At 64.6% G+C, this 57671-nt stretch carries 48 protein-coding genes and 1 pseudogene (1 of these 49 running past the window's edge); 33 read left to right on the plus strand and 16 right to left on the minus strand.

Annotation, left to right across the window (positions count from 1 at the left end):
* Positions 1-14, plus strand: the end of a protein-coding gene (locus ACYOEI_RS02435) for a TolB family protein (protein ID WP_462847676.1). Its footprint begins 907 nt before the window's first position; only the last 14 of its 921 coding nucleotides appear in the window; its start codon lies off the left edge, out of view; the stop codon is at positions 12-14.
* A 1083-nt stretch (positions 15-1097) separates the two neighbouring features.
* Positions 1098-1412 carry a hypothetical protein gene (locus tag ACYOEI_RS02440; protein WP_462847677.1) on the plus strand — a complete coding sequence of 105 codons (315 nt, stop codon included), beginning with the start codon at positions 1098-1100 and terminating at the stop codon, positions 1410-1412.
* Between the two features lie 600 nt (positions 1413-2012).
* Here the strand turns inward: ACYOEI_RS02440 and ACYOEI_RS02445 are convergent.
* Complete coding sequence (locus tag ACYOEI_RS02445; protein ID WP_462847678.1) at positions 2013-4601, minus strand: WD40 repeat domain-containing serine/threonine protein kinase; 2589 nt, start codon at positions 4599-4601, stop codon at positions 2013-2015.
* A gap of 310 nt (positions 4602-4911) precedes the next feature.
* On the opposite strand from ACYOEI_RS02445, the gene ACYOEI_RS02450 reads away from it, so the two are divergent.
* The 12 genes from ACYOEI_RS02450 (at position 4912) to ACYOEI_RS02505 (ending at position 20243) form a co-directional block, all read left to right on the plus strand.
* Positions 4912-5436 (plus strand): hypothetical protein, encoded by a 525-nt coding sequence (locus ACYOEI_RS02450; protein ID WP_462847679.1) that lies wholly within the window; start codon positions 4912-4914, stop codon positions 5434-5436.
* A 73-nt stretch (positions 5437-5509) separates the two neighbouring features.
* Complete coding sequence (locus tag ACYOEI_RS02455; RefSeq protein ID WP_462847680.1) at positions 5510-5872, plus strand: YciI family protein; 363 nt, start codon at positions 5510-5512, stop codon at positions 5870-5872.
* Entirely contained in the window at positions 5872-7137 is a 1266-nt protein-coding gene (locus ACYOEI_RS02460; RefSeq protein WP_462847681.1) for an RNA polymerase sigma factor, read from the plus strand. The genes ACYOEI_RS02455 and ACYOEI_RS02460 overlap by 1 nt, the downstream gene beginning before the upstream one ends.
* 204 nt (positions 7138-7341) lie before the next feature.
* A complete protein-coding gene (locus tag ACYOEI_RS02465) occupies positions 7342-7869 on the plus strand; it encodes a MarR family winged helix-turn-helix transcriptional regulator (RefSeq protein WP_462847682.1) in 528 nt (175 codons plus the stop codon).
* Between the two features lie 135 nt (positions 7870-8004).
* The gene (locus ACYOEI_RS02470) at positions 8005-8610 is read left to right on the plus strand and encodes an FMN-dependent NADH-azoreductase (protein ID WP_462847683.1); all 606 of its coding nucleotides are present in this window, start codon (positions 8005-8007) and stop codon (positions 8608-8610) included.
* A gap of 244 nt (positions 8611-8854) precedes the next feature.
* A complete protein-coding gene (locus tag ACYOEI_RS02475; RefSeq protein WP_462847684.1) occupies positions 8855-9691 on the plus strand; it encodes a YkgJ family cysteine cluster protein in 837 nt (278 codons plus the stop codon).
* A 139-nt stretch (positions 9692-9830) separates the two neighbouring features.
* Entirely contained in the window at positions 9831-11420 is a 1590-nt protein-coding gene (locus ACYOEI_RS02480; RefSeq protein WP_462847685.1) for an alkaline phosphatase D family protein, read from the plus strand.
* A 178-nt stretch (positions 11421-11598) separates the two neighbouring features.
* On the plus strand, positions 11599-12975 hold the full coding sequence (locus ACYOEI_RS02485) for a leucine-rich repeat domain-containing protein (protein WP_462847686.1): 1377 nt from the start codon (positions 11599-11601) through the stop codon (positions 12973-12975).
* A 353-nt stretch (positions 12976-13328) separates the two neighbouring features.
* A complete protein-coding gene (locus ACYOEI_RS02490; protein WP_462847687.1) occupies positions 13329-14852 on the plus strand; it encodes an ATPase domain-containing protein in 1524 nt (507 codons plus the stop codon).
* Positions 14853-14868: 16 nt separating this feature from the next.
* The gene (locus ACYOEI_RS02495) at positions 14869-18180 is read left to right on the plus strand and encodes an ATP-binding protein (protein WP_462847688.1); all 3312 of its coding nucleotides are present in this window, start codon (positions 14869-14871) and stop codon (positions 18178-18180) included.
* Between the two features lie 30 nt (positions 18181-18210).
* Positions 18211-18591, plus strand: coding sequence for a response regulator (locus tag ACYOEI_RS02500; protein ID WP_462847689.1), 381 nt, complete (start codon positions 18211-18213; stop codon positions 18589-18591).
* 371 nt (positions 18592-18962) lie between these two features.
* Positions 18963-20243: an acyltransferase family protein gene (locus tag ACYOEI_RS02505; RefSeq protein ID WP_462847690.1), complete on the plus strand. Its 1281-nt coding sequence runs from the start codon at positions 18963-18965 to the stop codon at positions 20241-20243.
* Positions 20244-20262: 19 nt separating this feature from the next.
* Here the strand turns inward: ACYOEI_RS02505 and ACYOEI_RS02510 are convergent, their stop codons facing one another.
* Positions 20263-20700: a YciI family protein gene (locus ACYOEI_RS02510; protein WP_462847691.1), complete on the minus strand. Its 438-nt coding sequence runs from the start codon at positions 20698-20700 to the stop codon at positions 20263-20265.
* A 302-nt stretch (positions 20701-21002) separates the two neighbouring features.
* On the opposite strand from ACYOEI_RS02510, the gene ACYOEI_RS02515 reads away from it, so the two are divergent.
* Positions 21003-21647: an SRPBCC family protein gene (locus ACYOEI_RS02515; protein ID WP_462847692.1), complete on the plus strand. Its 645-nt coding sequence runs from the start codon at positions 21003-21005 to the stop codon at positions 21645-21647.
* Positions 21648-21971: 324 nt separating this feature from the next.
* On the opposite strand, the pseudogene ACYOEI_RS02520 reads toward ACYOEI_RS02515, so the two are convergent.
* The 6 genes and pseudogenes from ACYOEI_RS02520 to ACYOEI_RS02545 form a co-directional block, all read right to left on the minus strand.
* Positions 21972-23273: pseudogene (locus tag ACYOEI_RS02520) on the minus strand (carboxymuconolactone decarboxylase family protein); the annotation flags it as partial.
* A 228-nt stretch (positions 23274-23501) separates the two neighbouring features.
* Entirely contained in the window at positions 23502-23894 is a 393-nt protein-coding gene (locus tag ACYOEI_RS02525; protein ID WP_462847693.1) for a hypothetical protein, read from the minus strand.
* Between the two features lie 22 nt (positions 23895-23916).
* The gene (locus tag ACYOEI_RS02530; protein WP_462847694.1) at positions 23917-24903 is read right to left on the minus strand and encodes a DUF1559 family PulG-like putative transporter; all 987 of its coding nucleotides are present in this window, start codon (positions 24901-24903) and stop codon (positions 23917-23919) included.
* Positions 24904-26463: 1560 nt separating this feature from the next.
* Positions 26464-27951, minus strand: coding sequence for an aldehyde dehydrogenase family protein (locus tag ACYOEI_RS02535; RefSeq protein ID WP_462847695.1), 1488 nt, complete (start codon positions 27949-27951; stop codon positions 26464-26466).
* Between the two features lie 8 nt (positions 27952-27959).
* The gene (locus tag ACYOEI_RS02540; RefSeq protein WP_462847697.1) at positions 27960-28370 is read right to left on the minus strand and encodes a gluconate 2-dehydrogenase subunit 3 family protein; all 411 of its coding nucleotides are present in this window, start codon (positions 28368-28370) and stop codon (positions 27960-27962) included.
* Positions 28371-28387: 17 nt separating this feature from the next.
* A complete protein-coding gene (locus tag ACYOEI_RS02545) occupies positions 28388-29908 on the minus strand; it encodes a GMC family oxidoreductase (protein WP_462847698.1) in 1521 nt (506 codons plus the stop codon).
* 434 nt (positions 29909-30342) lie between these two features.
* Between ACYOEI_RS02545 and ACYOEI_RS02550 the strand changes: the two genes are divergently transcribed.
* From ACYOEI_RS02550 to ACYOEI_RS02560, 3 genes are all read left to right on the plus strand, one after another.
* Positions 30343-30798, plus strand: coding sequence for a BON domain-containing protein (locus ACYOEI_RS02550; protein ID WP_462847699.1), 456 nt, complete (start codon positions 30343-30345; stop codon positions 30796-30798).
* A 161-nt stretch (positions 30799-30959) separates the two neighbouring features.
* The gene (locus ACYOEI_RS02555) at positions 30960-31838 is read left to right on the plus strand and encodes an alpha/beta hydrolase fold domain-containing protein (RefSeq protein ID WP_462847700.1); all 879 of its coding nucleotides are present in this window, start codon (positions 30960-30962) and stop codon (positions 31836-31838) included.
* Positions 31839-32052: 214 nt separating this feature from the next.
* Positions 32053-32295: a hypothetical protein gene (locus ACYOEI_RS02560; protein WP_462847701.1), complete on the plus strand. Its 243-nt coding sequence runs from the start codon at positions 32053-32055 to the stop codon at positions 32293-32295.
* A gap of 61 nt (positions 32296-32356) precedes the next feature.
* On the opposite strand, the gene ACYOEI_RS02565 is transcribed toward ACYOEI_RS02560, so the two are convergent.
* The 3 genes from ACYOEI_RS02565 to ACYOEI_RS02575 form a co-directional block, all read right to left on the minus strand.
* Complete coding sequence (locus tag ACYOEI_RS02565; protein ID WP_462847702.1) at positions 32357-32659, minus strand: hypothetical protein; 303 nt, start codon at positions 32657-32659, stop codon at positions 32357-32359.
* Between the two features lie 177 nt (positions 32660-32836).
* Positions 32837-33976, minus strand: coding sequence for an endo-1,4-beta-xylanase (locus tag ACYOEI_RS02570; RefSeq protein ID WP_462847703.1), 1140 nt, complete (start codon positions 33974-33976; stop codon positions 32837-32839).
* Positions 33977-34146: 170 nt separating this feature from the next.
* Positions 34147-34578, minus strand: a complete 432-nt coding sequence (locus ACYOEI_RS02575) for a carboxymuconolactone decarboxylase family protein (protein ID WP_462847704.1) — start codon at positions 34576-34578, stop codon at positions 34147-34149.
* Positions 34579-34757: 179 nt separating this feature from the next.
* On the opposite strand from ACYOEI_RS02575, the gene ACYOEI_RS02580 reads away from it, so the two are divergent.
* Entirely contained in the window at positions 34758-36116 is a 1359-nt protein-coding gene (locus ACYOEI_RS02580; RefSeq protein ID WP_462847705.1) for a DUF1501 domain-containing protein, read from the plus strand.
* 185 nt (positions 36117-36301) lie between these two features.
* Here the strand turns inward: ACYOEI_RS02580 and ACYOEI_RS02585 are convergent, their stop codons facing one another.
* A complete protein-coding gene (locus ACYOEI_RS02585) occupies positions 36302-37540 on the minus strand; it encodes a M48 family metallopeptidase (protein ID WP_462847706.1) in 1239 nt (412 codons plus the stop codon).
* A gap of 442 nt (positions 37541-37982) precedes the next feature.
* Between ACYOEI_RS02585 and ACYOEI_RS02590 the strand changes: the two genes are divergently transcribed.
* The 4 genes from ACYOEI_RS02590 (at position 37983) to ACYOEI_RS02605 (ending at position 41837) form a co-directional block, all read left to right on the plus strand.
* Positions 37983-38405, plus strand: a complete 423-nt coding sequence (locus ACYOEI_RS02590; RefSeq protein ID WP_462847707.1) for a BlaI/MecI/CopY family transcriptional regulator — start codon at positions 37983-37985, stop codon at positions 38403-38405.
* Positions 38406-38515: 110 nt separating this feature from the next.
* Complete coding sequence (locus ACYOEI_RS02595) at positions 38516-39838, plus strand: di-heme oxidoredictase family protein (RefSeq protein WP_462847708.1); 1323 nt, start codon at positions 38516-38518, stop codon at positions 39836-39838.
* A gap of 9 nt (positions 39839-39847) precedes the next feature.
* Positions 39848-40912 (plus strand): hypothetical protein, encoded by a 1065-nt coding sequence (locus ACYOEI_RS02600; protein WP_462847710.1) that lies wholly within the window; start codon positions 39848-39850, stop codon positions 40910-40912.
* Position 40913: 1 nt separating this feature from the next.
* Complete coding sequence (locus ACYOEI_RS02605; RefSeq protein ID WP_462847711.1) at positions 40914-41837, plus strand: hypothetical protein; 924 nt, start codon at positions 40914-40916, stop codon at positions 41835-41837.
* Between the two features lie 433 nt (positions 41838-42270).
* Here ACYOEI_RS02605 and mgtE read toward each other — a convergent pair whose 3' ends face one another.
* The 3 genes from mgtE to ACYOEI_RS02620 form a co-directional block, all read right to left on the minus strand.
* Positions 42271-43644 (minus strand): magnesium transporter, encoded by a 1374-nt coding sequence (gene mgtE, locus ACYOEI_RS02610; protein ID WP_462847712.1) that lies wholly within the window; start codon positions 43642-43644, stop codon positions 42271-42273.
* A 76-nt stretch (positions 43645-43720) separates the two neighbouring features.
* Positions 43721-45040 (minus strand): serine--tRNA ligase, encoded by a 1320-nt coding sequence (gene serS, locus ACYOEI_RS02615; RefSeq protein ID WP_462847713.1) that lies wholly within the window; start codon positions 45038-45040, stop codon positions 43721-43723.
* Between the two features lie 208 nt (positions 45041-45248).
* Positions 45249-46622, minus strand: coding sequence for a dipeptidase (locus ACYOEI_RS02620; RefSeq protein ID WP_462847714.1), 1374 nt, complete (start codon positions 46620-46622; stop codon positions 45249-45251).
* A 975-nt stretch (positions 46623-47597) separates the two neighbouring features.
* Between ACYOEI_RS02620 and ACYOEI_RS02625 the strand changes: the two genes are divergently transcribed.
* The 4 genes from ACYOEI_RS02625 to ACYOEI_RS02640 all read left to right on the plus strand — a co-directional run bounded on the left by ACYOEI_RS02625 (position 47598) and on the right by ACYOEI_RS02640 (position 51722).
* Entirely contained in the window at positions 47598-48281 is a 684-nt protein-coding gene (locus tag ACYOEI_RS02625; protein WP_462847715.1) for a hypothetical protein, read from the plus strand.
* A gap of 289 nt (positions 48282-48570) precedes the next feature.
* On the plus strand, positions 48571-50115 hold the full coding sequence (locus ACYOEI_RS02630) for an ABC transporter substrate-binding protein (RefSeq protein WP_462847716.1): 1545 nt from the start codon (positions 48571-48573) through the stop codon (positions 50113-50115).
* 23 nt (positions 50116-50138) lie between these two features.
* Positions 50139-50726 (plus strand): hypothetical protein, encoded by a 588-nt coding sequence (locus ACYOEI_RS02635; protein WP_462847717.1) that lies wholly within the window; start codon positions 50139-50141, stop codon positions 50724-50726.
* A gap of 336 nt (positions 50727-51062) precedes the next feature.
* Entirely contained in the window at positions 51063-51722 is a 660-nt protein-coding gene (locus ACYOEI_RS02640) for an HAD family hydrolase (protein ID WP_462847718.1), read from the plus strand.
* 12 nt (positions 51723-51734) lie between these two features.
* Here ACYOEI_RS02640 and ACYOEI_RS02645 read toward each other — a convergent pair whose 3' ends face one another.
* Positions 51735-52169, minus strand: coding sequence for a VanZ family protein (locus ACYOEI_RS02645; protein WP_462847719.1), 435 nt, complete (start codon positions 52167-52169; stop codon positions 51735-51737).
* Between the two features lie 223 nt (positions 52170-52392).
* On the opposite strand from ACYOEI_RS02645, the gene ACYOEI_RS02650 reads away from it, so the two are divergent.
* From ACYOEI_RS02650 to ACYOEI_RS02675, 6 genes are all read left to right on the plus strand, one after another.
* Positions 52393-53265 carry a hypothetical protein gene (locus tag ACYOEI_RS02650; protein ID WP_462847720.1) on the plus strand — a complete coding sequence of 291 codons (873 nt, stop codon included), beginning with the start codon at positions 52393-52395 and terminating at the stop codon, positions 53263-53265.
* 104 nt (positions 53266-53369) lie between these two features.
* Complete coding sequence (locus tag ACYOEI_RS02655; protein ID WP_462847721.1) at positions 53370-54551, plus strand: FG-GAP repeat domain-containing protein; 1182 nt, start codon at positions 53370-53372, stop codon at positions 54549-54551.
* Positions 54552-54566: 15 nt separating this feature from the next.
* Complete coding sequence (locus ACYOEI_RS02660) at positions 54567-55121, plus strand: Uma2 family endonuclease (RefSeq protein WP_462847722.1); 555 nt, start codon at positions 54567-54569, stop codon at positions 55119-55121.
* 94 nt (positions 55122-55215) lie between these two features.
* Positions 55216-56490: an RNA polymerase sigma factor gene (locus ACYOEI_RS02665; RefSeq protein WP_462847723.1), complete on the plus strand. Its 1275-nt coding sequence runs from the start codon at positions 55216-55218 to the stop codon at positions 56488-56490.
* Positions 56491-56592: 102 nt separating this feature from the next.
* Entirely contained in the window at positions 56593-56994 is a 402-nt protein-coding gene (locus ACYOEI_RS02670; RefSeq protein ID WP_462847724.1) for a hypothetical protein, read from the plus strand.
* A 124-nt stretch (positions 56995-57118) separates the two neighbouring features.
* Complete coding sequence (locus ACYOEI_RS02675; RefSeq protein WP_462847725.1) at positions 57119-57625, plus strand: sirohydrochlorin chelatase; 507 nt, start codon at positions 57119-57121, stop codon at positions 57623-57625.
* Positions 57626-57671 lie beyond the last annotated feature (46 nt).

A 57671-nucleotide genomic window follows, 5' to 3' on the forward strand; every position in this document is an offset into this window, starting at 1 on the left:
TGGACTGGCGATGAGGCGGTACGGTAAACGCGACTGATGACCCATGGTTCGAGGAGTTCGAGGCCGACAAACTCGATTAGGTTAACAGCGGGGTTGGTTGTGTGGCCAGATCGAGGAGGCAACGACGCCGTCGAGGAACACTCCGGTGAACCCCACTGTGCTTAACGGGTCTCGTTACGACCAAAGGATTTGGTCAGAGCCGCACCCATTGGGATTCGGGGCAGCCCGGCGGAGACGCTTCATGCGGTGTGAACCTCTGATCGACCTGGCCGCTCGCCATCTCGGCCCCTTCGTTTCCGACCGCAGCAGGTTCTCGCTGTTCATCAGCCGCGACCAAGACTCTTGCTTCGGAGCCCTGGTTCGCCTTGAATCCGAAGAGTTCGTGCTAGCGGTCGTTCGTGATCGTGGTAAGGAGTGGATTACTGTCGGCACAAAGGTCCGGGCAGGGCCACGCAAGCCACTGCGCTGGTGGCCCCTCGGACATCTCATCGCATTTCTCGAAGGCTTGCCTGATCCTTATCCTGTGAGCGATCTCGCGAGGGAAGCCGAATGGCTGACCCAACGAGCGAATCAGATTCTCGACACCTCGTTGATCAACTCGGTCAGTCTGAGTCGTTGGGCCGTGAGAGCCTCTCGACGGACCTTCGGTCCGCCGTGAAAGGTCGTTCCCCCGAATCTCACTCGGTATGGAACCGAATCGTCTGGCAGGAGTCAAAGAGGTAACGTCCAGGTTTGATCCGTCGAAGGAATCGTCGTCAGCCCGCCGGAGTGAGTGGGAGTGTGGCATCGAGGAGGTTGAGAGCATGCGATGGCGGGATGGACTCGTCACGGTAGGAATCATCCTCGTTTTCGTTCCAAATTGTATGTGCATCTCTCGATTGCGCCATACCTGCGTCATCTGTCGACTCGAACGCGTTGATGCGGAGTGCCTCGGACTCCTCCGTTCTTCCTACGCCGAGACCGAATGCAGCCTCTGGTACGCAGCCCACGTCGAGCCGAAACACACCCATATCTGGGAGCGAAGTGCTTGCCGATCGAGGAGCAACCTGTTCGGTCTACCCATGAGCGTGGCGTGCCAGTCTGGGAGTTTTCCCATCTTGCTTCTCTCCCCAACCACGCAGTTGAAAGCCTATCAGCGCTTCCAAGATCCTCGGGAGGCTAAAAAAGTGTTCGCCAACCTCACGGAGGCGAAGACCCACGATGACTGGCTCGATGACGCCGGCGAGCATCAGGCCCTCCTGACGGTGTATGCGATCGAGGCCTGGGAGGAAGCAGGCTTCCCCGGTGCGTGGGATACGTGGTGGGATCAGTTTCTTGCGAAGACGATTGAGGACCGTCGGGATTGGGTCGAGTGGTCTCAGGAGGGCAGCAGATTATCCTTTCACGAATGGAAGAAGAGTCGGCGGAATTAAAACCTGTCACCTGGACCTGATCGGATCCTGGAGCGAGCTTTGTGATCAAAATTGAGCGCCACTAAAATTAGGATTTTGAAAGCTGGGCGTAATACTTGCGGTCGGTTGCTCCTGCTTGATCCTCCAAAAGCCGTTCGGCGGTGCCCACCCTACACAAACCAATATCGATATCATAACTGACGTAATCAAGAATTTTTATATCGCCTATTACTCGCTAGATCTGGGTGCCGGCTTGGTCCTCCATCGCTTTCGAGCTCATTCCGGCGGTAGATATTTGATGCGACTGGTGCATAGTGGTTCAGGCCTCGTCGCGGAACGAGAGTACTTCGGCAGCGATATCCCGGCCCGTGTTCTGGAGGAACTCAAGACGAAGTTGCAGACGGAACTGGTGCGGGTCGATTCGAGTCTGAAACCGCCCCTGTTGGACAGCTAACCTCACCAGCCAGGCTTAGATCGCCAAAGGATCAATTTCAACTCTTACCGATCTCAATCACGAAGTGGAAGCCACACGTCTCTCTGGGACCAGAGCAACGATGTGCATCGCGAGGCGTACACAGGGACGTGACTGACGATACGAGCTCACCGCGATAAAATCGAACCCTATCGGACGGGCGCTCCGCCAAGCTCGACCAATCGGCGGCGGAGGTCCCAGCTCGTGGTGCTGTCCATGCGGCGGATGGCGTCGCCTTCGTCGAATTCGAGGTCGGTGGTGACGCCGAGCCAGCAACGGATCCGTTCGGGAGCCCCTTCCATAGAGGTGGGAACCTTCCAGCAGCGGGCGAAGCCGTCGATGGAGGCGGTGGCGAGGCGGCGGCCGTCGAGGCTGAAGGCGAGGGCGGTGACGGTCCCTCGGTGCGACAGGGGAGGGCCGATCGGCAGGGCGGTGCGGGTGTCCCAGAGACGGGCGGTTCCGTCTCGGGCGGCCGTGGCGAGAGTGGTGCCGTCGGGGCTGAAGGCGAGGGACACGATGGGATCGTCGTGGACGAGGGGTTCGCCGATCGGGAGGCCGGCGGCGGCGTCCCAGAGGCGGGCGGTGCCGTCTTCGCCCGAGACTGCAATCGTCGAGCCGTCGAGCACGAAATCGAGGTTGAGGATCGCGAAGCGGTGGTCGAGGCTGAGGGCGGGGACGCGGCGGTCGAGGTCCCAGAGGCGGGCCTTGCCGTCGTGGCAGCCGGTGAGCAACATCCGCCCGTCGGCCGCGAACGCCAGGGACGAGACGCAGCGGTCGTGACGGAGCGATTCGCCCCAGGCTTTGCCTGTCGCCGTCTCCCAGAACCGGACGTGCCCCTCGTCGTCGGCGGTGGCCACGAGAGTCCCGTCGGGCGCGAAGGCGAAGGCGCGGATCGGCCCGGAGAAGTCCTCAGGGGCGACGACCGGCACGCCGTCCTCGTGGTTCCAGAGGAACGAGCCACCGGCCTGGCAAACGGTCGCGAGCAAGGAGCCGTCGGGGCTGAAACGGACAAAGAGAAGTGGGGCACCGCAGGCGAAGGGGCTCCCCGATAGCTCGCCTGTGTCGAGGTCCCAGAGCCGTAGGGTCCCGTCGTCACAGGCCGTCGCGAACCGTTTTCCGTCCGGGTGGAACGCCACGGAGCGGACAGGGCCGTCGTGGGGCAGATGACCCGAGAGGGGGGTGCCCGTGGCGAGATCCCAGACTCGGGCGTTCCCGTCTCGGCTCGCGGTCAGGAGTCGGCGACCGTCGGGGGCGAACGCGAGGGCGTCGACGGCCGCGCCGTGCTTCAGGGTGCGTTCCAAGAGCTTGGCCCCGACGTGCCATCCGGAGAGGCTGGCACGGATGACGCGGTCGAGCTCCGGGGGAGCCTGCTCGAGGGCCCTGGCCATCCAGAGCATCCCCTCGGCGAGCTTGTCGCGGCCGAGGAATCCGAAGGCCCGCTCGAGGCAGAGGCGGGCCATCGTCCCCTTCATCTGGTTCAGGGCCTGCTCCTGCTCGCCCCGATAGCGGACGTCCGCAAGCCAGGCCTCGAGCTCCTGGGCGATGTCGAGGGGAGATTCGTAGCGATCCTCCGCCCGGAGCGCCATGGCCTTCAGGCAGATCGATTGCAGTGCGGGATCGACGCCACGCTTAACTCGACCTGGCGCGGGGAAGATGCCGCGGATGACTCGACTCAGCACGCCCTTCAGGTTGTCCTCGGGGAAGGGGGCACGTCCGGCGAGGAGGTAGTACAGGGTCGCGCCGAGGCCGTAGACATCGCTGGCGGGGCCGACCCGCTCGTGGTCGGCCGAGGCCTGCTCGGGGCTCATGTACCGGGGGGTCCCGACGAGCGAGCCGGGCTGGGTCATTGAGGCCTCGTCCTCGGGGCCGTGGAATGACCGCCACTCGCCCTCGTCGAGACCCGCGTCGCCGAGCGGCTTCGCGACGCCCCAATCGACCACGAGGGTCTCGCCGAACCGCCCCATCATGATGTTCTCGGGCTTGAGGTCGCGGTGCACGACCCCTCGGCTGTGGGCGTAGGCGACGGCGTTGCAGACGTCGATGAGGCAACCGAGCAACTTGCGGAATTCCAGGTCCCGGCCGGGTCCGTGGGCCTCGGCCTTGTCGGAGGAGTGGAATCGGTCGATCGCCGAGCGGAGGGTCTCTCCCTCGATGAATCGCATGGCGTAGTAGGGCCGGCCGTCGGCGTATCGCCCGAGGCCGTAGACCGGCACGATCCCCGGATGTTCGAGCCGGCCCGTCAGCTCGGCTTCGAGCAGGAACCGGGCCTGGCTCGGGGGATCGAACGCACGCTGGGCGCGGAGTTCTTTCAGGGCGACGGTCCGGTTCAGCTCGGGGTCGAGGGCGACGAAGACCTCGCCCAGGCCGCCTCGCGCGTGCGGCCGGACGACGCGATAGCGGACACCGGGGTCTTCGACAGCGGAGCGGGTCGCGGTCTCGTCCGCCGGCTCCTTGCCGACGTGGGCGACCGTCGCTGCGAGTTCATGCTCCCCGACCGAGCCTGTCGCCGACGATGCTCGGGTCGCGAGGAGACGCTCCACGGTCGTCTCGATCGAGAGCCTCGTGCGGCTCGCAAAGGGGCCCGAGTCCGCCAGGATCTCGGAGAACGACCGTGACGAATCCTCGTCGAGGCTCCAGGCCCGGAAGGCGTCGACGAGTCGATCGCGGTCGATGTGCCCTTGTTCGAGGGCGACAAGGCCGAAGAGGAGGTCGCGGGAGGCGTCGCGTGGCTCGGCCATGGGCACCGTCCTCGATCGGTCGGAGAGGAGGTCTCGACTCCCGTCGCCATGATCATACGCACATCCCCCCCGGCGAGAAAAGCGCAAGCGTCAAGGCAAGGTCGTGGCTGGAAGAATCATCATAAAGACACAAGGTTTTCCTGAAGAGAGTCTCTCGTTGTGGCCTTGTGTCTTGGAGGTAGAGGGCACGTTCGATTTTTTTGGAGGAGGTGTCGATTCGCTGGCTCGCCGTTCGTCTTACAAGAGCCGACGGCATAAGAGTGCCGATTCGGCCCGTGTTCTCAAGATTTTACGGACAAGGAGTCCTGCGATGATCTTTCGAACGATTTCCCTGGCGACCCTGGCTGCGCTCGTCGTCCTCGCGTCGGGTGCTCATGCGGGCGAGGCCACGTTGTCGGATAATCAGGCCCGGTTCGAGGCCCTCAAGGGGCTGGCGGGCGACTGGGTCGAGGCGGACAAGGACGGGAAGCCGACGGACAAGCTCGTCTCTCGTTTCCGGGTGACTGCGGCCGGAACGGCGGTGGAAGAGACGATCGCCCCCGGGTCGGATCACGAGATGGTCACCATGTATCACCTGGACGGCTCCGACCTCGTCCTGACGCACTTCTGCGTGCTGGGCAACCAGCCGAGGATGAAGGCCGAGCCGGCCACGGACTCGAAGACGATCGCATTCAAGCTCACCAGTTGCGGCAACCTCAAGTCGGAGAACGACAATCACATGAACCAGGCGACGTTCCATCTGGTCGGCAAGGACCGCTTCCAGGCGGAATGGGTGGCTTGCAAAGACGGCAACGCGTGCCATACCGTCAAGCTCGACCTCGTGAGGAAGCCCTGATGACCGGGCGTCTCGTCGGCGAACTCCGGGCCGTGAACTGAACTCAACCGTCGCAAGATCAAGGAGGCGATCGATGGCGAAATTCATGCTCATCCTCCACTCGAACCCGGCCACGTTCGAGGGCCTCTCGCCCGAGGAGATGCAGCGGGTCTTCGAAAAGTACCAGGCGTGGCGGGAGAAGATCCAGGCCGCCGACCGATTGGTCGTGAGCGATAAGCTGATGGATGAAGGGGGCAAGGTCCTCACGATGCAGAAGGGACAGGTGAATGTCGTGGCGGGCCCGTATAGCGAGGCCAAGGAGGTCGTCGCGGGCTACTACATGCTCCGCGCGGCCGACTACGACGAGGCAATTGCACTGATTCAAGACTGCCCGCACCTGCATTTCGGCCGCATCGAGCTCCGGCAGACCGACCCGATGGGATGCGGGGCGGAGTAATGGTCCGGGAACCTCGGGTCGACGAGTTGGTCGAGCATCTGTTCCGCCACCAGGCGGGGCGGATGCTCGCCGTCCTGACGCACATCCTCGGCTTCGAGCACCTGGACTTGGCCGAAGAGGTGGTCCAGGAGGCCTTGCTCCAGGCCTTGCGGCAGTGGCCGTTCTGCGGGGTCCCCGAGGATCCCCGGCGCTGGCTGCTCCGCGTGGCCCGCAACAAGGCGCTCGACGTCCTGCGCCGAAAAGCTTCGCTGAAGAAGAAAGAAAGAGCCCTCGAGGAGCGGTTCCAGGAGCTCCAGGCCAGCTCCGGGGAACTCGAAGCCCCCGACGACGACTTCGGTGACGAGCAGCTCGCGATGATCTTCGCGTGTTGCAGCCCGGACCTGACGCCGGAAGCCCGCGTCGCGTTGACGCTGAAGGCCGTGAGCGGCTTCAGCGTGGCCGAGATCGCCCGCGCCTTCCTCGCGGAGGAGTCGACGATCGCCCAGCGTCTCGTCCGGGCCAAGCGGCGGATTCGGGACCTCGGAATCACCCTGGTCCTGCCTCCCCCATCGGAGCTCCCTGGGCGGCTCGACTCGGTGCTCCAGGTCCTCTACCTCCTCTTCAACGAGGGTTACGGAGCCCATGCGGGCGAAGACCTCGTCCGCGAGGACCTCTGCGGCGAGGCGATGCGCCTGGCCCAGCTCCTGGCCAATCGCCCCTCGACGGCGCTCCCGAAGGTCCACGCCCTGCTCGCGCTCTTCTTCTTCCAGGCCGCCCGCTTCTCGACCCGCGTCGACGGCGACGGCAATCTCCTTCTACTCGAGGAACAGGACCGAGGTGCGTGGGACCGAATTCTCCTCGCCCAGGGCCTCGGGCAACTCGAGCACTCCTCGCAGGGGGATGAGGTCAGCGACTACCACCTCCAGGCCGGCATCGCCGCCGTCCACGCCACGAGCCCGTCATTCGCGGAGACGGACTGGCCCTACCTCCTCGGCCTGTATGACGAGCTCTTGAAGACGTCGCCCTCGCCGATCGTGAATTTGAACCGCGCCATCGCCCTGTCTATGGTCGAAGGCCCCGAGGCCGCGCTCCGCTCCCTCGACCCGCTCGTCGACGACCCTTCGATGAAGAACTACTACCTCTTCCCCGCCGTCCGCGCCGACCTCTTCCGTCGCCTCGGTCGCGACGACTTCGCCGCCTCCTGCTACCGCGAGGCGCTCGACTGTCCCTGCACCGAGCCCGAACGTCGGTTCCTCTCGAAGCGGCTCGAAGGGCTTCGCGGGTGAGGGCAACACTCGGCCGGAAAGAGCTTTGGAGCGACCGCTTGCTTGCCCGAAGCGCGAGCGAGTGAATTCTCATTCGATAAATCAAAGAAGTTTCACTCGCTTGCGCTTCGGGCTTGTATCAAAGAGACGCGGGCGCCGGCTCGGATCGTTGTGTTTCCATCATGAACCCTTGACGAGGCCCGCCAACAGTTTAAAATCGAACCAATGGAACCCGGGCGCAAGACCAAACTGCGGATCCTCAGCGGGCACGGCGTGCCGCCGGAGCAACGGGGACACGCCGCGCTGATGACCCTGATGCGGATCTTCGGTCGGATGACGGGCCGAGCCTCCGAGATGGCCAAGCGTCATGGATTGACGCTCTCGCATCTCGAGGTGCTGCTGTGCCTCAACCAGAGCGAGGGCGTCAGCCAGCAGGACCTGGCCGAGCGGTTGTTGGTGACGAAGGGCAACATCTGCGTGATCATGCAGAAGATGGAGTCGGCCGCCCTGATCGAACGGCGGTCGGACCCGGATGACCAGCGTTTCCATCGGCTCTATCTGACGTCGGCGGGCAGGGCGAAGCTTTCCGAGATCCTCCCCGAACGCATCGCCATGACGGGCCGCATGCTCAAAGCCCTCACACCGGCCGAGCAGAAGACCCTGCACGAATTGCTCTGCCGCATCGACGACACGTTCAACGAGGATGACGACTCGCAAGGAAGGGCGGATCTATCCGCGGATGACGCAGTTTGACCCAGATAAAATCGTAAAAATTTCAGATTTTCTCTGCGTTTATCTGCGCCATCAGCGGATCGCCTTCCGTCCTAATTTTTGGCCCGATTAGTTCAATTTTTGACCGTCACAAATCGAACCTTTCTAGGAGGCCCTATGCAACTTCTCCACGTCGATTCGAGCATCCTCGGCGCCAACTCCGCCAGCCGGCAGCTCACGGCCGATGTCGTCGAGGCGGAACGTCGACTCGTTCCCGGGTTGACGGTCGTCTATCGAGACGTGGCCAGCGAACCGTTCGGTCACATCTCGGGCGCCCACCTCGGGGCGGCGCAGGGGAGTGGCCTGGAGTTGCCGGACGACTTGAAGCGTGACGTCGCGTCCGGGCTGGCGGCGCTGGAAGAGTTCCTCGCGTCGGACATCGTCGTCGTCGGTGCGCCGATGTACAACTTCGCGATCCCGAGCCAGCTCAAGTCGTGGATCGACCGCATCACCGTCGCCGGTCGCACCTTTCGTTACGGACCGCAGGGCGCCGAAGGGCTGGCGGGGGGCAAGAAATTGATCATTGTCTCCACGCGAGGCGGTCGATACGTCGACAATTCTCCGATGGCGTTGTTCGACCACCAGGAGACTTATCTCAAGAGCCTGTTCGGCTTCCTCGGCATCACCGACGTCTCAGTCGTGCGGGCCGAGGGCCTGGCCATGGGCGACAACAGGGCCGCGTCGCTCGAAGCCGCCCATTCGGCGATTGCCGCGTTGGCCTGAAAACCCGCGCACTCCGCGAGATCTTGTCGAGGACCCACCACAAAGGCACAAAGAGGCCCGGCAAAAGGTCCGAAAGGTCTTTCCCCTTCTCAGCATTCTCTTCGTTGTACCTTTGTGGTGAAGAGCTCTTCATACCCTCGACAACAGTTCCCGGATTTTTCTCAACAACCGACGCCCCCTACTTGTGAGAATGGGAATCCTGGCGTAAGACCCCGACGCACGAGGGCTTCGGCCGGAGGATCCCATGGCTCCCGAAACCGGACCGACGCCCGAATCGCGGGCGGAGACCGTCACGGCGAACGTGACCCTGAACCTGGCGGGCACTCCGATGTCGGCCGAGATCACGGTCCCGACGAGTGCATTTCCGTTGCAACTGCTCATGCCGACCTTCCGGTCGCTCGCCGAGGCGATCATCGACCAGTCGGTCGAGCGGGTCAAAGCCGAAGGGTTGACGGTCTCCTGCCGGAGCAGGTGCGGGGCCTGCTGCCGACAGCTTGTGCCGATCAGCGAGGTCGAGGCGCGGATGATCCGCGATATGGTCGAGGAATTCCCCGAACCCCGACGCTCTCAGATCCAGGAACGTTTCGCGGAGGCCCGTCGTCGCCTCGACTCGAGCGGCCTCCTCGTGAAGCTTTTGAACCCCGAGGCGTTCTCGGACGAGGAACTCCGGCCGTTCGCGCTCGAGTATTTCGCCCAGGGGATCGCGTGTCCGTTCCTGGAGGACGAGTCGTGCTCGATCTACGAGGAACGGCCGATCGCCTGCCGCGAATACCTCGTGACTTCGCCCGTCGCGAACTGCTCGAACCCGAATCCGGAGTCCGTCCACTGCGTCCCGCTCGCCGCCAAGGCGTCTCGGGCCCTCTCGAGGATCGGCGAGGATCCGACGAAACGGTTCATCCGCTGGGTCCCGCTCATCGTCGCGCTCGACTGGGCCGAACACCACCCCGACGACCTCCCCCCACGTCCCGGCCCCGACTGGCTCCGCGAGTTCTTCGAGCGCCTGACCGGCCGGGAGATCCCGAAGTCGCCCTCGTCTGAAGCCGTCGATGACGAATCGGGTGCGACCCAAAGATCCCTATAGATTCGTTGACAGGACAGAAGGTTTGTGCGACTTGCGTGAAGGGCGCGACGTGTGCGCTTGAAGTGCGACTCCGTATCCCTTAAGCTCGCGCGGCGGTCGAACGAAAGTCGACGATCTTCAAACACGCGAGTAGATCTCCATGTTGAACCTCTCCAGGCTTCACGAGGCCGTCCGCAGCGAGGGCGGGATCAGTCGGCGGCTCTTCCTCGCCTATGGAGCAACCCTTTCGTCGCTGCCGATGCTCGCGGGAAGGACCGAGGGCGCGGCCCTGCGTCGGGTCTCGTTTGCGTCCGACCCGTTCACCCTGGGCGTTGCCTCGGGCGACCCGGACGGCTCGGGCTTCGTGCTCTGGACCCGCCTCGCCCCTAAGCCGCTCGAGCCGGGAGGGGGCGTCGTCGCGGAGCCGATCGAGGTCCAGTGGGAGATCGCCGGGGATGAGGCGATGAAGGGCGTGGTCAAGCGTGGGGCTGCCCTCGCGACCCCGCAGCTCGGGCACTCGGTCCACGTCGAGGTCGAGGGACTCGAGCCCGATCGCTGGTACTGGTACCGGTTCCGCGCCGGCGACGCCGAGAGCCGGATCGGCCGGGCCCGGACGTTCCCCTCGGCTTCGAGCCTCCCCGACCGGCTTCGTTTCGCGTTCGCCTCGTGCCAGCACTACGAGACCGGCCTGTACACCGCTTATGAGCACATGGCGAAGGACGAGCTCGACCTGGTGTTCCACCTGGGCGATTACATCTACGAGGATGGTGGCCTGGAGGGGCGCGTCCGCAAGCACGTCGGTAAGGAAATCACCAGCCTCGACGACTATCGGATCCGGTACGCGCAATACCGTTCCGACCCGCTGCTCCAGGGGGCGCACGCCCGTTGCCCCTGGGTCGTCACGTGGGACGACCACGAGGTCGACAACAACTACGCCGGCGAGATCTCCGAGCATAAAGGGGTCGGCCCCGCCGAGTTGCTCGCCCGTCGCGCGAACGCCTACCAGGCCTACTACGAGGTCATGCCCCTCCGCCGACGCTCGCTGCCCAGGGGGCCGCACATGCGGCTCTACCGCAAGCTCTCCTACGGCCGCCTGGCCGAGCTGCTCGTGCTCGACACTCGGCAGTTCCGGTCCGATCAGCCGAACGGCGATAAGGCCTCGGAGCTGAACGAGGCCGCCCTCGACCCCAAGAGCACCATGCTCGGCGCCGAGCAAGAAGGGTGGCTCAAGGCCGCGCTGCTCGAGTCGGAGGGGACGTGGAACGTCCTCGCCCAGCAGGTGATGATGGGGATGGTCGACCGTGGCGCGGGCGAAACCCATCGTTACTCGATGGACCAGTGGCCGGGCTACGCCCACGAAAGGATGGAGCTCGTCCGGTTCCTGGCCGAGCGGCGGATCCCAAACCCCGTCGTGCTCACGGGCGACATCCACACCAACTGGGTCAACGACCTCCGCGTCGACGACCGCAAGGCCGACACCCCCATCGTGGCCACCGAGTTCGTCGGCACGTCGATCTCGAGCGGGGGCGACGGGAACGCCGAGCCGAAATACCTGCCCGCACTCCTCGCCGAGAACCCGTTCGTCCGCTTCCACAACGCCCAGCGCGGCTACGTACGCTGCACCGTCACCCCCGAATCCTGGAAGAGTGACTACGTGGTCGTCGAGAACGTCACGACCCCCGGCGCCCCCGCCGTGACCAAAGGCTCGTTCGTCGTCGAAACCGGCAAGCCCGGTGCCCAGAAGTCCTAGCCACCAAACTCGATCGATCCGCAGATGGCACAGATTGACGCAGATAAAAAGAAAGAAAATCTTCAATTTCATCGGCGTCAATACGCGGATCGATCCCATCCTTCTCTTACAATTGTAATCCCGAACCGCTAGACTGGCTCCCGATCGTGATCGCCGGAGCTCGCGAGGGGGAGTGGCCATGTTCCGAAGGGCGGCTGTCCGGAAGGCACGCACCTTGAGCTTGCGGGGCTTGATGGTCCTGGTGCTGATCGTCGGCGGCGGGATGGGCTGGGTTGCGGAACGAGCGCACAGTCGGCGGCGGGACGTGGAAGCCATCACCGCCGCGAAGGGGACGCCCTACTTCGATTTTCGGTATCGAGCGGGAGTGTTCATCCCATCGGGGACGTCGTGGGTCCCTAAGTGGCTGGCCCGTTACGTCGGGACCGAGTTCTTTCACGACGTAACGCGGGTCGTGAGATTGGAGGGCACCCGAAGCGATCTTGATGCGGCCCGAAGGGCGTGGCAGGCGATCGGCCGATTCCACCGGTTGGAAAGCCTGGTGGCCGTCGACCCGCCCCCGGGGACGACCCTTTCGGGGCTGGATCGCCTCTCGCAACTCAGGGTGACGATGAACGGCCCGGCCACGAACTCCCCAATCCGCCTGCGCTCGTTGCCGGCCCTGCGCGAGATCTTCCTGAATGGACCTGGGGTGACCGACGAGGTCGTCCGCGAGTTGGCACACCTGACGTCCTTGCGAGAGATCCGGCTCGAGACTACGAACGTCACCGACGCCGGCCTCGCTCACCTCTCGGGCTTGCGTGAACTCGAGTGCCTGTGGGTCGACCACGCCTTCGTCACGGACGAGGGGCTTTCGCACCTGGCCTCGCTCCCGAAGCTCGAGATTCTCGACCTCAACGGAAACTCGGGTGTCACGGATCTTGGGATGAAAATCCTGTCCAAGAATGCACCCGGCCTGACGAACCTGATGGTCGGCGAGACCGGTGTGACCGACGTCGGCCTGGCCGAGTTGAAAGGGCTTCCCAGGCTCGACGGCGTCCAGGCGGAGGGGCAGGGGGCGAAACTCACCGACGTGGGAGTGGCATCGCTCTCGACGATTCCCGGGCTCGAAGTCTTGAACCTCCGGGGGAGTGCCCTGACAGATGACGGCATCGCCCGACTCAAGGCCCTGAAGAAGCTCCGGTGGTTGCAAGTCAGTGACACGGCGATCACCGACGAGGGTGTCGCAATGCTTGGCGAAATCCCGACTCTCCGTTGGCTGAATCTGAACGGTACCGAGGTGACGGATGCCGGACTATCCAGCGTGATGAACCTCACAAGTCTGGAGCATCTCTATCTGGATGGGACAGCCATCACCGATGTGGGCCTATTCCGACTCGCTAAACTGCGATTCCTCAAGCTCCTCACGCTGAACGGCATCCAGGCCAGCCCCGAAGCCGTAGCCGACCTCAAGGGGTTCCTCCCGCCGACGACTCGGATCCAGGCTGGAAACCCGATCGCCGCGAAGAAATTCATGAAGAAAACCCCGGCGGTCTCGCCCTCTCCCCCGAAGTCCTGATCGAGTCCAGGCCGAAGCGAAAGCGCTCTGGCGCCGGAATTGCAAGACAACGTCCTCGTAAGCTCGCAGTCCGACGGCCTTTGCTATCGGGCGGCAGGCGGCATACCGACTTGGTCGTCGGGGGCCGAGTCCCTGGTCGCGGAGTCGGTGCGAAGGCCTGTCGCTCGGCGTCGGGCTTCGCTCGCGCCGTGACCTGGGGAGGCTTTCGACTCCCCGCACGGTGACTCCGAGGAAGGTGGCGACACGCCGACATCGGGCGATGGTCGCCGGGTTCGTCCCGGTCGACATGGGAACCCTCGTGCGTACGAATACGAAATCGACCAGGCCGATTTTCGGCCGCTGTTGAGGGATTCATGAGCGTGGGTCCGAAGACGACGCAGCCTCAAGGTCAGGTGGCAACCGGGATTCGGGGACTCGACGACATCCTTGCGGGTGGCCTCAACCCAAACAGTGTCTATCTCATCGAGGGTTCACCGGGCGCCGGCAAGACGACGCTCGCGATCCAATTCCTGCTCGAGGGCGTGCGAACCGGCGAGCAGGGGATTTACGTCACGCTCTCGGAAACAAGTGCCGAGCTCACCTCGGCCGCGAAGTCGCATGGTTGGTCGCTCGAAGGGATCAACCTCCTCGATCTCGTCGCGACCGAAGCGGAGTTGGACGGCGACAATCAGTATGCGATGTTCGAGGCGTCCGAGGTCGAGCTCAACGTCACGACCAAGGCCATCATTTCGGAAGTGGAGCGAGTCAAGCCTCGCCGGGTGGTCATCGACTCGCTCTCGGAGATGCGGCTCCTGGCCATGAGGCCGCTGCGGTACCGTCGGCAGATCCTGGCCCTCAAGCAGTTTTTCACCGGCCGGGAATGCACGGTCCTCCTGCTCGACGACCTGACCTCCGAGTCGGATGACCCCCAACTTCAGAGCATCGTCCAAGGGGTGATCGACCTGGAGCAACTCCTCCCCGAATACGGGGCCGAACGGCGGAGGCTGAGGATCGCCAAGCTCCGAGGTCAGAAGTATCGGGGTGGGTACCACGACTTCGTGATCGAACGGGGTGGTCTCCAGGTCTTCCCGAGACTGGTCGCGGCCGAACATCTCCGACCCTTGACGAGGGGATTGCTCAAGAGCGGCAATGTGCAGCTCGATGCGCTCTTCGGTGACGGTCTTCCGTACGGGACGAGCACCGTGCTCATGGGCCCGGCCGGGAGCGGGAAGTCGACATTGACCCTCCAATACGCAATCACGGCGGCCCAGAGGGGCGAGCGTGCGGCGATCTTCGCGTTCGACGAGCGACTGGAAACGATCCGCGAGCGGGCTTCGGGGCTGGGTATGGACCTCTCGACGGAGCTCGATTCCGGCAGGGTCACCGTCCATCCGGTCAACACGGCGGAACTCTCTCCCGGGCAACTGGCTCATTACCTTCGCGCAGCGGCCGAGGGGACCGACGGCAGCCCGAGGGCCCGGATTATCGTGATCGACAGCCTTAACGGTTATCTGAATTCCATGCCGGAAGAGCGCGTGCTCCTCTCCCAGCTCCACGAGGTCCTGACGTATCTCGGGCACTTGGGCGTCGTGACTTTCTTGGTCGTCGCCCAGCACGGGGTGGTCGGGTCGCGGATGGATACGCCGATCGACACGACATATCTCGCCGACACGGTCGTGTTGTTCCGGTACTTCGAGGCGATGGGAGAGGTGAGGCAAGCCCTCTCGGTGATCAAGAAGCGAAGCGGGCCGCACGAGCGAACGATCCGCGAGCTCAAGCTCGACCACCAGGGCCTGAACGTCGGGCCCCCGCTGCGCGAGTTCCAGGGCGTCCTGGCGGGGACGCCGACCTATTTCGGGCCGGCACGGCCACTGATGGGCAGGACCGATGCCGAGTAACGAGCCGACACCGGAAATGGAGATGCGGGTCCTGCTGCTCGCACCGACCGCAAAAGATGCCGGGGCGGCGGCCAAGATCTTCGCCGCCTACGGGATTTCTTCGGTGAACTGCGAGGATCTTGACGCACTCTGTCTCAGGATTGCCGAGGGCGCAGGCGCCGCGGTCGTCCCCGAGGAGGCGATCCTGAACTCGCGAGGCGCGACGCTCGCGGGAATCCTGAGGGAGCAGCCCGCCTGGTCCGATTTCCCGCTCATCGTCCTCACGGCGCGTCGCGATTGGTCGACCGGGTCGGTGCCCGATCTCGAGGCCATCGGACATACCACCCTCGTCCGCAGACCGGTCGAGGTTGCGGCCCTCGCAAGCACCATCCGCGCCGCCCTCCGCGATCGCCGACGGCAGTACGCCATGCGAGACCACCTGGAGGAACGCGAGCGGCAAGCCAATGCCCTCCGGGCCAGCGAGGAGCGACTCTCGTTCGCGCTCGAGGCCGGGAACCTCGGGGCCTGGCAGCTCGACCTCACTTCGGGCGTGATGCAGTGTTCGCCCGTCTCCCGGCGGAATTTCGCCTTCTCGACCGACGGCGAACTCTCGCGAAGGGAATTGCTCAGGGTGGCCCACTCCGCCGACCGCCCCCGGATCGCCGAGGCCCTGGAACGGGGACCCGGGAACGATCCCGACCCCGAGCTCGACCTCGAATACCGGACGGTCTGGCCCGACGGCTCGACCCACTGGGTCATGCTCCGCGGCCGCGTCGTCCACGAGGACGGCGAAGGGCCGCCGAACCGCATGGTCGGGGTGAACCTCGACATCACCGAATCGAAACGCATCGAGGAGGACCTCCGCGACGCGCGGGGTCGGCTCGAGTCGGCCCTCGCGGCCGGGGAGATCGCCACCTGGACCTGGGACATCCAGGACGACCGGGTCGTCGCCGACGTTGGCCTGGCGAGACAGTTCTCGGTCTCCCCCGAGGACGCGGCCGGCGGCCCGCTCGCAAACTACCTCAAGGCGATCCATTCGGACGATCGCGACAAGGTCGCTCGCGCCATCGACCGGTCGATCTCCACGGGCAAGCCGTTCGACCTCGAGTATCGCCTCGTCACTCCGGACGGCTCGAACCGCTGGGTCGTCGCCCGAGGGAAAGTCGACTCTGACGCGACGGGCCTCCCGATCAGCCTTTCCGGAGCGATGGTCGACATCACCGAGCTGAAGAATGCCTACGAGGATCGCGCCCGGGTGACCGCCGAGTCCGACCGCCAGCGCCGAGTCTTCGAGGCCGCGCTCTCGAGCACCCCGGACCTGATCTACGTCTTCGACCTCGACGGGCGGTTCTCATACGCCAACGAGGCCCTCCTCCGGATGTGGGGCCGCACCTGGGACGACTCGATCGGCAAGAATTGCCTCGAGCTGGGATATCCCCCGTGGCACGCCACGATGCACGAGCGAGAGATCCGCCAGGTCGTCGAATCCCGCCGACCAATCAAAGGCGAAGTGCCCTTCACGGGGACGTACGGCACACGCATCTACGAATATATCTTCACTCCCGTTCTCGGGATCGGTGGCGAGGTCGAGGCGGTGGCCGGCTCGACGCGGGATGTCACCGATCGGAAGCAGGAGGAGACGCTCCTCGAGCAGCAAAAGCGAGTCCTGGAACTCATGGCGCAAGGGGCGGGGCTCCCCGAGGTCCTGGATGCCCTCTGCCGGATGGCCGAGGACCGGATGGAAGAGCACTGGCGGACCTCGGTGCTCCTGCTCGACCGCGACGGGCTCCACCTCAGGCACGGCGCAGCCCCGAGCCTGCCGGCCCAGTATCGCCGGGCGATCGACGGGATGACGATCGGCCCCTCGGCGGGCGCGTGCGGGACGGCCGCCTATCGCCGGGCCCCGGTCTCGACTACCGACATTGCCGGCGACCCGCTCTGGGCCGACTACGCGGCCCTCGCCCTCGCGCATGGGCTGCGATCCTGCTGGTCGCAGCCGATCCAGTCGAGCGACGGAGAGGTCCTGGGAACGGTTGCCATGTACCACGAAGAGTCGCGCGAGATCGGACCTCAGGACCTGAGGATGATCGACGTCGTCGGCCGCACCGCCGCGATCGCCATCGAGCGCAAACGGGCCGAGGAGGAGCGTGAGCAACTCCTCCAGGCGTCCCAGACGGCCCGGGCCGAGGCCGAGGCCGCGAACCGGATGAAGGACGAGTTCCTCGCGACCCTGAGCCACGAGCTCCGAACTCCCCTGAACGCGATCCTGGGATGGGCCAAGATCCTCCGCTCGGGCGCCGTCGACCAGGAAGACCTCGAGGAGGGCCTCGCGGCGATCGAGCGGAACTCGACCGCTCAGGCTCAGATCATCGAAGACCTGCTCGACATCTCCCGGATCGTCTCGGGGAACTTCCGCCTCGAGGTCCAGTCGGTCAACATTCCCGACATCATCGACGCGGCGATCGCCGCCGTCACCCCGGCCGCGACGGCGAAGGAAATCCGGATCCACAAACTCCTCGACTCGCTCGCCTCCCCCGTCTCCGGAGACCCGGCGCGATTGCAGCAAGTCATCTGGAATCTTCTCTCGAACGCCGTCAAATTCACCCCCAAGGGGGGCAAGGTCCAGATCCTCCTCGAGCGGGTCAACTCGCACATCGAGATCAGCGTCGTCGACACCGGCATGGGGATCAAGCCGGAATTCCTCCCCCACGTCTTCGATCGTTTTCGCCAGGCCGACTCGACGTCAACGAGACGACACGGCGGCCTCGGGCTCGGGCTCTCCATCGTCAAGCAGTTGATCGAGATGCACGGCGGGACAGTCCGGGCCAAGAGCCCCGGCGACGGTCATGGGTCCATGTTCACGGTCATGCTCCCGATCACGGTCGTCCACCCGAGCCACCCTGCATCCGGTCCCAATCGCCCGAAGCCCGCCGAGCCGGCCGCGGACGAGTGCGACGGCGGGACGCTCGAGGGTCTCAAGATCCTGGTCGTCGACGACGAGCCGGACGCACGCCAGCTCGTCCGGAAGGTCCTCCTCGGTGGCAATGCCCAGGTGAGGGTCGCCTCATCGGTGGACGAGGCGCTCACGCTCGTCGAGAGCTTCGCCCCCGACGTCATCGTTAGCGACGTAGGCATGCCGGATCGCGACGGTTATGATTTCATCAGGCAGGTAAGGAAGTCCCACGCCGCCAAGGACCTCCCCGCCGCCGCGCTCACCGCCTTCGCCCGGGTCGAGGACCGGAGGCGCGCACTGCTCGCCGGTTTTCAAACGCATGTAGCCAAGCCCGTGGACCCGGCCGAGCTGGTGGCGGTGGTGGCAAGCCTCGCCGGACGGACGGGCGCATCCTGAACCCTGGATAGCCTCGAGGAGGCCCACCCGATGAACGCTTCGGACGCAACCCGATCGGGCCGGCGGGTGCTGATCGTCGACGACAGCGTCGACACCGCGAAGATGATGAAGCTCTTGCTCAAGCGCGAGGGCTTCGACGCCCGGACCGCCTACGACGGCCCCCAGGCCATCGAGGTTTCGGCATCCTTCCAGCCCGAGATCGTGCTCCTCGACCTCACCCTTCCGGGCATGTCGGGCCAGGAAGTCGCCGCCGAACTCCGCAAGAACGAGGCCTCCGCCGACACCCTGATCGTCGCCATCTCCGGCTACGGCGACCGCGGCGTCCCCCCCGGCTTCGACCATCTGCTGGTCAAGCCGCTCGACCACGACGCACTGCTGAATCTCCTCGCCTCGACGAACTTCCCGGGATAGAGCGGTTAACGTTGAGTGGCCTCACTTTGATACAAGCCCGAAGCGCGAGCGAGTAAATCCTCCGCGATGTCCCGCGGTGGGATTCACTCGCTCGCGCTTCGGGCTTGTAAAATTCATTCCAAGACCCGTAGTCGGGCCCGTTTGAGTCCGGAACGGGCCCGACTCCCCGCCGAGTTATTCCGAGCTGTCGCAATAAAAAGGCGGGTGCTGCGAATCTCCAGACACGCGAGCGAGGTACAGGTCCTTGCGTCTCGATATGGTCGAGACGACGGGCACCGGAATCCCGAGGGAACGGCGCCATCCCCGACGAGCCTCGGCCCTGTCGAGAGTTCTAGGCCGGCCTCACGAGGGCTCGAGGAGAGAAACGGGCGATGAGTACGAGCGAGGCCCTCGACCAAACTCAGCCGCCGGTGCGTCATCACTCGTTGGACAGCCTGCGTGCGGTGATGATGCTCCTGGGGATCGCGATCCACGCGGTGCTCCCCTACCTGCCGCCAGAGCCCGGCAAAGAGTCGAAGCTCCCCTTCTACGACGAGAGTGCGGCGAATCTCGCCTATCTCCTCGTGGTCTTTTTCATCCATTCGTTCCGGATGCCGGTCTTCTTCGTGATGGCGGGCTTCTTCGCCGCCATGATGCAGGAACGACGGGGCACTCGGGCCCTCCTGTTTAACCGGTTCCAAAGGATCGTGGTCCCGTTCGCTGTCGGCTGGGTCATCCTCTTCCCGCTCCTCTCGGGGACGACCGCCTATTTCCAGGCGGGGGGCGGCTCCCAGGGGCGTCGCGAGGTCGTGACCGAATTCTTCCGAGGGCGGCTCTATCACGAGGCCAGCCCGATCCACCTCTGGTTCCTCTATTACCTGATCTTCCTCTACCCGCTTGCGCTGGGGGCCTCCGCCCTGTGGAGCCGGCTCGGGCCGGCGACCCGGGCCAGACTCGACGCCGGCTTCCGCCATACCCTGCAATCGCCGATCCGCCCCGTCTATTTCGCGATCCCGACCATGCTGACATACCTGTTGATGGTCACCGGATTGTTGGACACACCCGAGACGTTCAAGCCGTCCCTTGCGATCCTCTCGGCCTACGCCGTCTTCTTCTCCTTCGGCTGGATGCTCCACGCCCACGTCGACCTTCTGCCCAGACTCTCCCGGCACGCCTGGAAGTATGTCAATCTGGCGATGGTCCTATGGCCCCTGAGCACCTTCGCCATGGTCATGTATTTGATGGCAAAGCCCGGCTACGATCCCGTTGCCCATGCGCTCACGGTCATCTCGGGGGCTCTGACCACCTGGCTGTTCGTCTTCGGGATCACGGGGCTCTTCATCCGATACTTCAACCGATCGTTCGGCTGGATGCGTTACGTGACCGACGCGTCCTACTGGTGCTACCTGGCACACCTCCCGCTCTTGTTCTGGCTCGCCGCCATCCTGGCACCACTACCGTTCGCCTCGCCGGTCAAGGTTGTGCTGCTGATCGTGTTGGCGACGTCCTTGCTCCTCGTGGCTTATCACCACATGGTTCGCACGACATTCATCGGCGAGTGGCTCAACGGCCGGCGCCATCCCGGCCGCATCGCGAGCGTGGAGGAGAGGCTCCCCGAAGAGCCCAGGCTCGTAGGGGTTTCCTACCCCGTCGTCTCCGAGCAGCCGGGGTAGGCGACAACTCAGGCTTCGCTCAGGAGGCGGGCTGCTCCTTCTTCTCATCCAGATACCTGCCGATCTCCTCCGTCAGGGCGGCTTCCATCTGGACAACCTCAGGACCAAAATCCGAGGTTTCGAACAACTGGCGGATCTCGAGGGTGTCGCCCTCGGCGGCCGGGCAGCGCGAGGCCCATTCCATCGCCTCTTCCTTCGACTCGACCTGCCAGAGCCAGTATCCGCCGATCACCTCATTCGTCTCGGTAAAAGGCCCGTCGATCACCTTACCCTTCCCGCCCGAGAACGTAATCCGCGCCCCCTTCGACGTCGGGTGCAGCCCGTCGAGCGCGAGAAGGACGCCAGCCTTCGCCAGCTCCTCGTTGAATTTCATCATGGTGGCGATCGTCGCCTCGTCCGGCAGCACACCCGCTTCGTAGTCCTTGTTCCCTGGGATCACGAACACCATGAAACGCATCGTCGTCTCCCTTCCCTGTGGGACTTTCCGGGTCGAGGCCGTCCCCCTGCGGGCTCCCGCTCGCAAACCTCGGTTCTAATCACTGGTCGATCGGTCGGCCCGCGGATCGACACCGTTTCGCATTTTCTTTGGATACCCCACCGTCGGCTCTTGGGTGACAGACGCTCACTTTCTCGAAATCGACGTAGAGAAACGACTCGAACCGGCCGATCAGTTCTTTTGTTCAGGGAGGATCCGGGGGGTGATCGCCCAATGAGTGGGCAGGAGCCAGCCGTTTCGGGGGGCCCAGCGGGAACCCCAGCATGCGTCCCGTGCCTTCCCTCTTCCCAACCAAGTTCATGGAGGAACGTCCCGTGTGGAAGAAAGTTGTCCTGGGCGTAGTGGCCGTCGTGGTGGTGTTCGTCGTGGTGGTCGCCTTGCGACCCTCTCAATATAAGGTCGAGCGGTCGACCACGATCGCGGCCTCGCCCGCGGATGTGTTCACACAGGTCAACGACTTCCACGCGTGGGACGCCTGGTCGCCCTGGGCGAAGCTCGACCCGGCCTCGAAGTCGACCTTCTCCGGGTCATCCTCAGGCCAGGGGGCCGTCTTCGCCTGGGCGGGGAACGACAAGGTGGGCGTGGGGAAGATGACGCTGACCGAGAGCCATCCCAACGACCTGATCCGGATCCGGCTCGAGTTCATCGAGCCGTTTGCCGACACGGCCCAGACCGTGTTCACCTTCAAGCCAGAAGGCCCCCTGACCCGGGTGACCTGGACCATGTCGGGCCGGAGCAACTTCCTCGGCAAGGCCGTGTGCATGTTCATGAACATGGACAAGGTCGTCGGGGGCTCGTTCGAGGAAGGCCTCGTCCAGATGAAGTCGGTCGTCGAGGCCAAGGCCAGGACCACCTCCAACGACGCCCCGAAGGCCGTCACGGCCGGACGCCCCTCGAACGCTTCCTGAGCGACGCCCAGCGGCCGGAGAACGTGCTCCGGTTCGATTGATGAACGAAGGCGACCAAAACAACATGACGTCGACAATGCCTCCACACGATTGGGGCATTGTCGGCGTTTTTCATAGGTCTCGTCCCCCGACCCTCAATATGAGGTCGGGGACGATCCGCAGACGACTCAGATCGACATCGTTATAATCGAATGTTTTGGGATTTCATCTGTGCCCATCTGCGCCATCTGCGGATAGAAATGCCTTTTCGGGTCTGTCTTCCCTTGATGACTGGACTCAACCCGATCGCGGGTCTTTGAGAACAAGAGCTCGAGGGACAACCGCTCAGCGCGAAGCGCTCGGAGTCGACGCGGCGGGCTTGGCGGGCTTCCCATAAAAGTCAGCGAAGACGTTGTCGCGTTCCAGGGGGAGTTGGAAGCCGTCGGAGACGCGGGTCATGTACAGTCCTCGGCAGAGCCACCAGAAGGTAGACATGGCCTTGTCGGGGCCGAGGTCTTGCTCGAGGATCTTGTAGTCGGCCGCGGTGAGCTCCCAAGGGGTCTTGGTCAACTTCCGGGCATAGGCGTAGGCGTGCTGTTCGGCGGGCGGGAAGGCCGACCAGTCGTCGCTAGCCAGGCGCCTGGTCCGCTCGGCGACGGCGTCCTTGTCGAGCCCGGCAACCTCCAATAGCATTTCGCAGTGGCCCATGCAGTAGTTGCAGCGAATGCTCCGCGTCTGGATCCAGAAAAGGCTCTCCTCGAAGACGCGGTCAGGCTTCGCCTCGGCCCACATCGTTCGGGTCCCGACGCTCCAGGGGACCGCCAGTTCGGGGACGTAACCCGAGCATATGAGGTTCCAGACGATCCGGGTCGGGCGAGCGGCCAGGGCAGGGGGGAGGTTCTTCTTGACCTGTTCCCAGGCCGGGATCGGCAGTCGAGGCATCCGCGCTCGCTGTTTCTCGAGCCGGGCCTGGAGCTCGTCGAACGACAACTCGGACCACTCCGGATCGCGCTCGACCACGTTCGTGCCCGAGGTGAGCAGCTTCGGGAGCGCCGCCTGGACCGGGAGGATCGGCGTCGGCTGGAAGCTCTTCGGGTCGAACTTCACTTCGAGCGGCGGCAAGGGGCCGGTCGGCTCGATCGGAAGGTTCAGGCCAAGCACAACCCGATCCTGGAAGTTGCCGTAGGCGCAGAGGAGGACCATCGAGGCCACCCGCTTGTCGCCATACGTTGCGCGGAGCTTCGCGAACAGCTCATCAGGCACGGTCGGGGCCGCCACCGTCATCAGCCGGGCGAACTCGAGGGGCTCGCGGTCGGCCGAGGGCCAGGCGGCCGGGTCGCCGGTCAGGGCCTTCGCCGCAGCGTCATCGCCGCCGACGCGTTTCAGGTCGGCCAGGGCATACGCTTCGGAGTAGGCGCAACGGTTCGCGTGGGCGATCACCCAACGCATCTTGGCACGCAAGGCCGGGTCGAGAGGACTCTTGGTGCGATGCGCCAGGTCGAGCTCGAGCATCGTGGCCGCGGTGCGAGGCAACCGCGACGCGACGGCCAACGCCCAGCTCGGCAAGGGCTGGCCGCCGCCGGAAAGCGTAGGGGGCATCCGCTTCCAGCATTCGGCCTCGTCGAGCATGGGGACAGGCCTGGTCCCTTCGCCGGGAGCTGCCGCGACCACCGCCACGGGCAGGAGCACCGCTCCCAACGCGAGAAGGCTCCCCAGCATCTTGATGTCAAACATGATTTATTTCCTCGCAGAGATGGTTTCGAGCCGGCCCGGACACGCGGGTCGAGGCCGTGGCACGGGCGATGTCGGGTGTAAATGCCTGGAAAGGAAAGGAGCTCGCCGCCCACACCCAAGGTGGAGGCGGCGAGCCATTCTTCACAGCGGGGAGCGAAGCACGGTCCGCGTCGGCTCGAGGCTCACCGTGTATCGGACCTTCTGCCGGACCGCCTTGCCGCGGGGATCCTGGAGCCAGAGCTCGACGGGGATCGTCCGGTCGAAGCCCGCCGTCTGCGTGGCCTCGGCCACCTCGTACTTCGAGAGTTTGTACCCGGCCTTCCACGCCGGGTCGGACACGGTCGTGTCGGGTCGGTCGTTGGTCACTTCCTCGAGCGTCCGGCCCGCATGCCAGGCATCCAGGACCGTCACCAGCGCCTGCTTGGCCAGGTTGGGGTCCGCCTCCCTCAGGCCGTCGCCGCACCCGGCCAACACCGTTGCGAGCAGGATCAAGCCGTAGCGGCCGACGTTCTTGCGGGGACCTGTCGATTCCACGGGATCGTCTCCTCTCCAGGGATCAATACGCGTCCGCACTGACGACCTCGGACCCGTTCATCGAACCGATCGCTCGCCAGATCGACAGGTTGACCGATTCCTTGAGGAACCGGACGGAACCGTCGCAGAACGTCGCGTTGACGCCGCTCGGGTGGTAGCTGTTGGCCGAGTTCATGATCCGGCCCGGCGGGAAGATGCACGTCCGCTTGTTGGGGACGTTGACGTGGTTATACATCGCCGAGGTGCTCCCCGTGATCCAAGGGACCCCGCCGGTCGACAGGCCCTGGAACGAGAGGTTCGACACCTGGAACGACTGGCAGTCGGAGATGGCCCCGTCCGGGGTGGTGGGATGTGTCTGGGTCCAGAATGCGTCCGTCTTCTCGGTCGCGATCGCGTTCGACATGTCTCCCTTGCCCATCTCGCAGAAGGCCGTGGTGTTGCTGGTGCCGTCGGTGATGTCGGCGATCCTCGTCTTGCTGACCGGGAAGAATGGGCCGTTGAACGGGGGCAGGCTGGTGTTGAAGCCCCAGGGATCGCTCGCCCCGGCGACGAACTGGATCCCGTTCCCCGAGTTCGGCCGATAGTTCGTCCCGGCCTGCCCCGCCGGCAGACTGTTTTGCTTGTCGCTGGGGCAGAGGAAGGCGGTCACCACCGTGGCGATCACCGTGTTGTTGCCCAGGTCGGTGCGAATGATCCCGTAATTGATCATGTTGAACAGCGACGTCTGCTCCATGTAGGGCAGGAGCATGCTCAGACCCGAGTACGAGACCGGTGACGGGTAGCCGAAGCCCGGGGAGTCGAGCCCCATGCTCATCGGGAAGCAGTCCATCGAGTCGTGGTAGTTGTGGAGGGCGAGCCCGATCTGCTTGAGGTTGTTGACGCATTGCGTCCGGCGGGCCGCCTCGCGGGCCGCCTGCACGGCCGGGAGCAGCAGGGCGATCAGGACCGCGATGATCGCGATGACGACGAGGAGTTCGATCAAGGTGAAGGCAGAGCGATGCGTTTTCATCAGAATCTCCGTGAAGGGGGGTCGAAAGAGGGGATGAACGGAATGGCCGCGAAAACGCGGCGCGCACAATAGCCCGCGATCGCCCGACGATTGTCGAAACGATAAAAGATAAGAGCTCACGGATTCAGACACTTACATCATCAAATGAAACGACGGAGTCGGAGCATGAGCATCACATCGGTCCGAGCCCTGAGCTCGACCCGACGACCCCCCGGATCATTGGCACAGGCCAAACTCGGGAGGGAGAGCCAGTCCCGATCTGTGGGACCAGTCGACGAGAACCTTGGAAGGTTTATGAACGCCGATTGGGTCAGAAACCCGGTTATTGAGAAACTACCGGGTCTCGGGACAGCCATTGCGCCGCACGGACGACGGGCCGCGATCGGCGAGAGGGTGACGAGCCTGTTGAACGGGGACGACTGGCCGCTGTCGCGCAATCGGGAGAGATTGCGGGGCGACGACGAATCGCGACCGATCCAAGCCTCGGCAAGATGGCGGAATTAAGAGGGGCGGGGTGGGCGGTCGAGAGACAGGCCGACGTGGATCGGTTTCACGCGACAAGCTTCGAGAAGGCTTTGAAATGGCTGGGAAGGAGTCGGGAAGCTCGACGGGAGACAGCCCCACTGTTCGACGCGATCGGACGCGGTCGAGGTTGGGACCATCGGGATCGTTGGCATTCTCGAGCATGAGAGGCCGGCACAAGGCGAAGGTCGATCCGAGGGATTTCCCGAGCGATCGGCCGCCCCGAGACCTTCGAACTGCGCCAATCCCACCAGGGTTGCCGCATCGAGCGGACTCGGCTTCGAGACCGCGTGCCCGACGCATCCCGCCGACGAGGCCGTTGGCATGAGGAGGCCGGCCGCACAGAACGCGAGGAGCGTCCAGGCGTAGCGCCCGACCATTGGCCAACGGATCGACGGGTTCATCGGTGTATCAATCGTACGCAGCCGAGATTCATGGCCGCTGAAAGAGGAGAGACCGCTTCGTTGCGGAAATCCTTCGACGGATTAGAATACATCTGTTGCCTTTGGTTTGCAAGAACCCGCCGAGAAATCGATTCGACATCGCTCCGATGGTGTCGAGCATCCAAATTGGCCCCTTCGTGTCTTGGTCGCCGTTGCGATGGGACCTCTCACCCGAGCCAACCCAACCCGAAGACACCGGCGGTCGTCGGCGGAGCTTGGGGACCCATGAGTTCGCGGACGAACCCCGTGGCGGCCAAGTGCCCGGTCATGCCTTGATTCGGCGTATTCCGTGACCGCTTTCGAGGTCAACAGACGCATAACTCCGCACCGGCGTTCCTCCGATAGGTAGGGCACTCTTGCCCCGCTCTTCCTGGCATGTCCCCGGTAGGTGGAACGCTCCTGTCCCGCTCCTCCTGACATCCCCCCGGCAGAGGGGATCATCTTCAACCCAATGAAGCCGTGATTACGACCCCAACTTTAGCGTTAACGCACCTCTAGGCCGGCTTTCACCTCAACTCTCGATCCTGCAAAATCGCCGGGGAGACTGGGACCCTACGGGCACATCCTTACACAGATATGTCAATAGATTTTCGTTTTAAGAAAAATTGATGATAACGGATTTGGTCTGAGTGAACAGGTCGAGCCCGTACGGCCCTTTCTCGCGACCCCAGCCGCTCTGCTTGAAGCCTCCCCATGGAGACGCGTTGTCGAAGGCGTTGTAGCAGTTCACCCAGACCGTGCCGGCATCGAGCGCGGCGGCGGCCTGGTGGGCCTTGCGGATGTCTCGGGTCCAGACGCCGGCGGCCAAGCCGAAGGGGGAATCGTTGCCCTGGGCGATCGCGTCGGGGAGGTCGTCGAACGGGATCGCGCAGACGACCGGGCCGAAGATCTCCTCGCGGGCGATGCGCATCCGGTTGTTGACGCCGGAGAACACCGTCGGCTCGACGAAGAAGCCGGATTGGAGCGAACCGGCCGGGGCCTTGCCGCCGGTCACGGCCATGGCGTTCTCGTCGCGGCCGATCTTCACATAGTCGAGCACGCGACGTTGCTGCTCCGACGAGACGAGCGGGCCCATCTTCGTCGCCGGGTCGAGGCCGTGCCCGAGCGTGACGGACCGCGCCATGTCCGCGAGTCGGTCGACGAACTCGCTGTAGATGCTCCGCTCGACGAAGAGGCGGGAGCCGGCGGAGCAGATTTCCCCCTGACAGAAGAAGATCCCCATGAACACGCCCTTGAGCGCGGCCTCGAGGTCGGCGTCGGCGAAGACGATGTTCGGCGACTTGCCGCCGAGCTCGAGCGAGACTTTCTTCAAGTTCCCCGCCGAGGCACGGACGAGGATTCGGCCGACCTCAGTACTGCCGGTGAAGGTGATCTTGTCTACGTCGTCGTGGTTCGCGAGCGTCGCGCCGGCGGCCTCGCCTAGACCCGTGACCACGTTGAAAACGCCGTCGGGCAGGCCGGCCTCGGAGAAGAGCTCGCCCAGCCTGATCGCGACGAGCGAGGTATCCTCGGACGGCTTGATGATCACGGTGTTGCCCGTGGCGAGAGCCGGCGCGGCCTTGTACAGCGGCATCGTCAACGGGTAGTTCGGCGGCGTGATCCCCGCCACGACACCGAGCGGCTCTCGCGTGGTGTAGTTCAGGAACTGGCCCGGGAGGGACAAGGGGATCGTGTCGCCGAGCAACTTGGTGGTCCAGCCCGCGTAATACTCGGTCCAGCTCACGGCCGTCGCGACCTCGCGCTTGGCCTCGGCGAGCGGCTTGCCGTTCTCGAGTGTGATCAGTTGCGCGAGTTCCTCCCCGTTCCGCTCGATGAGCGACGCCGCCTTCTGCAAGAGCCGCCCCCGATCGTAGGGCGTAATCTTCTTCCAGGCGGGGAACGCCCGGCGCGCGGCGGAGACGGCCTCGTCGGCGTCGGCCGGACCGCCGGCCGGGAAGGTCGCGAGCGTCTCCCCCGTCGCGGGGTCGAGGGAGGGCAAGGTCTCGCCGCTCGAGGCCTCGCGCCAACGGCCGCCCACGAGCATCTTCGCGGGCTTGGCGAGGAAGGACCGCACGGCCGGGGAAGCTTCGGGTGATGTGCTCATAAGACGTTTCACGATTGAGGTTGATCGAAGTCGGGATAACCGCCGCCCTTCGACGACGGCCCGGGGAAGCCGATGAGCCGCTGGACGCCCTCGTCTCCGAGGTAGAGTGCGCAAACATCGGCCCGAAGCTGGCGGAAGAACGCGGGGTGCCGGTCTCGGAGCGTGCCGAGAAGCTCATGGACCTGCGCGGCGGCCAGTTCGCGGACGCCCCTGCCGAAGCGTTCACGGGCGATCTCGCGGGCGTCCCGGAGGCCCTCGACATAGACAGCCACGGCCGGACCTCTCCTCATGCGCTCGGCCAGGCCAGCGCCGGCATGCACCGCGCTCGCCCCGGCATCGCGGTCGTCGGGGGGGATGATCCCGTCGGCCAGGGCCGCGAGCGTGCCGACGTCGTCGAGGGTGACCATGGGTTCGTTCATGTCGTTTCCCCGGCTGCTCAAGGCCCTTCGGCGAGGATGTGACCCGAGGCGCGGTCGGCGATCGCCATCGCCGTGAGGGTCGGGTTGAGCCCCGAGCCGGTCACGAACACGCTCGTGTCGCAGATATAGAGGTTCTTCACGTCATGAGAACAGCCGAACTCGTCGACGACCGAGGTCTCGGGGTCGCGTCCCATGCGGCAGGTGCCCATCGCGTGGGCCCCGTAGTTGAGGCCGATGTGGACCTTCCGGGCCCCCGACGCCTCCATCATCTCCGCGGCCCTGTCGCGGGCCGCGGCGGCGACTTTGACATCGTTCTCGCCCCAGTGGTAGGTCACCCGCGCGGCGGGCAGGCCGCGGGGGTCTCTCAACTCCGGGTCGAGCGTGACCGCATTGCTCTCATGTGGGAGCCCTTCCGCGTGGGCCCACCAGGCCGCCGTGTGGGTGTAGCCGTGAAGGAAGTCCTTCAGTTCCTGCCCGTACATCAGCCCGCTCAGGTTGCCGAAGGTGATGGGGGTCATCATGTAGCTGAGCAGGATGAACCCACGGGCGTAGTCGTTCCGCGGATCCGGCCGGTAGTAATCCTGCACCATAACGTGACCCATCTGCATCCCCTTGTAGGCGTTGATCGGCTCGTCGAACGTGCCGAAGACCTGCCAGGTGGGATGGCTCATGAGATTCTTCCCGACGAGCCCGCTGGAGTTCGCGAGGCCATCCGGAAACGCCCCCTGGGCCGAGAGGAGGAGCAGCCGGGGCGTCTCGAGCGCATGGCTGGCAAGGACCACGACCCTCGCCTCGACCCGGCGTTCGCGGCGTCCGGAGTCGAGGTAATCGACTCCCGTGACTCGGCCCTTGGCCCCGTCGTAATTCACCCGATGGACGAACGCCTCGCTGATGACGCGGGCCCCCAGGACCTCGGCCTTCGCGAGGTAGGTGTTCGTGGCGGTCGCCTTGGCCTCGGTCGGGCACCCCGACCCGCACCAACCGCAGGCGACGCACGCCGGGCGGCCGTCGCGTTCCACCGAGTTGATCGCGATGGGAGGTGCGAACGGATGGGCCCCGAGTTGCCTCGCCCCCCGGGCGAGCACCTGAGCGTGCCAGTTCATCCGGTGCGGGGGCATCGGCAGCGTATAGGGCTCGGGGGCAAACGGCCCGCATTCGCCGGCTACCCCGAACTCGCGCTCGACCGCCTCATAGTGCGGACGGAGGTCGTCGTACCCGATCGGCCAGTCGGCCCCCACACCTTCCGTCGATCGGGTCCGGAAGTCGTCGCGATGGAACCGGGGGACCACCCCGAGCCAGGGCAGGGTCCCGCCGCCGACGCCCGTCCCCGCCTTCGGGATCACGAAATCCGAGCCGACGAAGTTCCTGGGCTCGGTCCAGAAGATCTTCCCGGCGTTCGCCTCGACGTTCTGCAACGCCGAGTGGCCGCCAAATCTCTGACCGGCCTCGAGCACGACCACCGACAACCCTCGCGACGACAGCCGTTGTGCGACGAGCGCACCGGTCGCGCCCGCGCCGACGATGAGCACATCGAACATGCGCGCGAACTCGCAAGACGTGGGGAATGACCAGGACCTCGGGCACTATACGAGAACCCGAAACCGAGGGCCAGGATCTGGGCGATCGATTTGCGTTCAAGCCTTCGTTCGAATGGCCGAGTTCCGGATTCACCACGAAGGGACAAAGACACAAAGTTGAAGAGGGCAGCAGGTCGGAGATAATTCGTTCGCCCCCGAAACCAAGGGGCAGGGCCCTGTCGGCAGGACGGATCCTCGACTTGACCAATTTTGGGACGGCTCGTAATTTGTCGGCCGAGACCGCCGGTCGATCCTGGACGGGTCGGACGGCCTGGGCGAGGTTCGCCCTTTCGGTGTTCGCGATTGCGCCGAAGGGGTGTCCATTCGCGTGGAGGAACCTTCGGCCCCGGACGAAAGGGCCCGACTTTACGTTCGATCGCGAAGGAGCCGAACGAATGCGAGCCACCACGGTGAAGACGGGCGCGTTGACGCTGGTGATCCTCGGGAGCATGGCCTGCGTGGGACTCGCGCAACCGGGTTTCGGGGAGCGGGTCGCGGAGAAGGTCCAGGGGGTCGGCCGTGGCCTGAAGCGAGGCGTGCAAGACGTCAGCGGGGCGGTCCGAAAGCGGTTCGAGATCGTCCGGGCGGACGTCGGTCGGATGGAGACCCATTCCCGCGTCTACTCCCGCCTCCACTGGGACAGCATGCTCCACAACTCGTCGATCGAGGTCCACATGCTCCGCGACGGCACGGCCTTGTTGAAGGGGACCGTCCCCGACGAGGCAGCGAGGGCCCACGCCGTCGAACTCACCAAGAACACCGTCGGGATCACCTCGGTCATCGACGACCTCACCCCGCTCGTCACCACCCAGGCCGCCAAGACGTCGAAGACGATCCGGACTCGCGAATAAGCCCCGACAGTCGACGGATCGAGATCCATTCCCCTCACCGTGCCCCCACCGTCGCGTTGTGGTTCGGGTCGGGTTAGAATGCAACGATTCTCCGGGTTAGGGATGGGGATACACCCCTGATCTGAGAGTTCGATCGCACGCGACGCACCGAGACGCACACCATGAAGACGCGCACCAGCCTCGGCCTGGCGGCGACGCTGCTCGCCGCGACGGCACTCCCGTTGCACGGCGACGACGGACCCAAGGTCGCCGCCGACTTCGACATCGTCTACAGCAAGGTCGGCGACACCGAGCTCAAGCTCGACGTCGCCCGCCCAAGCGAGGGGGATGGCCCGTTCCCGGGCGTGGTCGTGCTCTACGGCGGTGCCTGGCGGACCGGGAAGAAGGACCATATGCGGGGGGCCTTGGGCGAGTTTGCGCGCCGAGGGTATGTGGCAGTCGCGCCGCAGTATCGCCACTGTCCCAAGGATGTGTTCCCGGCCCAGGTCCACGACGTCAAGGCGGCCGTGCGCTGGCTCAGGGCCCACGCGAAGGACTACCACCTCGACCCCGACCACATCGGTGCCATCGGGTTCTCCGCCGGGGCCCACCTCGCGCTGATGCTCGGCGTCACGGGGCCCGACGACGGCCTCGAGGGGCCCACGACCGACACCTCGACGAGCACCAAAGTCCAGGCCGTGGTGAATTACTTCGGGCCGATCGACCTCGCGGCCAAGGACTTGCCCGACGTCTCCAAGCCCCTCCTGCGCGACTTCCTCGGCGGGACGCAGGAGGAGAAGCCCGAGGCCGCCGTGAAAGCCTCCCCATTGACCTTCGTCACCGCGGACGACGCCCCGACGTTGACCTTCCAGGGCACGAAAGACAACCTCATCCCGTATAACCAGGCGATCAAGCTCACCGACAAGCTCACATCGGTCGGGGTCCCCGGACGCGTCGAGCTCCTGATCGGCGTCGGACACGGCTGGCAAGGGGCCGAGCTCGAGCGGACCAACACCGAGACCTTCGCCTTCTTCGACCGTTACCTCAAAGCACGCCCTTGAAACGACGAGGGCGAGCGCCGATCACGTCGTGCTCGCTCGGAAGGCCCCCGACCTGGAATCCTCATCCCCGATTACCACGGGAGTTTCTAGGAACCGCCGCTCGACTCGGCGTAACCTGGATTCGGGTCAACTCCCGCAGCCAGGCGAGTCCTCCCCTGTGACCGAACGGAAACGCCTTCGGCTTCCCCTCTCGACACGATGACTGCTCATCGCCATGGTAGCGCTAGGCCTCTCACTCATCCTGATCACCGTCCGACAGAATGCCCGGATCAACGAAACGACGGCCAGGCACAAGGCCCAACTCGTCGAGCAGACCGAGCGGTTCGCCGCCCAGGTCAACGAGATGACGGCGAGGCACAACGCCCAAATCGCCGCCATGGCGGCGAGGCAGGAAAAGCCATCATCGATGCGAAAAGCTGAGCGCGACGCCAGGCCAGTGCCGCCTTCGGGCCCCTGAGCATCTGGGCTTCGGCTTCGGTTCTCGTTTCCATTCCGGCTTGGCAGCGGATGAGCCGCTCCTACGACCTCTCGGGCTTTTTCCGAAGGGCTGCCCCTCCAATAACCATCAACATCAACACCAGCCAGCATTCGATGATATAAGGCCATGCGTTCTGCCGAGTTCCCTCGGCGAAATCCGTCGGCGGGAAACCCAGAGTCATGGCGGACATCACACAATAGACCCCGCCTACAAGTCGACGTTTGAGCGTGTTGGCGACGAAATCCTGATTCGCATCGGGACACGAGACAACACCGGAGACGAAGCCGCCAGCAAAGTATGCAATGACGCCTGTCATCGCCACAACCGGGAGCAGTCGTCGCATCGTCCCTCCGCTGATCTCACGGCCCCTTTTGACGCTTTGAAACGGCCCCCGATTCCCGTTGTCCCGCGTACCCAGGTGCTAAAGAGAGTTTCACGTCCCGCCCCGGTCCCACTCCTTCAACAAACCGCAGCCTCATCAAACGGTCGGGCATTGTCTCAGGTGCACGCTCGGCGAGGGTCAGCGCCCTCGGGGGCGTTCCACGCCTGTGATGCGGCGGATGTAATCGACCTCCTTCGGGTCGTACGGGGTGCCGTCCTGGCGGAAGATGTCGTGGAACCAGGTGGGGGGCTCGGCGTCGTAGGCTTTCTGCCACGAATCCCACGGGTAGATCGTCTGGGACTTGCCCGAGACGAAGCCCCAGTTGTAGGCTCCGATCTTCTCCTCCTTGAAGTAGGCGAGGATCGGGTCGAACCGACTGCCGGCCGGACGGGCCATGTATTCGGTGCAGATGATCGGCCGCTTGTAGCGCTTCAGGTGTTCGACTCGCCCTTTCAGCTCCGACAGTCCCGCGTAGTTGTGGAACGTGATGATGTCGGATTGCTCGAGTGAGAACCGCTCCCAGGGCTTGAGCCGTTCGTGGTGGGCCCAGTCACCGATCCAGATCCCCGCGGTGATCGGCTGCGAGGGCTCGGCCGAACGGGCCCAGGCGAAGGCGTGCGTCATGAGTTTGAGGGCGAGCTCACCCTTGTTCTCGGGCTCGTGGCGGCCGTAGCTGTTGTTGTTGCGGTTGTCGGGCTCGTTGATGATGTCCCAGGCGTGGACGCGGCGGTCGTTGCGGAAGTGGCCGACGACGCCCTTGATATAAGGCTCGAGCTCGGCGTGCCGGGCCGGGTTCTTGAGGATCTCGACACCGGGGCTTTGCAACCACCCCGAGTTGTGGAGCCCCCGCTTCGGCTCGCGCTGCTTGCCGGATCTGGGGTGAGGGTCCCAGACGCTATCGAGCAGGACGAACATCACACCGATCTTATGCTTCTCCGCGACTTCGAGGAATTGCTCCATGCGGCGGAGGAAGCCGGCGGAATCCTGCTCCCAGAGGAGGTGGTGGAGGAAGACCCGCAGGCTGTTGAACCCGAGCCCTTCCGCCAGGGCGAGCTCGCGGTCGATCGCCTTCAGGTCGAAGGTGTCGGCCTGCCACATCTCCAACTGGTTGATCGCGTATGCGGGCGCGAAGTTCGCGCCCACGAGCCAGGGCTTCTCGCTGGCCCATGCATTCGCCCGCTCGACCGACCAGGGTTCGGCGGCACTCACGGTCGAGGCCTCGAGGCCGATTAGCGCCGCAAGGAGGACGAATGCGCTTCGTCCGACTCGTTTCAACATCAAAGGATCCTTTCGTCGCTATCGGACTTTGTTGCGAAATCCCAGCTTTTGAAGAGACCGCCGGGGTTGAGACGTGATAAACGCCGAGTTCCCCACTCGGGACGACATCACATGGTGGTTCAGAAACCCGGCGTTTAAGAAGACACCGGGTTTCGGGGTTTCGAAGATCGTCAGTCCTGGGGCGGGAAGACGTCGGGTTCGATCTGGTAGCCGTCGGCGATGGCATTGGTCGAGTTGAACAGGCCGACGATCGCCATGACTTCCCCAAGTGCCTCGACGTCCAGGCCGAGCTTGCGCACGGCCGCCGTGTGGGAGTTGACGCAATAGGAGCAACCGTTGGTCGCCGAGACGGCCAGCGCGATGATCTCGCGTGTGAGTGGGTCGAGCTTCCCCGTACGCCCCTCGGCCTCGGGATGCATGATCGCCTTGAGTCGGGTCCAGACCAGCTCGAGGTGGTCGACGTTGGTCGCCAGGGTCTGCCAGAAGTTGGGGACGAAGTCGATCCCCTTGGTCGCCTTGATGTCCTCGTAAACCGCGGCGACACGGCCGGTGGCCTCCGACTCCCCGACCAGACGCACGGTCGCCTTGGGGCGTTCCGCCATATCCTCGATCCTCCCCGACGCGGTTCAAGCGGATTTCTCTGGGCACGATCCCAACCCCCATGTTGGGCCGAGGCCGCCGGCTCCGCAAGCCACTCGACGGTTGTCCGGTTGCAAGAACCGGGGACCGACCGCTAAGATCCACCAATTGTCCAACAAGTATCCCCGGGCGGGAGACGGGCATGATGACGAGTCGTTGCGGTGGTCCGGTCGTCTCCCGTCGCGAGTTCCTCCGGCTCGGTTACCTCGCGATGGGGGGGATGAGCCTGCCGGGCCTCCTCGCCGCCCGAGCCCCCGCCGCGACGACCCCCGACACCTCCGTCATCCTCTTCTGGATGTGGGGCGGGCCGAGTCAGCTCGAGACGTACGACCTGAAGCCCGACGCCCCGAGCGAATACCGAGGCCCCTTCCGTCCGATTTCCACGCCCGTCCCCGGCCTCGACATCTGCGAGCTCTTTCCCCTCCAGGCCAAGCTCGGCGACAAGGTCTCGTTGATCCGATCGCTGCGGCACACGATGTCCGCGCACAATGACGCCTCGATCGAGCTTCTTACGGGGAAGACCCCCTCGCCGCCCGACCCGACATCGACCTCGCGCTCCGAGCATCCTGACTTCGGCATGTTCACGAGCCGACTCCGCGGGATGCGGGCCGACGGTCTGCCGCACTATGTCGGGATCCCCCAGCAGCCGTTCATGACCCAGCCGACCTATCTGGGGGTGAGCCACCGCGGGTTTGGCACGGGCGACCCATCGGCCCCGAATTTTCGAGCCCCGAATCTCTCGCTCGTCGGGGGTGTCGACGGCAGTCGCCTCGACGACCGTCGCGCCTTGATCTCTCAATTCGACGGCTTCCAACGCGACCTCGACCGCCCGGGAGCCACGGGCGGCGATCCCTTCCGCGACGCCGCGCTTCAAATGTTGACGAACCCGAAGATCGCGTCGGCCTTCGACCTCGGGAAGGAGGATCCGAAGCTCCGCGACCGCTACGGACGCCACCTCTGGGGCCAGAGTTGCCTGCTCGCCCGCAGGCTGGCCGAGGCAGGCGCGAGTGCGATCACGATCGACGCCCTCGCCCCATCGCTCAACGAGCGGTACTTCAGTTGGGATGATCACATCAATGCGGAAACGCGCTGGGACATGGGCGACGCCATGCGGCATCGCGCCCCGTTCATGGACCAGGGCCTCTCGGCCCTGATCGAGGACGTGTACCAGCGCGGCCTCGACCGCAAGGTCCTGATCGTCGCGGTCGGCGAGTTCGGCCGCACGCCCCGACTCGTCCGGTCGAGCGGCTTGATCGGCCGGGACCACTGGCCCGACGCCCAGTCGGCGCTCGTCTCGGGCGGCGGCCTGCGGATGGGACAGGTCGTCGGGGCCACGAACCGCCGCGGCGAATTCCCCGTCGAACGCCCGCTCTCGCCCAGGGATCTGCTCGCGACGATCTACCGCCACCTCGACATCGACCCCAGGCGCGAGTTCCCCGACTTCGCCGGCAGACCCATCCCGATCCTCTCCGAAGGCGAGCCGATCCGGGAGCTGATCTAGCCCGTGTACTGAGCTCGAATGGAACACGGATGGAATACGAAGATCGGCAATCAACAGATGACGCGGATGAACACAGATAATTTAAAAATACTTAAAATTGAAAGTTCAATTAAAATTCACAATTTTCAAACTATGATCATCCGTGCCATCTGTTGATTAAATTTTCTTCAATCCATGTTCGTTTTTCAAACGCGGGATCTGTGGAAGACGCTGGGCTCGATGGCGGGGAGGCCGAAGAGTCGGTTGTGGAGCATCTGCTCGAGGGCTTCGAGGTCGCCGAGGAACGAGGTCGCGGGGATGGAGTCGCCGTTGACTCCGTGGTAGTCGGGGTAGGATTGCAACAAGGCGAGGCGGTCGGGCAGTGGGGGGTGCGCCGGGTCGTCGGTCCCGGCCCCGTCGGCGAGGACCTGGAGCCGCATGGCGGAGTGGACCTCGGGAGGGAGGCGGAACCAGAAGGCGCGGAAGAAGGCGTAGAGGTTGGGGGCATCCGGGTCCGAATGGTCGTAGTGCTCGAGGACCTCGCGGAAGAGTGGCTGGACGAGCGCGACCTTGACGAGGGCCGAGGCCGCCGGGCCTCCTCCCGCGATCGAGGCCGCGGAACGATCGGCGCGGGTTTCCTGTCCCCGGGCAATCGGGCCGATGAGACTGGCCGACCAGCGGTAGGTCGTCCTCGCCAGGAAACCGAGCGGGCCGTGCTCGCGTCCCGAGGCGCGGTCGAGCGCCTGTCGCAAGCCCTCGACGAATCGGACGGACCGTGCCGCTCGGGTAGCGTCGCCCTTCGCCAGGTGGGCCAGCTCGTGAGCGAGGATGGCGCGGAGCTCGGCCAGGGTCAGGACGCGGAGCAGGGGGAGTCCGAGGATCAAGGCCTGAGAGCGTCCCCAGGCCACGACCCCGCAGCACGGGAGATAGGTCAGGCGGATCTGCCCGGGCGGCTTCACGCCCAGGCGTCGCGAAACCTCGTCGACCGTCGAGAAGATCAAGGGGGCGTCGGATCGTGCGAGCACCGGCCCGAGGTCGGCGTCGGGGTCGCGGGTCTCGGTCACGACGACGACCCCGCCGAGCCACTCGAGCAGGCCGGCCCACCCCTCGAACTCGTCGCGGAGCCAGCCTCGGAGGACCGGGACAAAGCCACCGCAGGCGATGAAACCTGCCGTGCCCGCGACGACCACGCCCCGGTACGAGGTCTCGAGCCAACGCAGCGACAGGCTTCGCCAGAATAAGGCGAACGGACCCAAGATCACCGACTCCGAGGGGGGAAGGGCCGGGATTTCCTCACTCGGCGGCCGACGGCGGGCGCGGAACGTCTCGCGACAGTCGGGGCATCGGAACCGGAAATCGTCGCCGACGCGCTCGTCGAGCGACGTCAAGGCGCCCCCACAGGCGGGGCAGCGCAACCCGCTCGGGGGCGGACTGCGATCCTCCAAGGTTCTCCGCGACGCCCCCTGGCTCATCTCGAGTGCCGGCTGACCTCCGCCACGTTCGCCTCACCATCCCCAAACCAAGGTATCCCTGATCGACTTCGGCGAACATCCCCTTTTATTTTTTCTCCGCCTCCGCCAGCGATCGCGATTCTCTCCCGAGGAGGCGAGGGCCCCACGCTCCATCTCGCAGGGTACAAGCATGGGTTGGGTCCGTCCGGAGAGCCATCTCGTGGCCGCGCGATCCTCCTGCAAGAGCCGGTCCTCGCGATTCTTAGGGCGAAAATCCGGGTGTGCCGAAAGCGGGCACCTTGACGTTATGAGACACTTGTCTTAGGATATCAAGCGTCGGGGAAGAAAGGCGACCCCGAACCCTGGCCTCGCAGCATGCCGACGGGGTGTGAGGCGGGGCGTCATTGTACCGTTCGATCATTCGAGATCATCGCCGATGGCCAAGCGTCCATTATCCATCCCCGATTCGGAGCTCGACGTCCTCAAAGTCCTCTGGGATCGGGGCCAGGCGACGGTTCGTGAAGTCCTGGATACCCTCCGAGGTGCCGGTCGTGAGTGGTCCTACGCCACCGTCGCGACCCTGCTCGATCGCCTCGAGACCAAGGGGGTGGTCTCCAGCGACCGGAGCGAACTCGCTTTCGTCTATAAGCCGGTCATCACCACCCAGGAGGTCCGCCAGAAGCGGGTCAGCAACCTGGTCGACAAGCTCTACCAGGGCGAGCCCGGTCTCCTGGTCCTCCACCTGCTCAAGTCGCACCCGCTCGACGCCCGCCAGGCGAAGGAAGTCCGGGCGGTGCTCGAAGAGATGACCGGTAGCGCCTCGAAGAAGAAGGGGACCGAACCCCCGACGACGTCCTGACCGGAGAGGCCGCGCATGCGGCCTCCCTGCCGTCTCCTTGCAATCGAAACCGGCCCCGCCCTCGCATCGACCGCACGTCCTCAATCCCGTTTCGGAAACGGAGACCGAGCATGGCCTCACGTTCGCGCATGCGCCCCGCACACTGGATCGTTCTGGCGCTCGCCCTGGCCCCGGCGTGGAAGCTCGTCGAGCGGGTCGCCCGGCCGGGGCCGAAGGTGGTCACGGCCCGGTCCGTCGCCGAGGGCCGCACCCTGTTCAACCACGAGTGGACCCCCGGCGATCCCCTCACCAGGGGAGATGGGATCGGGCCGGTGTTCAACGCCAAATCCTGCCTCGAGTGTCACAACCAGGGGGGTCCCGGCGGCGGCGGCCCCGTGAGCAAGAACGTCACGGTCTATGGCCTGGTCGCCGGTGGTGCGAACGGCATCCCCGCCTCGGGCGTCGTCCATCAGAAGGCGATCTCGGCCGAATACCAGGAGACGTTGAACCTCGTCCACGCCTCGCTACCGAAGGCCCCGTCGATCCCGCTCCCCCAACTGGTCGACCGCGCCCGGACTCGCTCTCCCGAGGTCGTCGTCACCCAACGCAACACGCCGGCCCTCTTCGGCGACGGCCAGATCGACGCCGTCTCCGACGAGACCCTGCTCTCGCACCAGCGTGAGCACTCGACCCCGGCCCGCCTCGTCGGCCTGAACGGGGCCCGTGACTCGAAGGTCCGGGGCCGGATCGCCCGGCTCGCCGACGGCCGGATCGGCCGCTTCGGCTGGAAGTCGGAATTCGCCACCCTCAGCGACTTCGTCAAGGCGGCCTGCGCCAACGAGCTCGGCCTCTCGAACCCCGGGCGGCCCCAGGCCACTCCTCTGGGCAAGCTCGACTATCAGTCGGCCGGCACCGACCTGACCGACGAGCAATGCGTGATGATGACCGACTTCATCCGCGACTTGCCCACTCCCAAGCAAGTTCTTCCCGAAAGTTCGAAGTCGCTCGCACTGGTCACGAGCGGCAAGGCCCTCTTCGAGAAGACCGGCTGCGCCGACTGCCACTCGGAAAAGCTCGGCCCGATCGCCGGAATCTACTCGGACATGCTCCTTCACGACATGGGCGTCGAGCTCGAGTCGAGCACGGGGTATTACGGGTCGATCGTCCCCCAGCCGGCCGTTCGTAACGATAACTTCGCCGTCTCCGAGCAGCCGACCCCCGCCGAGTGGCGGACCGCGCCGCTCTGGGGTGTGGCCGACTCCGGCCCGTACCTCCATGACGGCCGGGCTGCGACACTGGAGGAGTCAATCGAGCTCCACAGCGGTGAGGCTATCGACGTGGCCGCTCGGTTCAAGGAGATGCCCGCCTCCGAGCGGAGTGCACTCGTCGCGTTCCTGAAAACCTTGCGGGCCCCCTCGGTCCCCGCCGCCCCGACGACCTTGGCCTCGAAATAGACCACTCCCGTGGCGAACTCGACGATCCTGGTCTGTCCCTGTGGGATGCGACTGAAAGCGGCCGGGGCCGTCCCCGGCCGCGTCGGCAAGTGCCCCAAATGCGGCGGGATGCTTCGGGTTCCCGAGACCACTCCGCCGCAGACTCCGCCGGCTTCCGAAGACTCGGACGGGCCGGCGGGTTATGTCGTCGAAGCACGGACGTCGACCTACGACGCAAAGCGTGGGCTCGTCCTGCCCGACCGGCCGACCGCGAAGCCTTCGAAGCCGATCCGCGACGGCCTCATCCTCCCCCCTTCGAAGAATGAGACCCAACTCCGCGTCAGCCTGCTCTATCCCCTCTGGGGCACCACTGGATTGGCGATCCTGATCTTCTTCCCGCCGATCCTCTGGTTCGCGACCATTCCCTTCATCGGTTTCTTCACGCCCGCTCAAGGCAATCCCGCCGTCCGCGCCTTCGGTTTCGTCAGCGTCCTGCCCGCGATCCTGATCCTGTTGCCGACCCTCAGCTTCATCCTGACGGTCTTGGGGCAAGTCCTCGTCGCGAGTGCCCAGGGGGAGGTCCACCACCCGCGTTGGCCCGAGTGGGATCCTACCGAGATGTTCCGTGGCCTCTGGCGATGGGTCTGGGCCTTCATCATCGGCGGGACGATCGGAGGGATTCCCGCCGTCGCATATTGGATGTATTGTGGGGATATCGACCTGGTCGATCAGATCATCTTCATCGAGCTGATCGCGTTGGGAGCCGTCTATGCCCAGATGGCCCTTTTGGCCTCGATCTTGCACGATGACCCCTTGGGGGCGAATCCGATCACCGTCCTCCGGGCGATTCGTCGAGTCGGGTGGTGTTGCGTTCGGCCGTCGTTGGTCATCGGGTTCGCGCTGATGCTCACGGCGATGGGTATTGTGGGTCTCCTTCAGATCACCAACCCCCCGCTGTCCGCGGTCGCCTACTGGGCCTTCTGGGTTGCCGTCCTCTACGAGTCGATGGTCGTGCTCCGGGTGCTCGGTCTGTTCTACCACCGCAACGCCCGGGTGCTGGGCTGGTTCCGCGACCGACCGAGGTGGGGCGTTTGAGATGCAAAAGGATTGGTACAACTCCAACACCTACGTCAAGGTCATGACCGCGGCGGAACTCCGGCCCGAGGAGACCTGGCGGCCCAAGTTCCGAAGGCACAAGGCCAAGGCGACCCTCGGACATTGCCTCCTCTATCCCCTCAGCGACGGGCCTTCGGTCGCGCTCCTGGTGTTCATGCCTCCCGCCCTGTTCCTCCTCTCACTCCCACTCTTCGACTGGATCGCCCTCGTCGACCCGTTCCGACGCGCGAACTGGGCCCTTGGCCTCCTGGCGCTGCCGATCTTCCTGCCGCTGATCATCAGCTTCACCATGACGCTGGGATATACCCTCCTGGTGCTCGGGCAGCTCATGGTCTCGAGCGCGATGGGCGAGGTCGATCAACCGCGTTGGCCCGAGTGGAACCCTCACTCGATCGCCGAAGGATTGGGTCGTTGGATCTGGGCCGGGATCGTCGGGGTCGGCATCGGCTGGTTCCCGATCACCCTCTACTGGCTCCACTGCGGCGACATCGACTGGTTCGACTGGTTCGTGATCGCCGACCTCGTCATCCTCTGCGCGGGGTATTCCCAGATGGCCCTGGCGGCGGCCCTCCTCCACGACGACATCCTCGGCGCCAACCCGTACACCGTGTTCGTCGCGATCCTGAAGATCGGCTGGGACTACCTCTTCCCCTGCATCGTCGCCGGGGTCGCTCTAATGCTTGCGGGTCAAGCCCTCTGGTCGGTCCTCTTCCGGATCGAGTCGCTCCGATTCGCGGCGCTCGCCCTCTGGGGCTTCTGGATCTTTGCCCTCTACGAAGCGATCGTCGTCTTCCGGATGCTCGGTCTGACCTACTACTCGCACGCCGTCCATCTCGTCTGGTTCCGACGGCGACCCAAGTGGGCCACGCCCATGCGTCCGGGACGGATCTACACGAACTCGTGATTGCCAAGAGTGGAAGAGACAGGGGTTGCACTCGTTTCACGACAGCCCGGTGAGATCCCTTACAAGCCCGAAGCGCAAGCGAGTGAATCCTCCTAATTGGAGCGGCAAACGGTTGGGTTGCAGACGGTACGGCGTGTCTGTGACCCGAGAGCGGAGGCGAAAACGGGGACTGGCTCCGCAGCGAAGCGCAGGTGCCTGTCTCCGTTTCCGCCGCAGCGGACGGCGACGGCCCGGAAAATGGGGACAGGCACCCGGCCTCGACGTCGATCGCGAAAACCCCAGCCTGATCCTGCCGGGAGCCAGTCCCCGTTTTCCTCCGACGTTCGCAACGCGTGCGTGATCCGCTATAGGAAATCGAGGAGGATTCACTCGCTTGCGCTTCGGGCTTGTATCGGAGAGTAGCCGCCCAAAGAGAAACCGCTCCGGCCTCGTTTCAGGCGAGGTGGATCAGCAGGACGATGGCGATCGTGTAGAAGATGACAAGGCCGGTGGCGTCGACCAGGGTGCTGATGAGAGGGGCCGAGACGAGGGCAGGGTCGATGCGGAAGCGGGTGGCCAGGAGGGGGACGAGGGCCCCGACGCCGTTGGCCCAGATGCAAATCCCGAGGATCGCGAGGCCGATCACCAGACCGAAGATCGCCGAATGCCCCAGGGCGTATCGGGTGAAGAGGAAGCCGAGCACGCCGAGGAGGATCCCCAGGACCAACCCGGTGAGGACCTCGCGGCCGACGACCTTGAGCGTATCCTGCTGGCGGATCTCCCCGAGGGCGAGGCCTCGGATGACCGTGCCGACGGTCTGGCTCCCAGCGTTACCCCCGGTGCCGATCAGGAGCGGGATAAACGCATCAAAATCTATGGATGGAAAACGGTCGCCGACCCAACTGAACGAGACGACGACGTACCGGGTGATCGTCCCGGCGAGGAAGAGCATCAGGAGCCAGCCGATTCTGCGCCTTACGGCCTCGGTGATCCGGCTCTGCCAGTACGACTCCTCGTCGGCCTCGGCGTCCTTGGACACGCCGCCGAAGGCGAGCATGTCTTGGGTCTGCTCGCGGCGGAGAATGTCCATCGCATCGTCATACGTAATGATGCCGAGGAGCATGTCGGACGCGTCGACGACCGGGATGGCGATCAGGTCGTACTTGCCGATCTGCCGGGCCACCACTTCTTGATGCTCGTCGACGCGGGCGAAGATGACATCCCGCTGCATGATCTGCTCGATCCGCGACGAAGGGCGGGAGAGGATCAGCCGCTTCAGGGAGATGAAGCCGATCAGCTTGCGGCGAGAGTCGACGACATAGCTGTAATAAATCGTCTCGCGGTCCGGTGCCTCGTGCCGGAGTCGCTCGAGGGCCTCCCGGACGGTCAGGTCGGGGGGGAGGGTCACGTAGTCCGTCGTCATCGCGGCGCCGGCGGTGCCGGGCTCGTAGCTCGCGAGGCTACGGATGTCGTCCCGTTCGGCTTGGGCGAGGTGGGGGAGGATCTGGTCGACGCGGTCCTCATCGAGCCGGTTGACGAGGTCGGCGCGCTCGTCGTGCGACATCAGGTGGAGAAGGAGTGCCGCGTCGTCGGGGGACATCGCCTCGACGGTCCGGACCTGGCGGTCGGCGTCGAGGTAGCTCATGACCTCGGCTCGGGCACGAGGGGGAAGGAGGCCGTGGATCGTGTCCCCTTCATCCGGCTCGAGATCCTCGATCACCTCGGCGATGTGCGCCGGGTGGAGGTCGCCGAAGAAGTCCTGGAGCGCGGCGGTCTCGCCGGCCTGGATCAGTTCCCGAAGGTCGGGTACCAGCAGCGGATTTCGCATTCGGCACCTTTCCCCAAGGTCGGCCGTCAATCCTTCGGCCCGTACGTCCGCTCGCCCGAGACGAGGTCCGGAACTCTCAACGCGCGGTCCCGATCACGTCTTTCCCGAGGTACGGCCGCAGGACGTCGGGGACGTCGACGAGGCCGTCGGCCCGCTGGTAATTCTCCAGGATCGCGATCATCGCCCGGCTCAGTGCGATCGCCGTGCCGTTGAGCGTGTGGACGAACTTCGTCCCCTTCTGCCCGGTGGGTCGGTAGCGGATATTGAGCCGTCGGGCTTGATAGTCGGTGCAATCCGAGGTGCTGGTGACCTCGCCGTACTCGCCCGCCTCGCCCCGCCCTGGCATCCACGCCTCGAGGTCGAACTTGCGATAGGCCGGCCCGCCGAGGTCGCCCGAGCAGATGTCGAGAACCAGGTAGGGGATCCCGAGCTCGGTGAAGATCGCCTCTTCGAGCGCCAGCAACTCCGAGTGCATAGCGCCCGAGGACTCGGGGGTCGTGAACGCGAACATCTCGATCTTGGTGAACTGGTGGACCCGATAAAGCCCCTTGCTCGCCCGACCCGCGGCCCCGGCCTCGGTGCGGAAGCAGTGCGAAAGCCCGACGTATTTGAGGGGCAGGGCGGTCTCGTCGAGGATCTCGTCGGCGTGCATCCCCCCGAGCGTGATCTCGGCGGTACCGATCAGGCTGAGGTCCGAGTCCTCGACCGAATAGATCTGGGTCTCGGTGCCCCGAGGAGTGAACCCGATCCCTTCGAGGATGCTGTTCCGCGCGAGGTCGGGGGTGATGATCGGCGAAAACCCGGCCTCGACCAGCTTCCGGACCGCGAACTGCTGGAGGGCGAGCTCGAGCAGGACGGCGTCGTTCTTCAGGAAGTAGAAGCCGTGCCCCGAGACCTTGGCCCCGCTTTCGAAGTCGATCAGGTCGAGCGCCTTCCCGAGCTCGACGTGGTCCTTCGCCTTGAAGTCGAAGGTGCGGGGCGTCCCGACCTTGCGAAGCTCGACGCTCATGTCCTCGGTCGCGCCAATCGGAGCGTCGGGGTGGGTCAGGTTGGGGATCCTAGCCAGGATGTCCTTGAGCTGCTTATCCAAGGCCTGGAGATCCGCGTCGTCACTCCCCATCGAGGACCGGAGGCTCTTTCCTTCCGCGATGAGCAGGTTGCGCTTCTCCGGATCCTTCTCCTTGCCGACCGCCTGGGCGTTGGCATTCTGGAGGCGACGCTTTTCCTCGACGAGATGCAGCAGCTCTTTCCGCTTCCGGTCGAGGTCGGCGATGCTGTCGACCGCCGCGAGGATGTCCTCCCCGACGTTCCGGTTGCGGCAGTTCTCTTTGACGATCTCGAGATTGGACCGGTTCTCCTGGTCGTTCCAGCCCGTGACCCATTTCAAATCAAGCATCGATTGACCTTTGGCATTGTGACCGCGAGTTAACCTAGGTCCCCTGAGATCCTTACCTCCCCCTCTAAATTAGAAGGGGGGGATCGTCGTCGACTGACTCTATGGAGAGGATCCCCTCGCCCACGGGGTTCGGGTCCGGACGGCTCGAGTCGCCTTGCTTTAGAATCACTCGCCCTGGGCCGAGCGTCCCTGCGTCCGGTCCGGCCGCTCACTCCCCGGTGGCCAACTCCGCCAGGAGGTGGGCGCTGGCTTTGATGCCCCGATGGAAGTCGGCGAGCGAGAACTTTTCGTTCGGGCCGTGGAGGTTGTCGTCGTTCTGCCCCCAGCCGAGGAGCAAGGTGTCGACGCCGAGCTGATCCTTGAGGAGGCCGACGACCGGAATCGAGCCCCCTTCTCGGATGAAGACGGGAGCCTTCCCGAATCCGGCCTCGACGGCACGCACCGCGGCGCGAACCCCGGGACTATCGACACCGACCAGCACGGCGGGTGCCCCGTGGTGCTCGACCAGCTCGAACGTCACGCCGGGCGGACAGACGGCCGCGACGTGGGCTCGGAGCTGCTCCGCGACGGTCTTCGGATCCTGGTCCGGCACGAGTCGGAAGCTGAACTTCGCGCCGGCCCGACCCGGCAGGACCGTCTTCGGGCCCGGCCCCTGGTATCCGCCGTAGATCCCGTTGACGTCGCACGTCGGACGGGCCCACTTCCGCTCCAGGGTCGTGTAGCCCACCTCGCCCTCGACCGAAGGGACCCCCAGGTTCGCCCGGAACTCCTCTTCCGAGAAGGGGAGCTTGGCGAACTCGGCCCGCTCCCAGTCTTCAAGCGGCTGGACCGGGTCGTAGAAGCCCGGGATGAGGATCCGACCGTCGGCCCCCTTGAGGCTCGCGAGGATCGTCGCGAGGGCATTCAACGGGTTCGCGACGGCGCCCCCGAAGGTCCCCGAGTGGAGGTCGGTCCGGGCCCCCCGGACGATCAGCTCGAAGTAGGCCAGGCCCTTCAGCCCATAGGTGATCGCGGGCATGCCGGGAGCAAACTGGCTCGTATCCGAGATGACGGCGTAATCACACGCGAGTCGCGCCCGGTTCTCGGCGACGAAGCGTTCGAGGTTGGCCCCGCCGACTTCCTCTTCGCCCTCGATAAGAATCTTGAGGTTGAGCGGAAGACTGCCGACCGCCTTGAGCCACGCTTCCGTGGCCTTCAGGTGGGTGAACATCTGCCCCTTGTCGTCGGTCGCCCCCCGGGCGTAGAGATTGCCGTCTCGGACGGTCGGCTCGAATGGAGGAGAGACCCAGGGCTCGAGGGGCTCCGGGGGCTGGACGTCGTAGTGGCCGTAAATCAGGAGCGTCGGCTTGCCGGGGGAGGCCAGCCGTTCGGCGTAGACGATGGGGTGGCCCTTCGTCGTGATCAGCTCGGCATCCAGTCCCATCGCGACGAGGTCGTCGCGGATGAACTCGGCGGCGCGTCGGGTGTCGGCGTCGTGGGCGGGCTGGGCGCTGACGCTGGGGATCCGGAGGAGCGCCTTGAGCTGCTCCTCGAAGTCGCCACGGTGGGCGTCCAGGTAGGCATCCACCCGGTCGATCGCCATTTCCGAAACCCTCGTCGACGTCCTGGATTGAGCCGGGTTGAGACCGCCCCCCGGCGCGAGCCATTAGTATAGCAGCGCCTCAACTCCCGGGCGACTGTCGATCTCGGGATTAGCCAAGGGCAGGGGGATGCGGGCCCGGTGGGACGTCGCCGCTCACGCGATTGCGAGGCCTGGTTGGAGATCTGAACCCGGGGCGTATCCTTCCCATCGGCAATTTCACAAATAGCAGTGTGTCCCCGCCCACCTGTAACGATCGATCGAGGAGCGAGTTCCTTTCCGAAGGTGGGCGGGATCTCATGTCAGATTCTTTCGATCGTGGATCACCTCCGACGCCGGGCAGGTCGATACTGTCACCTCGGACCTCTCGCGAGCCCACCCCATTTCGTCGCCCCGACCGTCGCCCACCTTGGACGCTGCGTTCCCGAAGCACAATCTCGGTGCCGAGGCCGGAAGTCTTGTTCACGGAACATCCAAAGTTTACAAAAAAGAGAGAGAATTCCGCAGAATGAGATGGTCCACCACGAGAGTCCTGGTTCCCAAAAAAAGACTCAAGTTTCTGGCAGATCAGGCCGAAGGCGATGGCCGACCAAGAAACGGCGAGGAGTGGTATCGGAATTGCGACTAACCAATTTCAGCTTCGAGACGCCGTCCGGGCGTCTGCCATCAACAGATGTCCCGGAGATCACGTTCCTACGTCGGTCCGCTCCCAAGGTCCCCTTCACTCTGTTTTTCATCATCGGCGGGATTTCGACGCGGAACGTGGTATATATAGAACAACGGCATTGAAGCGGTGCCAACGGAAAGGCGACCGTCCCCGGGGTGGGTTTCCGCTACCTTGGGCGCGGTGTCGAACGAATGCCTGGGATGGCTAGGTTCGGGCTTTTTGAGCTCCGGAATCGTTCGGCGCAGTGACCGAGGATGCTCAAACGAAACATTCCCAAAGTGTTCGTCGCGGTTAGGAGGGGACCCTTTCCAATGAGTTTTATCCAGCGCTTCCTCGAGCGGGTTTTGCGTACAAACACGAGCCGTATGCCTCGAACCAGTTTCGACGACCTCAGCCAAGACCAGCTTGATGCCCACCTCCGCATCGGCCGCTATGGGAACTTCGCTCTGACCGACGCGGTCCGGCCCTCCTTCGGGCTGGAAGTCATCCCCCGCGAAGGTTATCGCCGCGATGTGTATAGCGACCCCGAGACGGGGAACAAGATGCCCGTGCTTGCCGCCGCGGTCTCGGCCGAACGGCTCTTCGACGTCCTGATCGACCTCCTCGACCCGTTGGGTGAAGAAGTCGACGTCGTCATGGAGTCGAGCCACGAGAGCGCCCCCGGCGACCACGCGGACCTATACCGGGAGCACATGGACACGGTCATCCTCAAGAGCACGCTCTACGACTACGAGCAGCTCCTCCTCAATGACGGATGCACCGGGCTCGCCGCGCTCAATCCCAACGGGCCGATGGAAGTGCAGTTCGACGAGCACAAGCTGCTTTTCGTGTATGCCAACGACCTCGAGCCGTTCGAGGCCGTGCTCATCGAGCACGGCCTGAAGCGAGACGACAGCATCAAGTTCCTCTCCGAAGCCGAGCACCTGCACTCGACCGACGACGTCTACCGCGACCAGTTCGAGGAGCTCCGCTACCGCCTCGGCATCGACCACTGAGCTGTCCTCGCGATCTCCACCTCTCGTGCACCCTTCGATGAGCAGCCCGCGGGGCGGGGCTCCGGTTCGCCGGAACCCCGCCCCGCTGACATTTCGCCCGACCCGACCCGATCCGCTCCCGACTCACTCGGACGATCCCTCGGCATCCAGACCGGAACGGATCTTCATGCCGGATCGGCGAACCACCGATCGCTCGGTTTGACCGACCGCGCCGGCGTGTCGTAACATGGACCCTCGAAGGCGCTCGGCGAAGGGCCGAGACGTGGCTCGGGACAAGAGGAACGCCGGGATGTCGAGGCTTCGGGACGGTCTAGGATGGGTTCTGGGGATCGTCCTCTTCGGCACGCTCGGGTGCAGCTCCGGCGGTGGCACCCCCACCCCACCGAAGCAACCGTTCCTCGGCAAAACGATCGTCGCCGCCGCGGTCGGCGACACGACAATCCTCAAGTCCCTGGCCGCCCAGCGCGGCGAGTGGACGGCGACCCGAGGGGCCGAGCTCTCGGTGAAGGAAACGGCGGTCGAGCCCAAGTCGACGGGCGGGATCGATGTCCTCGTGTTTCGCGCCGACCGCCTCGGCGACCTGATCGATTCAGGTGCGATCGGAGGTCTTCCCGAGTCGACGACCCGCCCCCCGGCCCCGACCGAGCCCGTCGAACCCTCGTCCGGCTCCGAAGGCGAGAAGGTCCCGGCCGATCCCCTCGAGTTTGAAGATATCCTCCCTGTCTTGCGCGAGCAGGTGACGCGTTTCGGCGGAGAGAGGATGGCCCTGCCATACGGCGGAACCGCCCTCGTTCTCGTTTACCACCGCCAGGCCTTCGAGCGCGACGCGAATCGCGCGGCGGCCAAAGAGGTTAAGCTCGCGCTCGAGCCGCCGAAGACCTGGGAACAGTTCGACGCCCTGGCGAAGTTCTTCCAGGGGCGCGACTGGAACGGCGACGGGACCAACGACCACGGGGTTTCGATCGCCTTCGGATCCGACCTCGAAGGGCTCGGCGACTCGGCCTACCTCGCGAGGGCGGCAAGCCTCGGGGCCCATCGGGACCAGTATTCGTTCCTCTTCGATTCCGACACGATGGCCCCTCGCGTCGTCTCCCCCCCCTTCGTCGAGGCCCTCGAGGCCATGGTCGCACTCCAGGCGTCGGCCCCGCCCGAAGCCGCGAGCTTCGGAGCGGAGGCGGCGAGGAAGGCCTTCGCGGACGGGAAGGCGGCCATGCTGATCGACCGCGCCGAGCGTTTTGCGACTTGGGGAAAGAGCAAGGCGATCGGGGTCGCGCCCCTTCCGGGTTCGAATCGAGTCTACGACCCCGCGAATTCGCGTTGGGAGACGGTCTCGTCGCCGAACACGCCGAGCTACCTGCCCTATGGCGGAGGTTGGGTGGTCGCGGTCTCCGCGTCGGCTTCGTCCGAGTCGCGTGAAGCCGCGATCGACTTCGCCAAGTATCTCGTCAGCCCCGAGATCTCGAGCCGAATCCGCTCCGACCGGACCTTTCCGATGCTGCCGATCCGGAGCAAGCAGGCCCTCCAAGGACCTCCCGACCCCGCCGCAACCCCCGGAATCGACGGCCGGCAATGGGCCGACGCCGTCAGCCGGACGCTGCTTGCCGCCAAGGTCGTCGCCGGCCTGCGGATCCCCGAGGCGGAAGGTTACCTCGGCGAGCTCTCCAAGGGACGCCTCGCCGCCGTCGCGGGTACCCCGGCGAAGTCTGCCCTCGAGACCGTGGAGAAAGCCTGGTCCGAGCGAACGAAACGACTGGGTGTCAAACGCCAGCTCTGGTATTACCGCCGGAGTATCAGCAACAGCCTGGCCACCCTCCCGCAACCGCCCGATCGCTGAGAGTTGAGCCGCGAGGCGCCGGTATGGCCGAACCCGACGAATCCGATGATGCGACGCTGGTCACCAACAACGTCGATGCCGAGATCAACCAATTGCTCGGCCTCTTCGACGTCCCGGCCTACGTACGCCGAGGCCAGGATCTCGAATCCACACTCGAACGGATCCATGCGCGTTGCCGACGCGAGCGTGAAACCCTCCTCGACATGGTAAGACTTCGCCTCAAGCAATGGGCCGCGGCCGACCGGGGGCCCGGCTCATCCGACCCGATCTTCCATCCTCCAATCGACGCCCTCTGGCCCCTCTGCGGGGTCGCCCCGCCAACCTGGACCAATCGACCGGCGTCGAACTGGCGCCGACGTTCGATCGCTCGCGACCTGATCGCGAGCGTCGAGCGCTTCAATCAACGCTGGAGCGCCTTCCTGCAAGGCCTCAACCTCGACGCGGCGAACCGGCAGATCGACCAGTACAACCGCTACTACCTTCTCGAGAAAGAATGCAGCCTCGGCTCGGCACGACTCGCCCATCGCCACTTCTCGCCGAAGGCCTTCCTGACGCATGACGACCTGGCGAAAGCGTTCCCAGTCTTGCCGGTGCCAGTGTTGGCCGGGTGAAAGGGGAGGGCAGGGGGAGGATTCACCACGAAGGCACAAAGGCCACAAAGGACACAAAGGTAAGAAAATAACGAGGCCAAAAATCACTTAAAAATAGAATCTTTTAAATGTTTTCTACCATCAGCGTCACATCATCGGCTAAAAGAAGAAGGCCAATATTTCAATAGTTGAAAACTTAATTTTTTAATTCTTGTTTTGAATGATCCGTGTTCAATCCGTGGCTAAAAAGTGTTCTCTTCCATCCGCGGCCAATAGACCCTGTGCCCCATCCGTGGCTGATTTTCCCCCGAAGTCCAGGCGTTATTTCCTATCACGTGCCCCCCTGAGGATCGAATCTTGTCAAACTCCGGCACTCTGCGCGGTGTGATTTTCGACATGGACGGGGTCCTGGTCCTCTCCGAGCCCTTGATCGCCGAAGCGGCGATGAGGATGTTTGCGGAGAAGGGGTATACGGTCCGGCACGAGGAATTCCGGCCGTTCATCGGGATGGGGGAAGACCGGTTCATCGGGGGGGTGGCCGAGGCCCGGGGGATCCCGCTCGACCCCGAGAAGGACAAGGCGCACACCTATGCCATTTATCTAGAACTGATCAAGGGGCGGCTGACGCCCTTGCCGGGGGTGCGCGACTTCATCGCCGAATGCCGGGGAGGTGGGCTCGCCCTGGCGGTGGCCTCGAGCGCGGACGCGATCAAGGTTGCGGGGAACCTGCGCGAGATCGGCATCCCCCCCGAGACGTTCGACGTCGTCGTCAACGGGAGTGAAGTCGCGAGGAAGAAGCCGCACCCGGATATCTTCCTCGAGGCGATCCGCCGGCTCAGGCTCGAAGCGGGCTCGTGCCTGGTCGTCGAGGACGCGATCTCGGGTGTCGCCGCCGCGAAGGCTGCCGGTACGCGCTGCCTTGCGGTCACGACGTCGTTCTCCGCCGACAAGCTCACGCAGGCCGACTGGGTCGTCCCCTCCCTGGCCGAGGTCCCCGAAGGCATACTCACCTGGTGACGTCCCGCCCTTTTACGCGCGCACGGGACGGAGCCGGAGTCGAGTGAGGAGCCGGCACGCGGCGAGGTAAGCGGCAAAGCCGAGGAGTCCGCCGATCGTGTTCAGCAACACGTCGTCGACATCGGCGATGCGTCGGCCCGAAAAGAGCTGGAGGACTTCGATCAAGAGACTCACCCCGGCGCTCAGAGCGGCGATTCGTCGCGCGGACGTCGGCTCGTCGCGCAACGATGGCACGAGGAGCCCGATGGGCATGAAGACGGCCAAGTTCCCGACGATGTTGATGAGGATCTCCATCGCGTCCTTGGTGAGGACCGTGGTGATCGTCTCCAGCGGAATGAGTCGGACGCGGCCCGACCAGGGGACGTGCGTGGTGCCGGCGTACAGCGTCAAGTAAAATAAGAGGATGCCGTAAGCGACCAGCAGCAAGGTCACGACGACTTTTCGCAAGCGGGGATCCCCCACGTGATGGTCCCGGCCGAAGGTTTTCGCGATCGACTCGGGCGATGCTATCGCCGCGGGTGCGGTCGCCCGGCAATGATAGCGGCCTTCGGAACGGGGACAACCTCGACCTTGGCCAGGGCAAATCCCCCGTGAGTCGACCTGGGATTCGCACTCGAGGACTCGACTCGACCCACTGATTTTCTCATCCCGGTGCAGGAGTGGTCCGCCTATGCCTTCGCTCGATCGTGAGGAGTGCATCGAGCAGGCGTACTTCTTCCACGCCTTCCGCGAACGCATCATGGACGGGATGCCCTCGCAAGAGATCCTTGCCAGGGTCGGCGAGGAGCTCCTCTCGACGACCAGGCTCCCGCTTGCGATCTCATTCCTCCACACCGAGATGAAAACGTCGGGCCTGCTCGGCCCGGCCATGGAACGGCTTAGCCACTACTTCACCCGGTTCCAGACGCACGTGATCTCCCAGGCCGAGCTGGACGTGAGCCGGTTCCCGATGGACCAGGCCCTCCTGATCCTCGAGCGTGAGGCCAAATACAAGGCCGACGGCCCTTCCCCGGCCGGGCTCTTCGTCTTCCAGTTCGAGGCCGTCTCGAGGAACCGGCTCGGTTACGGCAAGGGGCTCGAGTCGATCGCCGCCGATCCCTTCTTCAGCGAAGACTGGCGCGACTACATCATCCTCCTTCGCGCCCGACTCGGTGATGTCGACTTCGCCGACCTGATCTTCGTCCGCTCCGAATACTACGTCACCCAGCAGCGTCGGCGAAATCCCGACTTCACCCCCAAATTCGCCATCCTCTTCGGCGAAAAAGAAGGGAAGATCGCCCGCGCCAACCGAGGTCGCGACCCCCTCTATCTTTTCTCCGCGCTCCAACGCCAGCTCGGCTATCCCGAAGTCCCCCGCCCCAAACGAGCCGACGAGGCCGAGGCACGCATCGCGCTCCTCGAAAACCGCGTCGCCCAGCTCGAAAACCGCCTCAAGTCCGCCGAGGCCGAGCTCCACAACGACGTCGACCTCAAACAGTTCCGGGTCAAGCCGGAAGACACGGCTGGTCCGCCTTCGGGGTGGGGGATCAAGGATCCAGGGTGAGTTGGGGGGGAGGATTTCACCACAAAGGCACAAAGGACACAAAGATGAAGAAAAATTCGGTGAAGAATACTCAAATTTCTATTTTTCTAGGATGCTCTTTCTTTTTGTTTTCTTTGTGCCCTTTGTGCCTTTGTGGTGAGATCCTCCCCCTCAACCAACACCGGCCCCTCCCCGCCTTCGACCGCATCGTCATCGACAACGCCATCCCCGGCGGTTACCAGGTCGAGGTCGCCGATGTGAACGGCGATGGGAAGCTGGACATCGTCGGAGTCGGCGGGGGGACGTGCGCGTGGTACGAGAATCCGACCTGGACGAAGCGGGTCGTGACCTCGCCGAAGCAGACACCGGGGGTCATCAGCAGCGCCACGGCGGACCTGAATGGGGACGGCAAGGCGGAATTGGCGATCGCTTATGAGTTCGCTCTCGAGAAGCCCACGAAGGGTGAGCTCACGCTCGCGAGTCCCCCGGGGCAGCCGCAAGGCCCCTGGTCGCTGAGACCGCTCGGCTCGATCGGGACAATCCACCGGCTTCGATGGGGAGATGTCGACGGCGACGGCCGATCCGACCTCATCATCGCGCCGATCGTGGGGCCCTCGGCGCAGGCGCCGACATACGACCAGGAGGCTACCACGGTCCTTGCCTACCGCACCACGCCCCGAGCTGAGCCATCGGCCGCCTGGTCCTTCACGAGCGAGATCGTCGGGCGAGGGCCTTTGCTCCACGGGATCAAGGTCCTCGACTATGACGGCGACGGCCGCTCCGAAGTCCTCCTCGCTTCAGGCAACGGAGTGACGCTCTGCGACCGCGACCAAGCCACGGGCACCTGGCGCTCGACCCAACTGATCCCGGGAGCCAAGGGGGCTATGCCCAAACGTGGGTCGAGCGAAATCCAGGTCGGGAAGCTGGCCGACGGGACGCGATTCCTGGCGACCATCGACCCCTGGCACGGGACCGAGGTCGCCGTCTGCCTCGCGACCGGCCCCCGCAGCTTCGGGGCGAGGACGGTCATCGACACGAGCCTGCGCGATGGACATGCCCTTTGGGTCGCCGACGTGGACGGCGACGGCGACGACGAGATCTTCTCCGGCTTCCGAGGCCCCGGGACGAGCGTCGTCGGCTACGACTTCGACGGCAAGTCCTGGACGCGTACCCTCCTCGACCCGGCGATCGCCGCCCAGGACCTCCGCGGCGGCGACATCGACGGCGACGGCACGCCGGATTTCGTCGCGATCGGCGGAGCCACCCATAACCTCGTCTGGTTTCGCCCCAGTAGGAAGCCTCTCTAAGCTCGAGGCAAGGCCATGCTCCCAACACGACCGACCGTCTCCGCTGACGATCTCTGGAGAATGCCTCGGGCCAACGTGCGTAGGGAACTTCTCCGTGGGGAGTTGCGGATAAGGCCGTTGTTGGGGGCCGAGCACGGAGCCATCAACGCGAGGGTCGCGATGACTCTGGGCCATCATGTCGGACGGAGCAAGCTCGGTGTCGTCTTCGGGGCAGGGACTGGGTTTAAAACCGCGACAAACCCCGACACCGTGCTTGCTCCGGATGTCGCGTTCGTGCGCCAAGTACGGATCCCAGCCTCAGGAATACCCAGGACATACTGGCCGGGAGCACCGGACCTTGTCGTCGAGGTCGTCTCTCCCGAAGACACGGCCGAGGATGTCGACGGCAGAGCCACCGAATGGGTCTCAGCCGGGGTTAAGGTCGTTTGGGTCGTGAAGCCGAAGCGCCGGACGGTCGCCGTTCATCACGAGAGAATTGCTGTGGTGAACCTCTCGGTCGACGACGAGATTGCTGGAGGGGAGGTCATCCCCGGCTTTCGCTGCCCGGTGACTGACTTCTTCCCAGATTGAGGTTCCTGGGAGAAGACTCCAAAAAACTCGGATTGGGGAGCCCGCTCGCTGCATTAATCCCGTAGAGACGCCGACGACGAGGAGAGTCGACCTGATGGCGAGCGGGTGCAAACGTTCGGTCCTACCCCTGATCCTCCACGCCTTTCAGTCTGGAAGCGTGGCGGGGATGACGGACGGACAACTCCTCCAACGGTTCGCGAGTCTCGGCGACGAGGTCGCGTTCGAGGCCTTGGTCATCCGACACGGGAGGCTCATCCTCAGCGTCTGCCGGGGGTTGCTCCACGACCCGAACGACGTCGAGGATGCGTTCCAGGCCACGCTCGTCATCCTCGTGCGCAAGGCGGGCTCGATCCACCTTCACGACTCGTTGGGGCCCTGGCTTTATGGCGTCGCCTATCGCGTCGCCGTGCGAGCGAGGGCGACCGCGAAGCGGCGGAATGCTCGCGAACTCCAGGCGACGGAGATCGAGGGGCTGGCCCCGGACGTCGACCTCGACCGGCACGAGCTCGTGCCAATCCTCCACGAGGAGCTGGCCCGGCTCCCGGAACGGTTCCGGGTCCCGATCGTCCTCTGCCACCTCCAGGGCCTGTCCCACGACCTGGCCGCCCAGGAACTCCGGTGGCCGGTCGGGACGGTCAGGAGCCGCCTGTCCCGCGCCCGCGGCCTATTGCGAGTACGACTCGCACGGCGCGGCCTGGCCATGTCGGCCACCGCGTTGAGCATAGAGCTGTCAACCTCGTCGGCCTCGGCGACGATCCCCCGAGGCCTCTCCGTAGTCATCCTCAAAGCCGGTGCCGGTCGGGCTGCGGGGATGCTCTCCGGCCCTGTCGCCGGCCTCACGGAAGGAGTCCTGAGATCCATGTTTGCGAACTCACTCAAATCTACCGCAATCGCTTGTGTCGCTTCAGGGTTGCTGGCCACAGGCGTCGTCGTCCATTCACTCAAAGCGAGGGCCGAGGGGCCGAACACCGCCGCAGCCAGGGTATCGTCCCAACGGCCAGAGACTGAGGCCCAGGAGATCAGGCCAAGAAATACGTCGCAAGGTGACCTAGCCAAGCTGAATGAACCGGTCAGTCTTGATTTGAAGCAAGCGCCGCTGTCTGAAGCCCTCAACGCGCTCGCGAATTACACGGGACAGAATATCGTCCTTGACACAAAGGCTATCCATGCCATCGGTCTAAAGAGTTCGACACCAGTCGACCTCACGGTTAAAAACGTCAGCCTGAAAGCGGCTCTGAACTTGCTCCTGAGTCCACTGAGACTTCGCTATCAAGCCGATGGCGACACGCTAGTGATCACAACCGAGTCAACCCGTAAAAACCAACATATTATTAAAACGTATTATGTCGCCGACCTGGTCATTCCGTAAGTCCCACATCCCAGGGCGAATCCAGGCAAGTATGTGGACCTAAAGCCCATGATCCAGCTTTTGACGACCTCAGTCGCACCGGGACAATGGGTCGGCTCCGGGTTGACCATCAACGAGTCGGAACCAGCCGAAATCACGCCCGAAAATCCTGTCGCGAAGGATGTCGGAACGATTTCTGCAGCCCCCGAGATGATCAGCCTGACGATTGCACACTCGAAGGAGGTTCACGAGCAAGTGGCCAGGTTGCTCAGGACTCTCCGCCAGTTCCAGGACCATGTCCAGCCACGTCCTGGACCGGTTCAAGAACTCGAACCCATCCCGGGCGACACATTCGGCCACCTTGAACCAATCCCGAAGGAAAAAGAAGACGGGCGACCCAGACCTGGACCGGCTATTCAAGGTTCCGAACGACTTGAGCACCTTTTCAAGGAACTCATCAAAGAAGTCGAGTTCAGCACGGACGGGCGCGTCATGCTCCGACTGGAGCGTGCCCCGCGGAAGTGACCGGGGGCTCGATGTGAACACTTTCGGAGCTCGAACTTAGGCGACCCTCGGGGCCGATTGACGGTCGGCCCACGCTGTCTAGAATGAAAGGCGGATGGGGCGCTACGCGAGAAGATTCGAGCGGATGCGCCCCGCGGAAGTCCTCCCCACGGCCCTCCGAGCCGATCCCATGTCCCTAGCCGACGCATCGACCGCCATCCTGCTGATCGCCCACGGGAGTCGCCACGCCCCGGCCAACGACGACCTGCATCAGCTCGTGGCGAGCCTCTCGGCACGAGGTGCCCATGCGATCGTCGAGGCGAGCTTCCTCGAACTCGCGGACCCGAGCATCCCGGACGGCGGCGATCGCTGTGTCGCGAGGGGGGCGACTCGGGTCCTGATGATCCCCTACTTCCTTTCGGCGGGCGTCCACCTGCTCCGAGACCTCACGGCGGCCCGCGACGAGCTCCGCGGGCGCCACCCCGAAGTCGAGTTCCGGCTCGGCCCCGCGCTCGGCCCGCACCCCCTCCTCGAAGAGCTCGTATTGGAGCGTATCCAACAGCTCGACGGCGTGAATGAAGCCCCCGCTTTCGCCTCATCCGAAGAACTGGCTGACCTTTACGCCCCGATGGACCACCAAGGTCCGGCATGACCGCACCCTCCTCGGCCTCTCTTGACACAAATCGACCGAATTACTA

The sequence above is a fragment of the Singulisphaera rosea genome (assembly GCF_054877945.1).

What these genes read in the sequence shown, in the direction of transcription:
- ACYOEI_RS02515 (WP_462847692.1), top strand. Translation starts at nt 21,003, where the DNA reads ATGCGTCCCGTGCCTTCCCTCTTCCCAACCAAGTTCATGGAGGAACGT.
- ACYOEI_RS02650 (WP_462847720.1), top strand. Translation starts at nt 52,393, where the DNA reads ATGCCTTCGCTCGATCGTGAGGAGTGCATCGAGCAGGCGTACTTCTTC.
- ACYOEI_RS02540 (WP_462847697.1), bottom strand. Translation starts at nt 28,370, where the DNA reads ATGAACGAACCCATGGTCACCCTCGACGACGTCGGCACGCTCGCGGCC.
- ACYOEI_RS02455 (WP_462847680.1), top strand. Translation starts at nt 5,510, where the DNA reads ATGGCGAAATTCATGCTCATCCTCCACTCGAACCCGGCCACGTTCGAG.
- ACYOEI_RS02535 (WP_462847695.1), bottom strand. Translation starts at nt 27,951, where the DNA reads ATGAGCACATCACCCGAAGCTTCCCCGGCCGTGCGGTCCTTCCTCGCC.
- ACYOEI_RS02625 (WP_462847715.1), top strand. Translation starts at nt 47,598, where the DNA reads ATGAGTTTTATCCAGCGCTTCCTCGAGCGGGTTTTGCGTACAAACACG.
- ACYOEI_RS02475 (WP_462847684.1), top strand. Translation starts at nt 8,855, where the DNA reads ATGGCTCCCGAAACCGGACCGACGCCCGAATCGCGGGCGGAGACCGTC.
- ACYOEI_RS02620 (WP_462847714.1), bottom strand. Translation starts at nt 46,622, where the DNA reads ATGGCGATCGACCGGGTGGATGCCTACCTGGACGCCCACCGTGGCGAC.
- ACYOEI_RS02575 (WP_462847704.1), bottom strand. Translation starts at nt 34,578, where the DNA reads ATGGCGGAACGCCCCAAGGCGACCGTGCGTCTGGTCGGGGAGTCGGAG.
- ACYOEI_RS02485 (WP_462847686.1), top strand. Translation starts at nt 11,599, where the DNA reads ATGTTCCGAAGGGCGGCTGTCCGGAAGGCACGCACCTTGAGCTTGCGG.
- ACYOEI_RS02480 (WP_462847685.1), top strand. Translation starts at nt 9,831, where the DNA reads ATGTTGAACCTCTCCAGGCTTCACGAGGCCGTCCGCAGCGAGGGCGGG.
- ACYOEI_RS02500 (WP_462847689.1), top strand. Translation starts at nt 18,211, where the DNA reads ATGAACGCTTCGGACGCAACCCGATCGGGCCGGCGGGTGCTGATCGTC.
- ACYOEI_RS02590 (WP_462847707.1), top strand. Translation starts at nt 37,983, where the DNA reads ATGGCCAAGCGTCCATTATCCATCCCCGATTCGGAGCTCGACGTCCTC.
- ACYOEI_RS02450 (WP_462847679.1), top strand. Translation starts at nt 4,912, where the DNA reads ATGATCTTTCGAACGATTTCCCTGGCGACCCTGGCTGCGCTCGTCGTC.
- ACYOEI_RS02545 (WP_462847698.1), bottom strand. Translation starts at nt 29,908, where the DNA reads ATGTTCGATGTGCTCATCGTCGGCGCGGGCGCGACCGGTGCGCTCGTC.
- ACYOEI_RS02660 (WP_462847722.1), top strand. Translation starts at nt 54,567, where the DNA reads ATGCTCCCAACACGACCGACCGTCTCCGCTGACGATCTCTGGAGAATG.
- ACYOEI_RS02460 (WP_462847681.1), top strand. Translation starts at nt 5,872, where the DNA reads ATGGTCCGGGAACCTCGGGTCGACGAGTTGGTCGAGCATCTGTTCCGC.
- ACYOEI_RS02465 (WP_462847682.1), top strand. Translation starts at nt 7,342, where the DNA reads ATGGAACCCGGGCGCAAGACCAAACTGCGGATCCTCAGCGGGCACGGC.
- ACYOEI_RS02505 (WP_462847690.1), top strand. Translation starts at nt 18,963, where the DNA reads ATGAGTACGAGCGAGGCCCTCGACCAAACTCAGCCGCCGGTGCGTCAT.
- ACYOEI_RS02565 (WP_462847702.1), bottom strand. Translation starts at nt 32,659, where the DNA reads ATGCGACGACTGCTCCCGGTTGTGGCGATGACAGGCGTCATTGCATAC.
- ACYOEI_RS02530 (WP_462847694.1), bottom strand. Translation starts at nt 24,903, where the DNA reads ATGAAAACGCATCGCTCTGCCTTCACCTTGATCGAACTCCTCGTCGTC.
- ACYOEI_RS02550 (WP_462847699.1), top strand. Translation starts at nt 30,343, where the DNA reads ATGCGAGCCACCACGGTGAAGACGGGCGCGTTGACGCTGGTGATCCTC.
- ACYOEI_RS02495 (WP_462847688.1), top strand. Translation starts at nt 14,869, where the DNA reads ATGGAGATGCGGGTCCTGCTGCTCGCACCGACCGCAAAAGATGCCGGG.
- ACYOEI_RS02635 (WP_462847717.1), top strand. Translation starts at nt 50,139, where the DNA reads ATGGCCGAACCCGACGAATCCGATGATGCGACGCTGGTCACCAACAAC.
- ACYOEI_RS02605 (WP_462847711.1), top strand. Translation starts at nt 40,914, where the DNA reads ATGCAAAAGGATTGGTACAACTCCAACACCTACGTCAAGGTCATGACC.
- ACYOEI_RS02470 (WP_462847683.1), top strand. Translation starts at nt 8,005, where the DNA reads ATGCAACTTCTCCACGTCGATTCGAGCATCCTCGGCGCCAACTCCGCC.
- ACYOEI_RS02445 (WP_462847678.1), bottom strand. Translation starts at nt 4,601, where the DNA reads ATGGCCGAGCCACGCGACGCCTCCCGCGACCTCCTCTTCGGCCTTGTC.
- ACYOEI_RS02665 (WP_462847723.1), top strand. Translation starts at nt 55,216, where the DNA reads ATGGCGAGCGGGTGCAAACGTTCGGTCCTACCCCTGATCCTCCACGCC.
- ACYOEI_RS02630 (WP_462847716.1), top strand. Translation starts at nt 48,571, where the DNA reads ATGTCGAGGCTTCGGGACGGTCTAGGATGGGTTCTGGGGATCGTCCTC.
- ACYOEI_RS02675 (WP_462847725.1), top strand. Translation starts at nt 57,119, where the DNA reads ATGCGCCCCGCGGAAGTCCTCCCCACGGCCCTCCGAGCCGATCCCATG.
- ACYOEI_RS02570 (WP_462847703.1), bottom strand. Translation starts at nt 33,976, where the DNA reads ATGTTGAAACGAGTCGGACGAAGCGCATTCGTCCTCCTTGCGGCGCTA.
- serS (WP_462847713.1), bottom strand. Translation starts at nt 45,040, where the DNA reads ATGCTTGATTTGAAATGGGTCACGGGCTGGAACGACCAGGAGAACCGG.
- ACYOEI_RS02595 (WP_462847708.1), top strand. Translation starts at nt 38,516, where the DNA reads ATGGCCTCACGTTCGCGCATGCGCCCCGCACACTGGATCGTTCTGGCG.
- ACYOEI_RS02555 (WP_462847700.1), top strand. Translation starts at nt 30,960, where the DNA reads ATGAAGACGCGCACCAGCCTCGGCCTGGCGGCGACGCTGCTCGCCGCG.
- ACYOEI_RS02510 (WP_462847691.1), bottom strand. Translation starts at nt 20,700, where the DNA reads ATGCGTTTCATGGTGTTCGTGATCCCAGGGAACAAGGACTACGAAGCG.
- ACYOEI_RS02490 (WP_462847687.1), top strand. Translation starts at nt 13,329, where the DNA reads ATGAGCGTGGGTCCGAAGACGACGCAGCCTCAAGGTCAGGTGGCAACC.
- ACYOEI_RS02580 (WP_462847705.1), top strand. Translation starts at nt 34,758, where the DNA reads ATGATGACGAGTCGTTGCGGTGGTCCGGTCGTCTCCCGTCGCGAGTTC.
- mgtE (WP_462847712.1), bottom strand. Translation starts at nt 43,644, where the DNA reads ATGCGAAATCCGCTGCTGGTACCCGACCTTCGGGAACTGATCCAGGCC.
- ACYOEI_RS02560 (WP_462847701.1), top strand. Translation starts at nt 32,053, where the DNA reads ATGGTAGCGCTAGGCCTCTCACTCATCCTGATCACCGTCCGACAGAAT.